Origin of the sequence: Aeromonas sp. ANP5 (genome assembly GCF_963870295.1) — a bacterium.
GTDB lineage: Bacteria > Pseudomonadota > Gammaproteobacteria > Enterobacterales > Aeromonadaceae > Aeromonas > Aeromonas veronii.
Map to the genome: position 1 here is coordinate 1 of NZ_CAWMRY010000027.1, position 57222 is coordinate 57222.

At 60.2% G+C, this 57222-nt stretch carries 52 protein-coding genes and 2 tRNA genes (1 of these 54 only partly in view); 23 read left to right on the plus strand and 31 right to left on the minus strand.

The window, feature by feature from the left end:
- Positions 1-16: 16 nt before the first annotated feature.
- Positions 17-517 carry an SRPBCC family protein gene (locus tag AACT07_RS15115; protein WP_005334766.1) on the minus strand — a complete coding sequence of 167 codons (501 nt, stop codon included), beginning with the start codon at positions 515-517 and terminating at the stop codon, positions 17-19.
- A 160-nt stretch (positions 518-677) separates the two neighbouring features.
- Here AACT07_RS15115 and AACT07_RS15120 point away from each other — a divergent pair, with 160 nt between their 5' ends.
- Positions 678-1097 (plus strand): GNAT family N-acetyltransferase, encoded by a 420-nt coding sequence (locus AACT07_RS15120; protein WP_069528692.1) that lies wholly within the window; start codon positions 678-680, stop codon positions 1095-1097.
- Here the strand turns inward: AACT07_RS15120 and AACT07_RS15125 are convergent.
- From AACT07_RS15125 to AACT07_RS15145, 5 genes are all read right to left on the minus strand, one after another.
- Positions 1087-1605, minus strand: a complete 519-nt coding sequence (locus tag AACT07_RS15125; protein WP_069528622.1) for a hypothetical protein — start codon at positions 1603-1605, stop codon at positions 1087-1089. The two genes, AACT07_RS15120 and AACT07_RS15125, sit on opposite strands and share 11 nt — an antisense overlap.
- 10 nt (positions 1606-1615) lie before the next feature.
- On the minus strand, positions 1616-2407 hold the full coding sequence (locus AACT07_RS15130; protein WP_069528624.1) for a winged helix-turn-helix domain-containing protein: 792 nt from the start codon (positions 2405-2407) through the stop codon (positions 1616-1618).
- 377 nt (positions 2408-2784) lie between these two features.
- Entirely contained in the window at positions 2785-4311 is a 1527-nt protein-coding gene (locus AACT07_RS15135; protein WP_069528626.1) for a methyl-accepting chemotaxis protein, read from the minus strand.
- A 64-nt stretch (positions 4312-4375) separates the two neighbouring features.
- On the minus strand, positions 4376-5107 hold the full coding sequence (locus AACT07_RS15140) for a substrate-binding periplasmic protein (RefSeq protein WP_005334783.1): 732 nt from the start codon (positions 5105-5107) through the stop codon (positions 4376-4378).
- A 551-nt stretch (positions 5108-5658) separates the two neighbouring features.
- A complete protein-coding gene (locus AACT07_RS15145) occupies positions 5659-6897 on the minus strand; it encodes a uracil-xanthine permease family protein (RefSeq protein WP_069528628.1) in 1239 nt (412 codons plus the stop codon).
- Between the two features lie 305 nt (positions 6898-7202).
- Between AACT07_RS15145 and AACT07_RS15150 the strand changes: the two genes are divergently transcribed.
- Together AACT07_RS15150 and AACT07_RS15155 are read left to right on the plus strand one after the other, a co-directional pair.
- A complete protein-coding gene (locus AACT07_RS15150) occupies positions 7203-8468 on the plus strand; it encodes a hypothetical protein (RefSeq protein WP_069528630.1) in 1266 nt (421 codons plus the stop codon).
- The gene (locus AACT07_RS15155; RefSeq protein WP_069528632.1) at positions 8465-8806 is read left to right on the plus strand and encodes an RT0821/Lpp0805 family surface protein; all 342 of its coding nucleotides are present in this window, start codon (positions 8465-8467) and stop codon (positions 8804-8806) included. Before AACT07_RS15150 ends, AACT07_RS15155 begins: the two co-directional genes overlap by 4 nt.
- A gap of 89 nt (positions 8807-8895) precedes the next feature.
- On the opposite strand, the gene AACT07_RS15160 is transcribed toward AACT07_RS15155, so the two are convergent.
- Positions 8896-10611: an NAD-dependent malic enzyme gene (locus tag AACT07_RS15160; RefSeq protein ID WP_069528634.1), complete on the minus strand. Its 1716-nt coding sequence runs from the start codon at positions 10609-10611 to the stop codon at positions 8896-8898.
- A 274-nt stretch (positions 10612-10885) separates the two neighbouring features.
- On the opposite strand from AACT07_RS15160, the gene AACT07_RS15165 reads away from it, so the two are divergent.
- Positions 10886-11650, plus strand: coding sequence for a substrate-binding periplasmic protein (locus AACT07_RS15165; protein ID WP_069528636.1), 765 nt, complete (start codon positions 10886-10888; stop codon positions 11648-11650).
- Positions 11651-11737: 87 nt separating this feature from the next.
- Here AACT07_RS15165 and AACT07_RS15170 read toward each other — a convergent pair whose 3' ends face one another.
- From AACT07_RS15170 to AACT07_RS15220, 11 genes are all read right to left on the minus strand, one after another.
- A complete protein-coding gene (locus tag AACT07_RS15170) occupies positions 11738-12148 on the minus strand; it encodes a DNA breaking-rejoining protein (RefSeq protein ID WP_236353922.1) in 411 nt (136 codons plus the stop codon).
- 159 nt (positions 12149-12307) lie between these two features.
- On the minus strand, positions 12308-13279 hold the full coding sequence (locus AACT07_RS15175; RefSeq protein WP_069528638.1) for a formate dehydrogenase subunit gamma: 972 nt from the start codon (positions 13277-13279) through the stop codon (positions 12308-12310).
- The gene (gene fdh3B, locus AACT07_RS15180) at positions 13276-13902 is read right to left on the minus strand and encodes a formate dehydrogenase FDH3 subunit beta (RefSeq protein ID WP_005334799.1); all 627 of its coding nucleotides are present in this window, start codon (positions 13900-13902) and stop codon (positions 13276-13278) included. Before fdh3B ends, AACT07_RS15175 begins: the two co-directional genes overlap by 4 nt.
- 4 nt (positions 13903-13906) lie before the next feature.
- Positions 13907-16783, minus strand: coding sequence for a formate dehydrogenase subunit alpha (locus tag AACT07_RS15185; RefSeq protein ID WP_069528640.1), 2877 nt, complete (start codon positions 16781-16783; stop codon positions 13907-13909).
- A 23-nt stretch (positions 16784-16806) separates the two neighbouring features.
- Positions 16807-17010: a transcriptional initiation protein Tat gene (locus AACT07_RS15190; protein WP_005303194.1), complete on the minus strand. Its 204-nt coding sequence runs from the start codon at positions 17008-17010 to the stop codon at positions 16807-16809.
- 131 nt (positions 17011-17141) lie between these two features.
- Positions 17142-17759 carry a TorD/DmsD family molecular chaperone gene (locus AACT07_RS15195; RefSeq protein ID WP_058058400.1) on the minus strand — a complete coding sequence of 206 codons (618 nt, stop codon included), beginning with the start codon at positions 17757-17759 and terminating at the stop codon, positions 17142-17144.
- A gap of 10 nt (positions 17760-17769) precedes the next feature.
- A complete protein-coding gene (locus AACT07_RS15200; protein WP_069528642.1) occupies positions 17770-19515 on the minus strand; it encodes a 4Fe-4S binding protein in 1746 nt (581 codons plus the stop codon).
- Positions 19516-19618: 103 nt separating this feature from the next.
- Positions 19619-20212, minus strand: coding sequence for a DUF3306 domain-containing protein (locus AACT07_RS15205; RefSeq protein WP_069528645.1), 594 nt, complete (start codon positions 20210-20212; stop codon positions 19619-19621).
- On the minus strand, positions 20205-20759 hold the full coding sequence (locus AACT07_RS15210; RefSeq protein WP_069528646.1) for a DUF3305 domain-containing protein: 555 nt from the start codon (positions 20757-20759) through the stop codon (positions 20205-20207). The genes AACT07_RS15205 and AACT07_RS15210 overlap by 8 nt, the downstream gene beginning before the upstream one ends.
- 419 nt (positions 20760-21178) lie before the next feature.
- A complete protein-coding gene (locus tag AACT07_RS15215; protein WP_139123848.1) occupies positions 21179-21772 on the minus strand; it encodes a hypothetical protein in 594 nt (197 codons plus the stop codon).
- A gap of 62 nt (positions 21773-21834) precedes the next feature.
- A complete protein-coding gene (locus AACT07_RS15220; protein WP_069528648.1) occupies positions 21835-22197 on the minus strand; it encodes a hypothetical protein in 363 nt (120 codons plus the stop codon).
- Between the two features lie 249 nt (positions 22198-22446).
- On the opposite strand from AACT07_RS15220, the gene AACT07_RS15225 reads away from it, so the two are divergent.
- A complete protein-coding gene (locus AACT07_RS15225; RefSeq protein ID WP_069528699.1) occupies positions 22447-23304 on the plus strand; it encodes a formate dehydrogenase accessory sulfurtransferase FdhD in 858 nt (285 codons plus the stop codon).
- Positions 23305-23319: 15 nt separating this feature from the next.
- Complete coding sequence (locus tag AACT07_RS15230) at positions 23320-24186, plus strand: helix-turn-helix transcriptional regulator (RefSeq protein ID WP_013723539.1); 867 nt, start codon at positions 23320-23322, stop codon at positions 24184-24186.
- A gap of 80 nt (positions 24187-24266) precedes the next feature.
- Here AACT07_RS15230 and AACT07_RS15235 read toward each other — a convergent pair whose 3' ends face one another.
- On the minus strand, positions 24267-26369 hold the full coding sequence (locus tag AACT07_RS15235) for a sensor histidine kinase (RefSeq protein ID WP_083249987.1): 2103 nt from the start codon (positions 26367-26369) through the stop codon (positions 24267-24269).
- 25 nt (positions 26370-26394) lie between these two features.
- Entirely contained in the window at positions 26395-27750 is a 1356-nt protein-coding gene (locus AACT07_RS15240; RefSeq protein WP_069528650.1) for a sigma-54-dependent transcriptional regulator, read from the minus strand.
- Positions 27751-28005: 255 nt separating this feature from the next.
- Between AACT07_RS15240 and AACT07_RS15245 the strand changes: the two genes are divergently transcribed.
- From AACT07_RS15245 to AACT07_RS15270, 6 genes are all read left to right on the plus strand, one after another.
- Positions 28006-28848 (plus strand): substrate-binding domain-containing protein, encoded by an 843-nt coding sequence (locus AACT07_RS15245; protein WP_069528652.1) that lies wholly within the window; start codon positions 28006-28008, stop codon positions 28846-28848.
- Between the two features lie 64 nt (positions 28849-28912).
- Positions 28913-29614 carry an ABC transporter permease gene (locus AACT07_RS15250; protein WP_069528653.1) on the plus strand — a complete coding sequence of 234 codons (702 nt, stop codon included), beginning with the start codon at positions 28913-28915 and terminating at the stop codon, positions 29612-29614.
- Between the two features lie 35 nt (positions 29615-29649).
- Positions 29650-30345 carry an energy-coupling factor ABC transporter ATP-binding protein gene (locus AACT07_RS15255; RefSeq protein WP_005362120.1) on the plus strand — a complete coding sequence of 232 codons (696 nt, stop codon included), beginning with the start codon at positions 29650-29652 and terminating at the stop codon, positions 30343-30345.
- Positions 30317-30961 (plus strand): molybdenum cofactor guanylyltransferase MobA, encoded by a 645-nt coding sequence (mobA, locus tag AACT07_RS15260; protein WP_069528654.1) that lies wholly within the window; start codon positions 30317-30319, stop codon positions 30959-30961. The genes AACT07_RS15255 and mobA overlap by 29 nt, the downstream gene beginning before the upstream one ends.
- Complete coding sequence (locus tag AACT07_RS15265) at positions 30958-32721, plus strand: bifunctional molybdopterin-guanine dinucleotide biosynthesis adaptor protein MobB/molybdopterin molybdotransferase MoeA (RefSeq protein ID WP_069528655.1); 1764 nt, start codon at positions 30958-30960, stop codon at positions 32719-32721. The genes mobA and AACT07_RS15265 overlap by 4 nt, the downstream gene beginning before the upstream one ends.
- 62 nt (positions 32722-32783) lie before the next feature.
- Positions 32784-33842, plus strand: coding sequence for an FUSC family protein (locus AACT07_RS15270; RefSeq protein WP_069528656.1), 1059 nt, complete (start codon positions 32784-32786; stop codon positions 33840-33842).
- A gap of 76 nt (positions 33843-33918) precedes the next feature.
- On the opposite strand, the gene AACT07_RS15275 is transcribed toward AACT07_RS15270, so the two are convergent.
- The 9 genes from AACT07_RS15275 to AACT07_RS15315 form a co-directional block, all read right to left on the minus strand.
- On the minus strand, positions 33919-35292 hold the full coding sequence (locus tag AACT07_RS15275; protein WP_069528657.1) for an HD-GYP domain-containing protein: 1374 nt from the start codon (positions 35290-35292) through the stop codon (positions 33919-33921).
- 87 nt (positions 35293-35379) lie between these two features.
- Entirely contained in the window at positions 35380-35934 is a 555-nt protein-coding gene (locus tag AACT07_RS15280; protein WP_005334841.1) for a DUF3332 domain-containing protein, read from the minus strand.
- Positions 35935-36095: 161 nt separating this feature from the next.
- Positions 36096-37391 (minus strand): methyl-accepting chemotaxis protein, encoded by a 1296-nt coding sequence (locus AACT07_RS15285; RefSeq protein WP_069528661.1) that lies wholly within the window; start codon positions 37389-37391, stop codon positions 36096-36098.
- A 179-nt stretch (positions 37392-37570) separates the two neighbouring features.
- Complete coding sequence (locus AACT07_RS15290) at positions 37571-38053, minus strand: GNAT family N-acetyltransferase (protein WP_069528665.1); 483 nt, start codon at positions 38051-38053, stop codon at positions 37571-37573.
- Between the two features lie 97 nt (positions 38054-38150).
- Positions 38151-38594, minus strand: a complete 444-nt coding sequence (locus tag AACT07_RS15295; RefSeq protein WP_069528668.1) for a DoxX family protein — start codon at positions 38592-38594, stop codon at positions 38151-38153.
- Positions 38591-39343 carry an HvfC/BufC N-terminal domain-containing protein gene (locus tag AACT07_RS15300; RefSeq protein WP_069528669.1) on the minus strand — a complete coding sequence of 251 codons (753 nt, stop codon included), beginning with the start codon at positions 39341-39343 and terminating at the stop codon, positions 38591-38593. The genes AACT07_RS15295 and AACT07_RS15300 overlap by 4 nt, the downstream gene beginning before the upstream one ends.
- Positions 39336-40181, minus strand: coding sequence for an MNIO family bufferin maturase (gene bufB / locus AACT07_RS15305; protein ID WP_069528702.1), 846 nt, complete (start codon positions 40179-40181; stop codon positions 39336-39338). Before bufB ends, AACT07_RS15300 begins: the two co-directional genes overlap by 8 nt.
- Positions 40182-40253: 72 nt before the next feature.
- Positions 40254-40517, minus strand: a complete 264-nt coding sequence (locus AACT07_RS15310) for a BufA1 family periplasmic bufferin-type metallophore (RefSeq protein WP_005334862.1) — start codon at positions 40515-40517, stop codon at positions 40254-40256.
- A 435-nt stretch (positions 40518-40952) separates the two neighbouring features.
- A complete protein-coding gene (locus AACT07_RS15315; RefSeq protein ID WP_005334863.1) occupies positions 40953-41153 on the minus strand; it encodes a YbfA family protein in 201 nt (66 codons plus the stop codon).
- A 212-nt stretch (positions 41154-41365) separates the two neighbouring features.
- Here AACT07_RS15315 and AACT07_RS15320 point away from each other — a divergent pair, with 212 nt between their 5' ends.
- Positions 41366-41659 (plus strand): hypothetical protein, encoded by a 294-nt coding sequence (locus AACT07_RS15320; RefSeq protein WP_005347702.1) that lies wholly within the window; start codon positions 41366-41368, stop codon positions 41657-41659.
- A gap of 48 nt (positions 41660-41707) precedes the next feature.
- On the opposite strand, the gene AACT07_RS15325 is transcribed toward AACT07_RS15320, so the two are convergent.
- Both AACT07_RS15325 and AACT07_RS15330 read right to left on the minus strand, forming a co-directional pair.
- A tRNA-Cys gene (locus AACT07_RS15325) sits at positions 41708-41781 on the minus strand.
- 57 nt (positions 41782-41838) lie between these two features.
- Positions 41839-41914, minus strand: a tRNA-Gly gene (locus AACT07_RS15330).
- Positions 41915-42163: 249 nt separating this feature from the next.
- On the opposite strand from AACT07_RS15330, the gene AACT07_RS15335 reads away from it, so the two are divergent.
- The 10 genes from AACT07_RS15335 to AACT07_RS15380 all read left to right on the plus strand — a co-directional run.
- On the plus strand, positions 42164-45601 hold the full coding sequence (locus AACT07_RS15335) for an ATP-binding protein (RefSeq protein WP_069528671.1): 3438 nt from the start codon (positions 42164-42166) through the stop codon (positions 45599-45601).
- A gap of 415 nt (positions 45602-46016) precedes the next feature.
- Complete coding sequence (locus AACT07_RS15340) at positions 46017-47702, plus strand: ABC transporter substrate-binding protein (protein ID WP_069528672.1); 1686 nt, start codon at positions 46017-46019, stop codon at positions 47700-47702.
- A gap of 118 nt (positions 47703-47820) precedes the next feature.
- On the plus strand, positions 47821-48804 hold the full coding sequence (locus AACT07_RS15345) for an ABC transporter permease (RefSeq protein ID WP_069528675.1): 984 nt from the start codon (positions 47821-47823) through the stop codon (positions 48802-48804).
- Position 48805: 1 nt separating this feature from the next.
- Positions 48806-49726, plus strand: a complete 921-nt coding sequence (locus tag AACT07_RS15350; protein ID WP_005353820.1) for an ABC transporter permease — start codon at positions 48806-48808, stop codon at positions 49724-49726.
- Positions 49723-50742, plus strand: a complete 1020-nt coding sequence (locus AACT07_RS15355) for an ABC transporter ATP-binding protein (protein ID WP_005334876.1) — start codon at positions 49723-49725, stop codon at positions 50740-50742. Before AACT07_RS15350 ends, AACT07_RS15355 begins: the two co-directional genes overlap by 4 nt.
- Before the next feature lie 11 nt (positions 50743-50753).
- Positions 50754-51746 carry an ABC transporter ATP-binding protein gene (locus AACT07_RS15360; RefSeq protein ID WP_005362145.1) on the plus strand — a complete coding sequence of 331 codons (993 nt, stop codon included), beginning with the start codon at positions 50754-50756 and terminating at the stop codon, positions 51744-51746.
- Positions 51747-51860: 114 nt separating this feature from the next.
- On the plus strand, positions 51861-53582 hold the full coding sequence (locus AACT07_RS15365) for a glycoside hydrolase family 9 protein (protein WP_069528677.1): 1722 nt from the start codon (positions 51861-51863) through the stop codon (positions 53580-53582).
- Positions 53575-54447 carry a BadF/BadG/BcrA/BcrD ATPase family protein gene (locus AACT07_RS15370; RefSeq protein WP_005347722.1) on the plus strand — a complete coding sequence of 291 codons (873 nt, stop codon included), beginning with the start codon at positions 53575-53577 and terminating at the stop codon, positions 54445-54447. Before AACT07_RS15365 ends, AACT07_RS15370 begins: the two co-directional genes overlap by 8 nt.
- The gene (locus tag AACT07_RS15375; RefSeq protein ID WP_069528679.1) at positions 54432-56297 is read left to right on the plus strand and encodes a beta-N-acetylhexosaminidase; all 1866 of its coding nucleotides are present in this window, start codon (positions 54432-54434) and stop codon (positions 56295-56297) included. The genes AACT07_RS15370 and AACT07_RS15375 overlap by 16 nt, the downstream gene beginning before the upstream one ends.
- Positions 56298-56509: 212 nt before the next feature.
- On the plus strand, positions 56510-57222 hold the 5' portion of the coding sequence (locus tag AACT07_RS15380) for a methyl-accepting chemotaxis protein (RefSeq protein WP_069528680.1). Its footprint extends 841 nt past the window's final position; 713 of the gene's 1554 nt are visible here — the first part of the coding sequence; the start codon lies at positions 56510-56512; its stop codon lies beyond the right edge, outside the window.

Genomic DNA, 57222 nt, shown 5'->3' on the forward strand with positions numbered 1-57222 from the left:
ACACTGATATCCGGAATTACTGGGCCAGCGCCTTCAGCTGTGCCTTGTCGGGAGGATTGTTCCAGTCGATGGGACCGTGGGTAAAACGGTACTGCAACCGTGGCAGGCTGGTCTCCAGCCACTCTTCCCGAAAATAGGCATAACCCTGATCCCAATCCGGATCATTGGCCCAACCGCTCTGCAGGAAGTAGAGGCGAGTCCCCTGCCCTTCCGGCACAAAGCGCAGGCAAACCTGGGTCTTTTGCTGGCGGATATGGGGTAGGCTGGGCGGGAAATTCCAGCTGAAACTGAGCAAGTCATAGGGCATGACGGCCATGACCCGGCACCCTTCACTGCCACGTTCACCCAGCGGGGCATCAGGCCTGAAGTAGATCTCGAAAGGACCATTCGGTTCGGCCACCATCAAACATTCGGGAGCCAGAAAACTGCGCAGACCGCTTTCGGTAGTCCAGGCGTGCCAGACATCGTCTATATGCGCCGGAACAAAAATGTTGCCTTCAATCAGTTTATTGTCCATAAATCAGCGATCCTCAAGCCATCCATACAAGGGACTCCGGCAGTATAGCCCCATGGCAAATACAATGGACAGTGCTTAATCACACCCTTGTCATTTGCATCGATTAACCTGCCGCTGTGCAGCTGCCTCAATGAACATTGGCTTGATCCGGGAGGGCATCATGATCCGGCTCATGGAAGAACACGACATTCCCCAACTGGCCCGGCTGTTTTTAAAGAGCCGCCGCCACACCTTTCACTGGGTCGATCCCGTCCGTTTCCAACTCGAGGATTTCGAGGAACAGACCAAAGGTGAACAGGTGTGGGTAGCCGAACAGGGGGGCAATATCTGCGGCTTTATCGCCATCTGGCAGCCCGATCACTTCGTCCATCACCTCTATGTGTCAAGCGACTGGCACGGTCAGGGGATAGGACGCGCCCTGCTGGAGCGGGGCCTCGCTGATTCGCCGCACGGCTCGCTCAAGGTTGCGACCCGCAACACGGCGGCAGTAGCCTTCTACCATCGGCTGGGCTGGCAAAACAGTGATGAGACAGGCCACTGCGAGGTCACCGGCCCCTGGTGCAAGTTGCTTAGAAGCTAGCGGGACGCCCGGCAACTACGCTTTGTGGTTGAACAGGCACCAGCGGTGCCGGGGGGAAGAACCAGCGGTAGAGATCGAACCAGCCATCTCGCTGGGCAATCACAACCTCATGCACCGGATCGCGCTGGAAGATCGCCACCTTGTTTTCGGTCAGCGGCACCCAGGCATAGTTGACCAGCGCATATTGCGACTGGATCAGGTTGTACTCATTGAGATAGGAGTCATCGTTACCCGATTCGTGCAGTTGGGTACGACTGTCGATGAGGTAAACAAGCTGGTTGAAGAAGGTAAGTTGAAAACCGGTCACTCGCCACTTCTCTCTGGTCGCCTCCTCCTCTTCGATCACGGTGATTTTGCCCCAGCGGCACACCCCGTGATAGTTAACTCCATTGGCTGACATTTTCAGGTCGTAATGGCAGCCCAGACTGTTGATCAACATCCCGACCACAAACAGCAGCACGACAAGCAGTGGCAACAGCAGCAAGGTATTTTTCAGCGTTCGTTTCATCAGAGATCCCTTACAGCGTTTTTTCGAGCTCTTTATAGGAGAGCACGCGAACCTGGTGGCCGGAGACCAGCACCAGCGATGCCGGTTTGACTGGTGGCACATCGCTCCGTGCCTCCATCTGGCAAACAACGCCGGTCGGCGAGTCGGTGCAGTGCACATGGAGCCACTCGAAATGGAGATAGCTGGCGACAAACACCACCAGCACAACCAGTAGCAGATTAACGTATATCAGGCCCCTTGCCAGCATTGGCCGCCCGATACCGCTGAGAAAGGCAAGTTTGGCGCGCTCACCAAAAGAACGGGGAGCAGCAGGCTCTTTGATGACCTCGTGGTCGGAGCTTGGTGATGTCGACGGTGGCTGCGCAGCCGCTGCAGGCGTGGGCTCGCTCATCGGCTCGGGCAAGGGCTCACTCTCTGTTGGCAGTGCCTTGCCGTAATAGCTCTTCATCTTGCAGTTCAGATGCAGGGAGTACCCTTTTTTCGGGGTACTTCTGATATCCAGCGTCTGGGGGGATGAGGTGAAGTGGCGACGAATATTGGCGATGGCCACGTTCAGGGAGTTGGGGCTGATGGGGCGACCCAACCAGCCGATTTCGAGCAACAGATCCTTGTCGCACACCTCGTCATGGTGATCGAGCAGATAGCTGAAAATGAGGCTCTCTGCCGATGACAAGCGCACCACCCGGGCGCTTTGCAAGTTGTCCTTGTCGGCACAGAAGATCAGCTCTCGCCTTTTGACATCAAAGACATAATCACCGAAGTGATAGGCTGATATGTTATTGCCTGGCGCAACCCCCGTCATACCAACCACCTGTTATTTGCATTCATCATGAAGAAGATGGGATTCCACACCTGATAAAGCCAGATGGCGGCTCAGGACTCGCTGTAATTAAACGAAATTCTAAAGGGTCGGGATCAGCGGCACAATAGATGCAGGCAGGCATGAGCGGGGAAAATGAAAATATGCGTCCAGCGCTGTCGGACAGCATATCGGGCAGAGCATGATGCGGCGAGTTTCGCCTATCGCGGCCACGCCAATCTCAGCTGAACAGTGACATGGGCATGACGAAAAGCGCTGCTGGACAAGGCCCCTTGCCCCTCACAACATCTCGCCGCACTTCACAATAAAGGGAACCTTGCATGCCCCGCAGGATGATCCAACGGGGCGAAGTGAACTGACTAGACCCGAAACTGCTTGAGCAGGGTGTCGAGCTGGGCCGACAGCTGCCGCAGATCACTGCTGGCTTCGGCAACCTGTGCCACTCTGGCCGCACTCTCGCTGTTGAGCGTCGCAATCCGGTTGACACTGTGGCTGACCGCTTCCGCCACCGAGTGCTGTTCTTCCGATGCCTGGGCGATATACATGTTCATCTCGCGGATCAGGCTGACCTGATTTTTAATTTTCTCCACCGATATCTGCACATCTGCCGCCTCGATGCCAGCGCGGGATGCCTTCTCCTGACTCTGTTGCATGCCGGCACCGACATTCTGGGTCGCTTGCTGCAACCGCTTGATACTGGCGCTGATCTCCTCCGTCGACTGGCGAGTACGGCCCGACAAGGTGCGTACCTCATCCGCCACCACCGCAAAACCGCGCCCCTGATCACCCGCCCGCGCCGCCTCGATGGCCGCATTGAGGGCAAGCAAATTGGTCTGCTCGGCAATGCCGTTGATCACCTCGATGATGGTGCCAATGCTGCTGCTCTCGGTCGAAAGGGTGCGCATCAGGGTGGCGACCCGCTCCACCTCCCCCACCAGTTGATGGATGGCCTCATTGGCATGGCCCGCCAGATTGTAACCCTGCTCCACATAGAGGTTGGCCTCATCGGTAGCGCCAGAGGTTTTCACCGCATTGCCAGCCACTTCCTGCACAGCCTGACTCATCTCGGTGATGGCGGTAGCGACCTGATCCAGCTCGGATTGCTGGGCGTCACTGCCTACCCGGGTATCTGCCGAGAGGGAGTCGCAGAGTTCGGCGGTTTGCAACACACCGGCAGAGAGCTCGTTGATCTCCGCCACCATCTCCTGCAACTTGGCAATAAAGTGATTGATGTTGGTGGCCAGCGCGCCCATCTCATCCTGGCGGCTGATCTTCAGACGCCGGGTCAGATCCCCCTCTCCTTTGGCCAGATCAAACACCGCCTGATTCATCTGATGGAGCGGCCTGAGCACATTGCGATGAATCAACACCATCAGCAACGCGATGATGCAGAGATCGAGCACCAGGATCTGCCAGACGGTGGTGATCAACTGCTGGCGCAGTTGGGCCTGAATGGCAGCATCACTGGTTTGCACCAGCAATCGGGCCACTGTGTTTTTCTGGCCGCTGTCGTCATAGACCAGATCATACCCCCCGTAGGCAGACACATCGGCAGGCATGGCTGTCACGGGGGCAATGTCCCCCGCCGAATCACGGGCAAACCCGGCCACCAGCTTGTCCTTGTTGACCACCAGCAAAGCACTCAGGATATCGGCCGCCAGCTCGGACTTGAGCGATGCCTCGATGAAAGCCGATTCATAATTCCACAGCGGGCCGGGCAGGGAGAGCTGCAGCCGGCCGATGGCCTGTTCGACCAGCGCACTCTGTTTACTGTAGCTCTCCGCCCTGACCGCGTTGTAGTTGTAAGCGCCAAACAACACCAGTAGCAGACTCACCGACAGGGAGGTCAACACGGCAATCCTGAACGTCAGACTTTTCCAATCCATGGTTTCCTCCCGGTTTTACGGCAGCCGGCGCAGTGCCATTGAGCGGCACTTGCTATTGGTACTGTTACTGGTACTTGGCATTGATCTTGTCGATGGTGCCATCCGCCTTCATGGCTGCGAGGATCTCGTTGAGCTTGGTGATGAGCTCATCGGGCGTATCCTTGTTAAACGCCAAGCTCATCTGGGTTTCCTTGAACACGAAGACCGGCTTGGGTGAGGCCACCTTCTCCTTGCTGGCCAGATAGGGGGCCAGATACTGGCCGGTAGCCCAGAGATCGATGCGACCTGCCTCCAGTTTTTTCACGTTGGCGGTATCGTTGGCCGCCAGCTGCAACTTGGCAAATCCCTGGGCCTTGAGATATTCGGCGGCCGCATCACCGTTATAGCCACCCACCGAATACTGCTTGGCATCTTCCAGCGACTTGACCGTGATATTGGCGGTCGAACTGGAGAAAAATACCCAGTTGTTATTGACCAGCGGCCCTACCCACTTGAACAGTGCTTCCCGCTCCGGAGTGCGGGTCGTGGAGTAGAGGGCGGTATTAGGAGTACCGAGGGTATCTTCGTACGCCCGTTTCCAGGGCATCAGGGTCAGCTTGTATTCGACTCCAGCACGCTTGAACAGCTCTTCGACCACCTCGGTCGACAGCCCGACAATCTTGCCCCCCTCCCCCTGCATGTTGAATGGCGGGTAATCCTCGGTCATCACGTTCAGTGGCGCAGCCTGAACAGCGCTTATCGCCATCATGGAAGAGACTGAAAAAATTGCACTTTTCCACAGCAGTTGATAGTTCATTGCAACCTCGCTTTGCTTGCCATTCATCCCTGAACATCCGCCGTTACCGATGGCGGTGCACGTCTGACCCGCTGGGGTCATGCCGGCTTTCACGGCTCGCCGCCCACCCATGTGCAGCAGCAAACAGATCCGGATTTTGCCTGTGCGCAACGAAACGCAACCGGCGAGGGAGGCTCACAACAAATCGAGGAAGAAACATGCCAGGGCAGCATAAGGGGAGTGCGGAGTGGGGCGGATAAGCCTCTGCCATACAACAGCGCCGTGGCAAAGAAAAAGCGCATCGTTTTATGACAGGGGTCTGGGAGAGAAATGATAGAAAACGCCAACATCCATTTTCCCATACTGCTCGAGGAGACCTCAGAGCCAAACCTGTCCTTTAGCTAAGGTCACGAAAAGAGATACGTCAAATGAGAATGCTAACCCCCTCATCTGCTTCCAAATTAGATTCCAGATGAGCTCCGTCGAGCCACAAAGTGGCGCTAGATACCCGAAAAACAGAAGGCCACCGCGAGGTGGCCTTCTCCAAATCAACGATAAACGTCTGGTGGAACTCAGTCCTTGGCCGCGTCCATCACACCTTCTTCGGAGTGCGCAGGCAGGATCAGGTTGAGCAGGATGGCGGCAACAGAGGCCAGGCCAACGCCGGCCAGCGCGAAGTCGCCAATCTTCATCTCCAGCGCACCGACACCGACGGTCAGAGTCACGGCGACGATGGCGATATTGCGTGACAGTCCCAGATCCACCTTGGATTCCACCAGCGTCTTGAGACCGATGGCAGCGATGGATCCGAACAGCAGCAGCATGATACCGCCCATCACCGGCATCGGGATGGAGGTAAGCAGCGCATTGAACTTGCCAAAGAAGGCCAGAATGATGGCAAACACCGCAGCCCAGGTCATGGTGACCGGATTGAAGTTGCGAGTGATCATCACGGCACCGGTCACTTCGGCGTAGGTGGTCACGGGCGGGCCACCGATGAAACCGGCGAAGCAGACGCCGATGCCGTCACCGGCCAGCGTACGGTGCAAACCCGGATCCTTGGTGTAATCCTTGCCAGTCACGCCACCAATCGCCAACACGCCACCGATATGCTCGATACAGGGGGCGATGGCTACCGGCAACATGAACAACGCAGCAGCCCAGTTGATCTCCGGGGTTTCGAAGTGGGGCAGCGCCAGCCAGGGGGCGTTCACCATGCCATCGAAACTCACCTGGCCCATGAACACCGCCGAGACATAACCGGCAATCACGCCGCACAGGATGGGGATCAGCTTGATCCACCCCTTGCAGAACACAGCTGCAATCAGGGTGACCGCCAGCGAGATACCGGCCAGCGTCAGCGCAATCCCCGCAGGTACTACCTGCTCACTACCGGCACGGCCCATCGCCATGTTGCAGGCAACCTGCGCCACAGAAAGACCGATCACCATGATCACCGGGCCAATCACCACGGGCGGCAGCAATTTGTGCACAAAGCCCATCCCTTTTGCCCGGATCAACGCAGCCAGAATGAAATACATGAAACCGGCTGCAAACAGGCCAAACATGGTGGATGGCAATCCCCAGGTCTGGGTGGCGTAGATGATGGGGGCGATGAAGGCAAAGCTGGAACCGAGGAAAATCGGGACCTGGCGGCGGGTGCAGAGCTGGAACAACAGGGTGCCCACACCGGCGCCAAGCAGGGCCATGGAGGGGTTCAGTCCGGTGAGCAGAGGCACCAGAACCATGGCACCGAAGGCGACAAACAGGATTTGCAGCCCGGCGACACTTTGCTTGACTAAGGAAAACATGGATGTCCTTAATTTTTTGATAACTGATGGGGATATTTATCACTTTTCAGTTATCACAAGACTTTTTCAAGGCACAAAATGAACACAAATGCATCACTTTTTACCTTTTACTGCTTGGGAAGGGCATGAAACTGGCTTTTTAGGCGGGATTCGTTGCTACAAGCATCGAGTATGCGATTTTACGCATTATTGTGACGAACGCCAATCGTTTTTCCATCATGTTTATTGTGTTCATGGTCAAAAATGCCACCGCCAAGGGGCGCTCTATAATGGATCCTGTGAATCAAGATGGACAAGGAGTCCCCATGTCACAGCCCCCATTCAAGGCCAGCCAGCGCAGATTGCTGATCGGCTCGGCCATCGCACTCGCCCTGTTTGCAAACCCGTTCAGTTATGATTTCGCCCACAATGAGTGGCAAATGAATCAGGCCTATGCCAAGTCCTGCTTTATCGCCGGCACTCGCATCACGATGGCCGATGGCTCCACCCGCCCTATAGAGACGCTGCGGGTCGGTGAACGGGTGCTGGATCAGCACGGCGGCAGTAACCGGATCCTGGCGATCGAACGGGTCATACTAGGCAAGCGCAGACTCTACGGGATCAATGATCTGCCCCCGTTCTTTACCGCAGAGCACCCTCTGCTGACCACTCGGGGCTGGGCAGCCATCTCACCGGCCATGACACGAACCGAAAACCCGCAACTGGCGGTGCTGCCGCTATTTACCGGCATGCAGATAATGTGTCGCCCCGCACCTGTTATGGTGACGGGCAATCTGGCCCTGCAACCCCAGCCGGAATTACTGCTGGTTGAGTCACTCTGCTGGATCGAGGCATCTCCCACTACCGCACTCTTCAATCTGCTGCTCGATGGCAGCCACAGCTACATCGCCAATGAGCTGATCGTTCACAACAAAGATGGCGATGGTGGCAGTGGGGGCAGCAGTGGTGGAGGCAGCAACAGCGGCGGAGGCAGCAACAGCGGCGGAGGCAGCAACAGCGGCGGAGGCAGCAACAGCGGCGGTGGCAGCGACAGCGATGGGGGCAGCGATGACAGTGGCGGCCAAGGCGAGCATGCCGGCGGAGAGCAGCATGGTGGAGGTGAACGGCATGCTGGTGGAGAAAAACATGCAGGGGGAGAACGCCATGGGGGTGGCCGCGGGTTTGGCAATGGCGTTGATGACAACGGCGTGGATGCGGTCGATGCCAACGGCAACAAGCTCAGAGGCGATGGCACCATCGATGACAACGGCGTGGATGCCATCGATGCCAACGGCAACAAGCTCAGAGGTGATGGCACCATCGATGACAACGGCGTGGATGCCATCGATGCCAACGGCAACAAGCTCAGAGGTGATGGAACCATCGATGACAACGGCGTGGATGCCGTCGATGCCAATGGCAACAAACTCAGGGGCGATGGCACGGTCGATGACAACGGTGTCGATGCCGTCGATGCCAACGGCAACAAACTAAGAGGTGACGGCACGGTCGACGATCGTCAGCAAGTGCTTACCGATGAGCAGGAGCGGGCGCTGCTCAACAACGGTTTTCGCCAACAAGGGCAACCATGATGCGTTATCTGCTACCACTCCTCCTGCTCGGCCTCGCTGGCTGCGCCACGATCGACACCCCGCCGCTTTACCATCAGATGGATAAGGCAGATGTTCAACTGGCCAATCAGGCCCTTGCCAAGGCGCTGGAAACCCGCACCAAAGGGCAGAGCCTCACCTGGTTCAATCCGGCTAACCGTCACTCGGGTAGCGTCACCCCGCTACGCACCTTCCGCCATACCGGCGGGGAGTGGTGTCGCGACTATCGCGAGCAACTCTATATCGGCAAGGCGAGCCAGCAGTGGCAGGATACCGCCTGTCGCAATCAACAAGGGCGCTGGCGGCCATTGCGAACTTAGTGAATGCCACGGGGGATAAACGAAAGGGGGTAGCAGCGCTACCCCCTTGTCATCTTTACCGACCCGTTATCTCGGCGGTGAATATGCGGTTATACCCGACGATAGGGCAGGTAAACCGGCTCCCACATGTGGTTGAGGATATGCTGCTGTAGATCCTGACCGATCAGCGGGTGGGAGGGATCCCGACGCACGATATCCTTGAGCACAGCAGTCGCCACATGCACCGAGATGCTGCGCAGCTCGCGAATGCGGGGATACACGGCTCCTTTCGCCAGGTCCACCTCACTCACGCACTCGGCCAGCGCAAAGGCGGCTGTAGTGAAGACATCGGGTGTGATCTCGCGGAGCTGGCTGACGATGGCCGCCAGACCTACACCGGGGAAGATAAAGACGTTATTGCCCTGCCCGACTCGGAACTCCTGCCCCTCGTAGCTCACATCCTTGAACGGACTACCAGTCGCGACAATGGCTTTGCCCTTGCTCCAGCGGTAGATATCTTCCGGCAGCGCTTCACAGTTGGCGGTCGGGTTGGAGAGCGGGAACACCATGGGGCGCTCGCAATGCTGCAGCATCAGCTGGATGTGTTCTTCCTGGAAGGCACCGCCCGAGCCACTGGTACCCAGCAACACGGTAATGGGCACATGACGCAGCACATCGGCCAGATTGGCCATGCCGGGCACCTCGGTATCCCAGCCCGCCAGCAGCAGCCCCGGCTTGGCGTAACGTCGCTTGTACTCGTCGAGCCCGTCCCGGTTGTCGCACACCAGCCCCTGGGTATCCAGAATGTAGATGCGATCGCGGGCCGCCTGCGGATCCATCCCCTCGCGGATCATCCCCGCGCAGATCTGATCCGCGACACCAACCCCGCCGGCGCCAGCGCCGTAGACCAGATAGTTCTGCTGGCCCAGGGTCTCCCCCTTGACCTTGACCGCGCCTATGATACCGGCCAGCACCACGGCACCGGTGCCCTGAATATCATCGTTGAATGACGGCAGTGACTGCTGGTAGCGGGCCAGATTGTTGAAGGCATTGGATTTGCTGAAGTCTTCCCACTGCAGCACGGCGTTGGGGAAGTGGCGCTTGACCCCCTGCACGAACTTGTCGATGAACTCTTCGTACTCCTTGCCGCGAATACGCTTGTGGGGGCGGCCCAGATACATGGGGTCATCGAGCAGTTTCTGATTGTCGGTGCCCACATCCAGCGCGATGGGCATGCAGCAGGCGGGGTGAATACCGGCCCCCAGGGTATAGAGCGCCAGCTTGCCGATGGGGATGCCCATGCCGCCAACACCCTGGTCGCCGATCCCCAGAATGCCCTGGCTGTCGGTGACGACTATGATGCGGATCGATTTGGCATCGAAGTGACGGGCCTGACTGCCCATGTCATCCACGTTGTCCGGGGTGATGTAGAGGCCGCGCGGCTTCTGGAAGCGGTGGCTGAACTCCTGACACGCCTTGCCCACGGTCGGGGTATAGATGTAGGGAGTCATCTCCTCCACATGGCGTGACAACAGGGCATAAAACAGGGTTTCGTTGCGATCCTGCAGGGCACGCAGGTTCTGGTACTTCTCGATATCGCTGCAAGCGCTCTTGAACCCCTCATACACTCGCTCGAGCTGGGCTTCAAAAGTTTGCACCTGAGGCGGCAGCAAACCATCGAGATCAAAATCGGCCCGCTCCTGTTCGGTGAAGGCCGTGCCCTTGTTGAGGTATCGATTGTTAAGCAGATCAGTGCCAGTCAGTGCAACGGGGCGAAAATCCTGTCCCTGTGCATCTTTCCACAGCAGATATTGTCCGGTAGCCATAGTCATTCTCTTTGATTTACGTGAAATTGCCGTTCGGCAGGAGAGCAAGACTCATAATGAAATCAATCATATGACGTTTACTCGATCGGTTTTGTGAGCTTGGGCATACCCTGCGGCCAAAATAGGCGCCCGGCGGCCCCGACGAGACAAATATCCACGGCAAGGAATGAGACTCATGTTAGCATTGCGGGCAACCCAGCCCCTTTCACCGCATCACAGCCGGGAGTGACCTGATGCCCTCGCCTCTGCCAGCCTGCGTCCCCTTCTTTCTGCCATGCGTCTGATCCCGCTGCTTGCTCTGTGGTTGTTTCTGACCAGCCAGTCGGCTCTCGCCGCTCCGGGCCGGGTGCTCAACATCATCGTGGGTGAATGGCCCCCTTTCGTCTCCGAGCAATCAAAACAGCACGGTCCAGTGGCCCACCTCATCAGCGATCTGTTCAAGGAGGCGGGCTATGAGGTGAAGTTCCACTTCGCTCCCTGGGGCCGGGTCTATTCGCTGGCGGCCAACAGCCAGCTCTACGACGCCACCGCCGTCTGGATGCACAAAACGGAGCGGGAGCAGGATTTTCTGTTCAGCGAAGCGGTGCTGCAGGAGCAGTTTGTCTTCTTCTCCCTCAAATCACGGCAGCTGCAAGCCGAGCACCTTGAGCAGATCATCGGCATGCGGTTGGGGGGCGATATCGCCTACAGCTACGGGCCCGAGCTGGACAAGATGGTGGCCGATGGCAGGGTAACCCAACAGAAAGTCACCGACGTGAAACAGAATTTCGGCAAGCTGCTGCGCGGACGGATCGACCTCTATCCACAAGAGCTGCGAGTCGGTCTGGCCGAGTTGCAGAGCCAGCTCGACCCCGCCAGCGCGGCACTCATCACCCACAGTCAGACCCCTTTTCTGCGCAACGACAGCTTCGTGATGTTCCCGCGCAAGATGCCGGATTCAGCCAAACTGCGGGATCAGTTCAATCAGCAGTTGCAGCAGGCCATCGCCAGCGGACGTTATCAGCGCTACTTCGAACGGCTTTCCCGGGGGGGCTATTAACCTTGGCGAGGCAAAAACAGAGGGGATAAAACAACGGTGGCGGCCCTTTGTGGCCGCCACCTCTGTGATGCTTGTCAGCTGCTGGCTTTAGCCGCTGATGCCCACCTCCAGCTTGAACGGCGTCTTGGCCTTGCTGCTCTCGGCCGCCCCCATCTGGTAGACCCGAATGGTATAAGTGCCCTTGGCGGGCAGGGTTGCCTCAAAGTTGTTCCCTTCCGTAGAGCCGATAAACATCGCCTCCCCCTTGCTGCCCGGCGGCAGAATATTGAAGTAGGGCTTGCCGGTCAGGGTCACCACCATGCTCTGGCCCTTGTTGGCCGTCAGCTTGTAATCGAGGGTCTGGCTACCCTGAATGGTGCCGTTGATAGTCGCCCCTGATTCCCCCTTCTTAAACTGCACCTGCTGGGTCTTGATCCCGTCAGCCGCCTGCGCCACGCCCGCAATACCACCGAAGAGCGCAGATGCACATACCGCTGCCAGCCATGCTTTTCTCATCATTTGTCATCCCTTGTATGAATGGAACCCCTGTTACTGTTGCTCAAGGTGGCCCAAAAAACCATCGCCGTTTGCGGCATCGCTCAATCAATTTGCCATCACGATCGACCCGCCATCAAAAGGGGCGCCGCAGCGCCCCTTCTCTTTACTCTTTGTCGACCATCAGCTTGATTTGCCCGCCTTGGGCTCATCGAGGGTGTGCTTCACCTCTTCATACCAGAGGTCGTGGTGCTCCTTGGCCCAGGTCTCGTCCACCTCGCCGGTCACCATCCCCTCCAGCGCCCCTTCCAGCTGGAACAGACCCATGTAGATATGGAAGATAAAGCCGCAGATAAGGATCAAGGCGCCTACGATATGGATGAAGCTGGCCCACTCCATCTGACGGCGCAGCTGGCCGAAGATGGGGAAGTCGAGGAACAGCCCGGTCGCCACCACAATGCCGCCAAACCAGATGAGCAGCCAGAAGATCGCCTTCTCGCCGCCGTTGGAAAAGCCAGCCGAGGGGTGACTTCCCTTGTGCTTGCCGAGCATGCCACCAAACTTCATGAACCACTGCACATCCACCATGTTGACAATGTTGTGGCGGAACCACTTGATGAGCACCCCCATCAGGCAGAGGAAGAAGAGCGGCCCCACATAGTTGTGGAACACCTTGGCAAACCAGATCCAGTTCTCCCAGACCCCAAGGCTCACCACCGGCTTGATGAAGTACTTGCCATAGATGATGGCCAGCCCCGACCCCGACAGGGTCAGGAACATGGCTGCCGTGGTCCAGTGCAGCGCCCGATCCAGCCTGCTCCAGCGCTTGAGCTTGCGCCCGGTGCGCGGTTTGGAGAGCTTGGTCTGCCCCACCACCAGATACATCAGGCCACACATGGCGAGCGACCCGAAAATGGCGATGGCGCCGAGCGGCGACACCCACTTGGTCTTCACCTCGAACCAGAGCTGGCCCGGCACCGAGATAAGCACTCCGTGCTCCGGCGAGCGGGAGGTGGTCACCCCCTCCTGCCCATCCTTCACCGCCCGCCAGTAATCGGCGCCGGCAAAGCCGACCGCCTCTTTCTCGGCATCGGCGAAACTCGCGGTACTCACCATCAGCAGGGCAGCAAACAGGGCCATTAGCCAGGTTTTCATGCCGCCCCTCCCTGCTTGTTCAGCTTGCTGGCGTCGTGGAACAGCTCATCGCCATTACCCCAGGCCGCATCCTTAGCACCGCGATAGGCAACCCGCTCGCGGAAGATATCGGAGATGACCTGCGCATCCCCTGCCAGCAGCGCCTTGGTGGAGCAGAGCTCGGCACACATGGGCAGCTTGCCCTCGGCGATGCGGTTGGCACCGTACTTCTGGCGCTCCGCCTCACTGTGATCCTCTTCGGGGCCACCGGCGCAGAAGGTGCACTTGTCCATCTTGCCCCGATCGCCAAAGGCGGCGGTCTTCGGGAACTGGGGGGCCCCGAACGGGCAGGCAAACAGGCAGTAGCCACAACCGATGCAGAGATCCTTGTTGTGCAGCACGATGCCGTCGTCTGTGTGATAGAAGCAGTCGGCCGGGCAGACCGCCATGCAGGGGGCGTCGGTGCAGTGCATGCAGGCGACCGAGATGGAGGTCTCCCCCGGCAGGCCGTCGTTGAGGGTCACCACCCGGCGGCGCTGGATGCCCCACTCGAGGGCATCGTCGTTCTCGTTCTTGCACGCCGTCACACAGCCGTTGCACTCGATGCAGCGCTTGGTGTCACACATGAATTTCATTCTGGCCATGGGATCAGGCTCCTACTTTGCGAAAACGGCACAGGGTGACCTTGGTCTCCTGCATCTGGGTGACCGGGTCATAACCATAGGTGGTGACTATGTTGACCGACTCCCCCAGCACATAGGGGTCAGACCCTTCCGGATATTTGGATCGCAGATCCTTGCCCTCGAAGTGGCCGCCGAAGTGGAACGGCATAAAGGCGAGCCCCAGTTTGACCCGCGGGGTCACCAGTGCCTTCACCTTGACCCGGCCCCCTTCCGGCCCCTCGACCCACACATCCTGACCGTCGCGCACCCCGACGTCGTTGGCATCTGCCGGGTTCATCTCGACGAACATCTCCTGCTGCAACTCGGCCAGCCAGGGGTTGGAGCGGGTCTCGTCGCCGCCCCCCTCGTACTCCACCAGACGGCCGGAGGTGAGGATGATCGGGAACTCCTTGCTGACATCCTTCTCCTGCACCGAGGCGTACTGGGTCGGCAGGCGCCACAGGCTCTTCGAATCAGGCCAGGTAGCGTAGTCGGCCAGCAGATCCCGGCGCGGGGTGTAGAGCGGCTCGCGGTGCTTGGGCACCTGATCCGGGAAGGTCCACACCACGCAGCGCGCCTTGGCGTTGCCGTAGGGGACGAAGCCGTGCTTGATGGCGACCCGCTGGATACCGCCGGAGAGATCGGTCTTCCAGTTCTTGCCCTCGGCCTCTTTCTTCTCGGCCTCGGTCAGCTCATCCCACCAGCCGAGCTGCTTCATCAGGTCGGCAGTGATCTCGGGATAGCCGTCTTCCACCTCGCTCCCCTTCGGCCAGGAGTCTTCGGCGAGCAGCGAGACGCCCTGATACTCGATACCGAAACGGGCGCGGAAACCGCCCCCCCCTTGCGAGACCGGAATGCTGGTGTCGTAGAGGATGTGGCTGCCTGGGTGTTTCATCTCCGGGGTGCCCCAGCAGGGCCAGGGCAGACCGTACACTTCGCCACTGACCGGGCCGCCCTCGGCCTTGAGGTTGGTTTTGTGGAAGGTGTGCCAGTTCTGCTGGTGCGCCTTGAGTCGCTCCGGGCTCTGGCCGGTGTAGCCCACACTCCACATGCCGCGGTTGTATTCGCGGGTGATGTCTTCCAGCAGTGGCTGGTTGTTCTCGACCTTGATGTGCTTGAACAACTGGTCGGCAAAGCCGAGCTTCTTGCTCAGCAGATACATGATCTCGTGGTCGACCTTGGATTCGAACAGGGGTTCTATCACCTTGTCACGCCACTGCATGGAGCGGTTGGTGGCGGTGACGGAACCATAGGTTTCGAACTGGGTGGTGGCCGGCAGCAGGTAGACGCCGTCGGTGCGATCGTTCATCACCGAGGCGACTGTGGGATACGGGTCGACAATCACCATCATGTCGAGCTTTTGCATCGCCTTCTTCATCTCAGGGCCGCGGGTCTGGGAGTTGACCGCATGGCCCCAGTAGAACATGGCGCGGATGTTGGAGCCCTGCTCGATCAGATCGGCGTTCTCCAGCACCCCGTCCACCCAGCGGGAGACCGGAATGCCGTTATTGTTCATCGGCAACTTGCCGTTGTAGGCCTTGTTGTCGAAGCGGGCCTTGATCCACTCGTAATCGACATCCCACACCCGGGCCCAGTGCTTCCAGGAGCCCTCTTCCAGCCCGTAGTAGCCGGGCAGGGAGTCGGAGGTGACGCCAAAGTCGGTGGCGCCCTGCACGTTGTCGTGACCGCGGAAGATGTTGGTGCCCGCCCCGCTCTTGCCCACGTTGCCGAGGGCCAGTTCGAGGATGCAGTATGCGCGGGTATTGTTGTTGCCGGTGGTGTGCTGGGTGCCGCCCATGCACCAGACCACGCAGCCGGGGCGGTTGTCGGCCAGCAGTTTGGCGGCGCCATGAACCTGCTGTTCGTTGAGGCCGGTTACCCGCTCCACTTCCGCCGGAGTCCAGCGCGCCACCTCTTTTTGCACCTCATCCATGCCGTAGACACGGGTGCGGATGAACTCTTTATCTTCCCAGCCGTTCTTGAAGATGTGCCAGAGCATGCCCCAGATAAAGGCGACGTCGGTGCCCGGACGCAGGGAGAGGTACATGTCCGCCTTGGCGGCGGTGCGGGTGCGACGCGGGTCGACCACCAAAATCTTGCAGCCGTTACGCTCTTTCGCCAGCAGGATGTGCTGCATGGCGACCGGGTGGGCCTCCGCCGGGTTGGAGCCGATAAACATGATCGACTTGCTGTTGTGCATGTCGTTCAGACTGTTGGTCATGGCGCCGTAGCCCCAGGTGTTGGCGACCCCGGCCACCGTGGTGGAGTGGCAGATCCGCGCCTGGTGATCCACGTTGTTGGTGCCCCACAGGGAGGCCATCTTGCGAAACAGGTAGGCCTGCTCGTTGGAGTGCTTGGCAGAGCCGAGCCAGTAGACGCTGTCGGGGCCGGACTCCTTGCGAAGGCGCAGCACTTCGTTGCCCACCTCTTCGATGGCCTGATCCCAGCTCAGGCGCTGCCACTTGCCGCCCACCAGCTTCATCGGGTACTTGAGGCGACGCTCGCCGTGGCCGTGCTCGCGCAGGGCCGCCCCCTTGGCGCAGTGGCCGCCAAGGTTGAAGGGGTGATCAAAGGCCGGTTCCTGACCGGTCCAGACGCCATTCTGCACCTCGGCATAAACGCCGCAGCCCACCGAGCAGTGGGAACAGATGGTGCGCTTCACCTCGACCGGCACCCCGGCCGCCACGGTTTTGGCCTCGGCCCGCTGCATCATGGCAGGGGCCAGCCAACCGGCGGCCACGGCGCCACCGGCTACCAGACCCGAGTTGACCATAAAGGCGCGGCGGGTCAGCCCCTGACCGCGAATGGCCTCATTGCCCTGCTCGCCCGCCTGGGGCTGCTCGGCACGTTTTGTCAGTTTCATGAATTCTCCTTCACTGATCCGGCTCAGTCAGTGCCGCGCAGGGTGCGATAAAAGTCGTGAACATGGGGGGTCTCCCGATAGCCCTTGTCAGGCTCGGTGTCGTGGGTCAGCACCTCTTTGCCCACCACCCGACCGGTGGCACCGGCCAGTACGCCTATGGTGGCGACCACGCCAACTCCCTTGATCAGATTGCGGCGGGACGGGTCTTTCAGCTGTTCATCGCTCATTCTTGTGACCTCTGTTGTTGTTCTTGCCGGCGCCTGCGCGCCAGCTTCGCGTCCAATGGGATATCTCGTCTGCTCGTTTTGTTATGCGCAGCTCTTGTTATGCGCAGCGTGTTATGCACAGATAGGGGCGTTCAGCCCGGCACCACGCAGGCGCCAAACGGCAGGCGCAATTCGTTTTCCAGCTTGAAGAAATCTTCGGCAAGGGCGCCGACTGCCCGGTAGAAGCTGCCCCCTTTCGCCTGCTGCTGATCGCGGCAACAGGCGAGTACCCAGGGGGCAAGGTGGCGCTCATAGAAGCGGTTGCGCTCCGGGTGCTGCTCGCCAATCAGTACCGCCATCACCTCACAGAGGGCGGCGAGATGATCTTCCGGCTCGCACACTCCGCTCTGGCGCTCGAAACCGAGCGACTGCAGATCTGCGCGCAGCACCGCCAGCGGCAGCTCCATCAGGGAGCCAGTGAGATACCAGGAGGCAAACGGCACGATCTCCCCGCGCCCCAGCCCGATAAAGAGATCCTGATACTCCTCGGCAAGCTCGTTTTCGTGGTGGCTACTGGCCGCCAGCTGCACCAGCCCGAGCCCTCTGGCAAAGGGGCCAGGCATCGGCTGCAACCCTTGCAGCCAGGCGAGCTGTTCGCCACGGGGGGCGGCGCGCCAGAGGCTTGCCAGCAGGGCGTAGAGATCGGCGCTGCTCTGTTCCAGTTCGGTCATGGTCAGTTCGCCAGCCTTTTCGTTATGTTGTTCACTCATCACTGGCCCCTCATACCTTGAGCTGGGAGACGGGATCCGCCGCCAGCGCTGCAAACACATCCTTGACCCGACAGTCCTCGCACATCAGCAGCCGCTGGGCGGCCTCGTTCTGGAAGTGGGAGTGACCGGCCAGTTTTTGCTGGATGCGGCGGATCATCGAGGCGGGCGCGAACGGTTTGGAGCAGCGAATGCAGCAGGCCGCCTCTTCGGCTTTGAGGCTCTGCACGGCGCGGCGCGCCTCGGGCACGGGTTGCAGGCGGGGCATCAGTACGATGGCCTGCTCGGGGCACGCCTTTTCGCACATGCCGCACTGGATGCAGTCCTGCTCGATAAAGTTGAGACCCGGCGTGTGCCCCACCGCATGCAGGGCACGGCTCGGGCAAACCGCCACGCAGCCCATGCAGAGGGTGCAGTCAGCTTCTTTGAGCTCCACGCTGCCGTAAGGAGCGCCGTGGGGCACCGCCAGCGGCTCGCGGCCCCCTTCGTTGGCCTGCCAGAGGGCATCGAAGGCGGCAAACAGGTTCTCCCGTTTATCCCCTTTCAGCGGCTTCTCCAGCAGGGCAACGGCTGACTGCGCGTAAAGAGACTCATCCATTTCGGCATCGCCGTTAAACAGGGCAATACGATTGGCAGCAAGACCGGCGCCCGCCAACAGCACGGCGGCGCTCGCCAGCTCCCGCTCAACCAATGCCCGGACGCTGGCGGGGGCATCGTTGCCCAGCGCGATGCGCACCGCGCTGGCGCCATAGGCGAGGGCGGCGAACCAGCTCTCGATGCCTAAACTCGCGCTCTCCTCCACCCAGACTGGCAGCCAGTTGGCGGGCAGTCGTATGAGTTCCGTTTCCACCCATTCACGCTCGTTTTCACCAGCGATGAGCAGCTGCGGCGCGTCGCCCCCCGCCTCCCGATAATGCTTGAGCAATCGGAACAGGTAGTCACCGCTGGTGTTGGCGTCGGGCTGGTGATAGGCAATCGCCCCGGTCGGACAGGCTGAGGCGCAGCTGCCAAAGCCCTGACAGAGATGGGGATCGATCTGGATGCGACCATTGATGGGCTTGAGCGCATCGGTCGGGCAGACATCGAGGCAGCGGCTGCAACCGGGCACGCCGCGGGCGGTAAAGGCGCAGGCCTCAGGGTCGAGGCGAAAATAGCGCGGCTTGTCGAAGATACCGGTCAGCGCACAGAGCTCGGCGAGCCGTTCGGCCAGCCCTTGATCATCGGCCAGATGCAGATAACCGACCGGCGGGCGCTCCAGCGCAAAGAGCGGGGCGCGGCCCAGATCGGCCACCAGATCAAAGCGCGGTTCGTTCCCCACCGTCGCTTGTTGTGGAAAACAGAGCGCCGCCAGATTAACCCGCTCACCCTGACCATTGATGCCAATGAGCTTGAACTGCCCCAGATACCCTGTCAGGCTCGGCTCGCGCAGGGTCAGGGCCGCGAGGGATGCGGTGGCATCGAAAATGGTTTCGAGATCGGCCGCCTCGGCGTCATGCACCGATTCGGTCACCAGCAGAGTGGGCTTCACCCCGGCGGGCAGCAGACTGGCGGCGCGGCGAATGCGATCTTCCGGGCCGACCAGCAGCAGGCGCCCCTGACTCTGGTAAGAGACAGTGGCCGGGATCAGGTTATCGGTCTTGACCGTATGCTGCAGGGCATAGGCGCGCGCGCGCGCGTTATGCTCGGCCGCCCCCGCCCCATGGGCAAGATTGGAGGTTAGATTTGGGGTCAGATTTGGCAATGTTTGTTCAGTGCTCACATACGCTCCTGTGCGCGCCACCTCATGGGATGGGCGCTTGTTGGTAAGCCGAGAGAGCAAGAGGCGAGCCAACTCCCCCGGAAAAAAAGTGACTGACAGGGAGTCAGGATCCTGAGGGTTCCATTCCCCCACCTTTGGTTGGGACATTTTGTCCACCAGAGGAAACCAAAATGTCCCGATCGTCGGTGTGGGTTTGAGAATGGTTATCAGCCAGCTCGTCGGCGGCAGGCTCGCTGGCAAGCGCCACCGGTTCAGCGGATCCGCTGGCCGGATTGGCCGATTCGCTCTCCGGGGCGATCACCTGATCCACCAGCCAGTTGCGCAGCCCGGCGGTCAGGGCCGCAGGCAGCAATTCGGGCTGGCTGAAATCCTGGGTGTAGTCGTCGAGCCCATCCGGTTTATGGCTGCGAAACATGGCCCGCAGCGCCTCCTTGTCGGGGAGTTTGGCCTTGCGCTGCGGGGCTGTTGTTAGCGGCGGTTCACCACTCTCGGCCCCTTCAAAGGCAAGGGGGTCACAGCTCCCCTTGTCAGTGCTGACTACAGGGCTATCCAGCGCGACATCTGGAGTTTCAGTCTCGTCACTGCCTTCGATGGGGGCGGAAACCGCCTCGGGGATAACCTCTTCCCTTGGCTGCAATGCCTGATGCTTGCGCGCCTCACTCTTGCGAGATGACCAGCGTTTGAGGAACTCACTCATGGGCGCGATTTCCACTGTCACAACCACGCTCGCGGCCATCGGGGCCGGTGGCTTTAACGGCGCCACAGCTGGCTTGATCCTGGCTATCGACACCCAGCTGATCCTGCGCCCGCCCCTTGCCCTTTTTGCCCTTGCGACGGGCCTCCAGCAGCTCGCCGTGGCGGCCGATAAAGGCCTCCACCCAGGCCTGCAGAGCCTCGGGCAACGGGCAGGAGAGCACCTGCCGCTCGCCATCCATATAGGCGGCGGCCACGGTCTGGCTCAGGGTCAGACCATCAGCTACAAAGCCACTGTCCACGCGGCTTCCGGTCACAAACAGGCGGGGCGAGCCGGAGCTCAGGTTGAAGCGATAATCCCCCCGCTCATCGCGAAACAGAGTAAGAGGCAGCGCACCAGCGGCCTCGGGCTCGGCGGGATGAAGCGCCGCAATCTCGAAACGGCGGCTCTGCCAGCGGCCAACCTGGCTGTCGATGGCCTTTAACTCCAGTTGCAACCAGCGCTGCGGGGAGAGGGGTTTGGTTGTCTCTTGCACTGTCACGGCTCCCATCAGAAGGTCTCTGCCGAGCCGCCCTCCCCCGTGATCCACCCTGTTCGGGGCGGTTCACAGCAGGGCATTCAGGGCGGCCACGGCCATCAATGGGATAAGACATAGCAAGAGTGGGGCCAAGGCCGGTTTGGTGGTTGATGGGGGCTTTGCTTCCGGTTAGGCATCATGCGGGAGGTAGATTGGCGTTAGCGTAGGTTGGTGCAGAGCGCAGCGAAGCCCAACATGCGGAGTAAACCAATAAGCCAGAACCTAATCGACAGGGATAGCAATAATCAAATAACACCGGATTATCCGATTATTGCTTTTGAAATAATCCACGGTAAACGTTGGGCTTCACTTCGTTCAGTACCAACCTACGATTTAGCCCAACATACGAGATTTATTAATCAACAATTTAAAAGCCATCATTATTCATGACATTACTGACGTATATATTTATGCCAACACTGACGATTAACATAGACAAGTTTTTCATCAAAACTTTTATCTCTTGGCAAAGATTTTTCATCAAAAAATTCAACCCAATAGTTTACAGTTGACAAAACATATGAATCTAATTTAATTTCTTTACCATCCTCAAACCTAATAACGTAACTAGGACGCTCCTTGCTTCTTTCTTCTCTAAAATTTTTATCTGACATTGAAAGAATTAATTTCTCAGGTACGTTCTCGTTTGTATAAATAGAAATTGATTTAGCGCTATCTCGCTCTGAATTACTAACTTTTGGAGTATATCGGTCAACACCAAAATGCTTTACGGAATTTGCAATATCCTTAGCGACAATTAGAAAATCTTTACTTCCCCACTCCTTATTTAATTGAGTACTATCTTTCATGCCGTGAAGTGTAAGATATTTAATGCACCAATCTCGCAAAGAGTGAGCTGTTACGGAGAAGTTGAAAAAATGATCGGACAGATTAATGATATCGTCTTCAAAGTTGATCCTATTACCTTCTCTTATCAATTTCATAAGCATATCTTTAGGTTCTAAAAAATCACAAATAAAAGACATGGTTAACTCCAAAAAATGAATAATCACAAAACCCCAAAATGAGCCATTTACAACTATTGGACTTAGTCTTTTTTCCTCCAAATATACTTTGCATCCGATAACTCTCCATTCGTATCACCTAGATAAACTGTATATCCTTTAAGATAACTACCATTATCCTCCAATCTAAGTGTGAATGTCCCCCTATCTGTCGAGAAATGGCTAGTTGATTCGTATGTTGCCGTTAATATCAAATCCTTAAATACTCCACTAAACACATAGGAGCTACCTTGGTCTTGCCCCTCAATACGGACTCCTCTATATAATATATCCTCTACGATAGGGCTTAATATGTTTAGCCATATACTTCTAAAAACCCATATTAATATCCCCGTAACCAGACCTGCAATTACCCCCTGAGTGAGATTGTTAAGAAGAGACATCATTATAATTTCCTTAATACATTCCTTGAGTTAAGTTCTAAACATATAACCATTTAAAGTCTAATCGTCCAATTTTATAAAGGAAAGCTTAACGACCAACTTATTTATTACAATGAGAACTCACACACTTTCTAACCATTTCGCATAATGAAACTTACCCATGATTCTAGTGTCGCTTTGCCTCACATCAATCTGGAACAAAACTTGCTGTGCCCCTCGACTCAGATCCCGGCAACCGGTCGCGAGGGGCCCATGACACCGACCTTTATCAAAAGCAATGCTGCCGCCCAGCTCACCATGACCGTCGAGGTGATGGATGAACAGGGCACAATGAACACCCGCCAAATCGCCTGTGAGCGGCCACTGACGGTCTACCTCAACTGGAAGGAGATAGTAACCCTGATGACGCTGGGGGCCCGCCCCGAGGCGCTGGTGCTGGGTTATCTGAAAAATCAGGGCTTTATCGAGGATATTTCGGCCATCGAGTCGGTGATCGTCGACTGGGAGAGCGAGGCTGCCGCCGTGGTGAGCAGCCAGCAGGCCGACGATCTCGACAAATCGCTGGAGAAGAAGACGGTCACCTCCGGCTGTGGTCAGGGCACCATGTATGGCAGCGTGATGAAGAAGCTCGAAGGGGTGGTTTTGGCGGCGCCTGAGCTTAAACAGAGCACCCTCTACGCCCTGCTCAAGGCGCTGTCGGCCCATAACGAAACCTACAAGATGGCCGGTGCCGTCCATGGTTGCGCCATCTGTCGCGGCAGCGAAATCCTCTCCTTTGTCGAGGATGTGGGGCGCCACAATGCGGTGGATACCCTGGCGGGTGAGCTCTGGATGCGCGGCGAGGCTGGCCACGACAAGATCTTCTACACCACAGGGCGGCTCACCTCGGAGATGGTGATCAAGGTGGCGCAGATGGGCATTCCGGTGCTGCTGTCGCGCTCCGGTGTCACCCAGATGGGGCTGGATCTCGCCCGCCAGCTCGGCATCACCATGATTGCCCGCGCCAAGGGGCGCCATTTCGAGGTATTCAGCGGCCACGACCATATGGTGCTGGACGAGAAGCCGCCGGTGCTGGCGCCCAGTCCGGCCGGTCGCGGGATGCGGGACTAAGCCATGAATGAGTTTATGAACGTGAAGCAGGTGGCGGAATACCTCGATCTCAACGAGAAGAAGGTCTACCAGCTCGCCAACGAGGCGCGCATCCCCGCCACCAAGGCGACCGGCAAGTGGCTGTTTCCCCGCTCCCTGCTCGACCGCTGGCTGCTCGGCAGCTGCCACGAGGGGGTGATGAACGACCGGCTGCTGCTGGCGGGCTCGGACGATGTGCTGCTGCACTACGCCAGCAGCCGCTTGGCACAGCAGCTCGGCACCCAGGCACTGGTGGGCTACACCCCGTGCGGCACCCGACAGGGGCTGGCGATGCTGGCGCGCGGCCATGTGGATCTCTGCGCCATCCACTGGGGGCAGGCCGAGGAGGCGCACCTGCGCCACCCGGCGCTGGTGCAGCAGTATCAGGGCCACCGGCAATGGGTGATCGTTCATGGATTCAGGCGGGTGCAGGGGCTGGTGCTGCGGCAAGGGCTGCAACCCAAGGAGGCGAAAGAGGCGCTCGACTGGCGCTGGGCCATGCGTCAGGAGGGGGCTGGCAGCCAGCGCGCCCTGCAGGAGTGGCTGCAAACCCAGGGGGAGTCGCTGACCCGGCTGGAGCGCACCCTAGAGGTCAACAGCGAGCGGGAGCTGGCCGCCGCCATCAGCCGTGGCGATGCCGATGTGGGGCCCGGTGCCCAGAGCACCGCCACCGAGTTTGGCCTCGGCTTTATGCCCTTGTCGCAGGAGTGCTTCGATCTGGTGATGCCGCAGGGGGTCTTCTTTCGCACCCTGCTGCAGCAGCTGATCGGCTGGCTGCAATCCCCCGAGGGGCGCGAGCTGGCGGCCCGCCTCGGCGGCTATGACCTGACCCAGAGCGGCAAGCTGGTGTGGAGCCCGCAGTAAAGAACCACTCACCCACAGACAAAACAGCCCGCCAACCATGTTGACGGGCTGTTTTTATAACGGGCCTTTTTATAACAGCATCAATCGCTTGTCTCACGCCCCTCGGCATTGAGCGCAATGCGCCACCCTTCCAGTTTCGCGGGCTCGCTGCCGCTGGGCAGCAAGGCGTGGCTGCGCAACCGCACGGTAAAGCAGCTCCCCTGCCCCGGGGTGGAGTCCACCAACAGCTCCCCACCCCAGCGGCTGATGATGCGGTGGCTCAGGGCCAGCCCCAGACCGGTGCCGGTGGCGCGGGTGGTGAAGAAGGGGTCGAAGATCTTGTCGATAATGGCCGCCTCGATGCCGCTGCCGTTATCGATCACCCGCACCTCGGCCCCGCGCAACTGACCCAGTTCATCGACCCAGTCGCGGCTCTCGACCCGGATCTCCCCCTGCTCTCCCAGCGCGTGGCTGGCGTTGACCAGGAGGTTTATCAGCACCTGTAGCAGCTGCTGACGATCCGCCTCGATGGGCTGCTGGGCCCTGAGATCGGCCACCAGCTCCACCTGCTGCTGGCGCAGGGCGGAGCGCACCAGGGTCAGGCTCTCCTCGATGATGGGGTTGAGGTGCTGCCACACAGGCGCCGTCTCGTAATCGCCAGGGCGGGAATATTGCAGCAGGCTGCGGGTGATGGCACGAATGCGCTCGATCTGGGCCAGCACCAGCGCCAGCTCCTCACTCACCGGCTCGGCCGCCTCCCCCAGCTCCAGCTTCATCAGCTCCACATTGCCGAGGATCACCGCTAGCGGGTTGTTGATCTCGTGGGCCACACCGGCCGAGAGCTCGCCAAGGGCCGCCAGCTTCTCGCTGATGAGCAACTGCTGGCGCGCCTCGGTCAGCATATGGATATGATCTTCCAGCTCCGCAGTCTTGAGCTCGAGACTTTGGGTGCGCTCGGCCACCTTCTGCTCCAGCTCATCGGCGCTGCGGGCCATCTGCTGCTGATGCGCTTCTTGCCTGTCCAGCATGGCGTCAAACTGGCGACCGAGCTGGGCCAGCTCGTGGTCGGGATCGAGCGCCAGCGGGCCGATGCGAGCCGACTCCCCGGCCTGCACCTGCCGCACCACCTTGTGCATCCGCTCGATGGGGGAGAAGAGATCCCGCGCGCCGCGATAGACCAGCAGGCCGGAGAGCAGCAACAGCAGCACCACGCCCGAGCCCAGCTCCACCAGATTGGTGAGGTAGGTGCGGATAATGGGCCACTCGAGAAAGCCCACATAGAGCATGCCGATCCGCTCGCCCCTGGCGCCCAAAAGCGGCTCGTAGCCCGAGACATACCAGGCGTCGTGGACGAAGGCGCGGTCAACCCACATCTCCCCTCGCCCCAGTACTTGCTCGCGCACCGGCGGCGAGACCCGGGTGCCCACCGCCCGACCCACCTGACGGCTGCTGCTGACCGGCACGTTGGTGCTCACCCGCAGATCGTCGAGAAACAGGGTAACGGTGCCGACGCTGCCATCCGGCAGGGTGTTTTTGGCAAACACCTGCCCCTTGAGCTCATCCACCAGCCGGGTGCTGCCGTTGACAAGCTCGCCCCCCTCCAGCACGGCCCAAAGGGAGCCGTCGCGGCCCATCACAGGGGTCAGTGACAGACTGATCAGCCCCCTGTCCTCCACCACCCTGGTGCCATCCCGCTGCCACAGCACGGCCCGCTTGGCCAGTTGCGGGGAGAGAGCGAGCATCTCCTGCTGCGACCAGACCACGAAGTGACTGACGCTGCGCCCGGCCGTGAGGGCGGCGCGCTCCTGCGCCGTCAGCTGATCCAGCTCGGGGCCACGGCGCAAGCGCAGAAAATCGAGACCATAGTTGGCCGCCAGCGGCATCACCCAGTCATGCAGCTGATCCGGCGATTCCCGCAGCCGAAGCTGAAAAGCCCAGGCATCGCGCAGATGCTCCAGATGCTCGGTCTGGCGCTGCTGCTGCACCGTGATGGCGTGGTGGGCCACCCCGAGATCGCTGCGCACCGTGGTGAGCAGGTTCTGCCAGCTGTAGGTGAGGGTCCAGTAGAGGGTGAGCGCAATCATGCCCACCAGGGTGAGCATGATGGGTACCGAGGTAAGCAGCAGCAGGCGCCAGCGCACTTTGGTGCGCACGCAACGGGGCAACAGGGCGCGCATGCAGCGGGAGAGCAGGGTCAGTTTCATCGCCACCCCATCCAGTCAGCCTTCCTCATTCGATGGCCCACTCCTTGAATTTGCGATCCAGCGTCTTGCGGGCCACCCCGAGCACCCGGGAGGCGGCCGACTTGTTGCCATCATGGCTGGCCACCACTTGCAGGATGTGAGCTTTTTCCACCTCCGCCAGCGGCCACACCAGCGGATAACCCTCCTCGCTCGCCCCCGGTTCGGCGGGCTTGCTGCTCTGCCAGTAATCCGCCGGGGGCTTGCCCAGCAGCAGGCAGCGCTCGATGAGGTTGCGCAGCTCCCGCACGTTGCCGGGCCAGGGATAGGCCTGCATCGCCACCACATCCTCGTGGGTCCAGCTCAAGGAGCCCATACCCATCTCGGCGGTGAGCTGGCGGGTAAAGTGGTGTACCAGCGCGGGGATATCGTCGATCCGCTCCCGCAAGGGGGCAACCGGCAGCGCCACCACGTTGAGGCGATAGAAGAGATCTTCGCGAAAACGGCCCGCCTCCACCTCGACCTTGAGGTTGCGGTTGGTGGCGGCGACGATGCGCACATCCACCGCCAATTCGCGCTCGGCACCCACCGGGCGGATGGCCTTCTGCTCCAGCGCGCGCAGCAGGGAGGCCTGCATGGCGAGCGGCATCTCGCCGATCTCGTCCAAAAAGAGCGTGCCCTGATGGGCGACCCGGAACAGGCCGTCGCGCCCCTTGCGGGCGCCGGTAAAGGCCCCCTGCACATGGCCGAACAGCTCGCTTTCCAAAAGCTCCGGCGCGATGGAGGCGCAGTTGAGGGGCACAAAGGCCCCCATCCGGCCAGAGAGTTGATGCAGGGCGCGGGCCACCAGCTCCTTGCCGGTGCCGGACTCCCCCTCCACCAGCACGGCGGCGTTGGAGGGGGCCACTCTGGCGATGAGCGTCTTGAGCTCGCGGGTCTTGGCACTGTCGCCAATCAGGGTGGGCGGGAACAGCTTGCTCACCTCCCGGCGCAGCAGCAGGTTCTCCCGCTCCATCTGGCGGCGCTCGATGACTCTGTCCACCGCCTGCACCATCTGATCGAGGTTGAAGGGCTTGAGGATAAAGTCGCTGGCGCCGAGGCGCAGCGCCTTGAGGGCGGTCTCCATATCGCCAAAACCGGTCATGAAGATGATGTCGCTGCGGCGGGTGGCCGGGTCGATGGCTTCGTGCCACTCGATGCCGGAGCGCCCCGGCAGCCGGATGTCGGCGATGATAAGGTCGAAATGAAGGCGGCAGCGCAGGGCTTCCGCCTCCTCCACGCTGGCGGCAGTCTCAATCTGGGCAAAACGCTTGGCCAGCGCCTTGGCCAGAAAGCTGCGCATGCCGGGCTCATCGTCAACGATAAGCAGGGAGAGGGCAGACCAGCGGCTGGGAGGGAGTGTCATGGAAAAAAGTACCTCGGATGCACGTACGGTCGGTGAATGTCCCGATAACCGGAACCTTAGTGGGACATTTTGTCCTTACCGTATCAAAAGCACCAACACCAATTATTAAAAGCGATAACAAGCTCACCTAATTGATTCTAATAAGCTTATGTTTTTAAACGGCAAACCGTGAATGCAGAGGCAAAGGAACAGTTTGGCACCCTGTTTGCTTACTCTTGCCCTCTCCTCATCCACCCTGAAAAAAGTTGCATCACGATGACGATAAAAACCAACCTCAAACGTTTTGCCCTCTCCCTCGCCGCCAGCCTGCTGATCGCCGGTGCTGCCCACGCCGAAGCGGATACTAATGCCACAAAAGCGCCGATCCGCCTCGCCACCACCACCAGCACCGAACAGTCCGGTCTGCTGGGCTGGCTGCTGCCCCAGTTCACCAAGGAGACCGGTTATCCGGTGCAGGTGATGGCGGCCGGTACAGGCCAGAGCCTGAAGATGGGCGAAAACGGCGACGCGGATCTGGTGATGACCCACGCCCCCTCTGCCGAGAAGAAGTTCGTCGACGCGGGCTTTGGCATCGAGCCGGTGCACCTGATGTACAACGACTTCGTCATCGTCGGCCCGGCGAAAGACCCGGCGGGTCTGGCTAAATTGCACGACGCGGCCAAGGGGCTGCAAGCCATCAAGGAGCAGGGCCAGACCTTTATCTCCCGCGGTGACGAGTCCGGTACCCACATCAAGGAGAAGACCCTGTGGCAGGCGGCTGACGTCAAACCCGAGTTTGCCGGTTACAAGTCCATCGGCCAGGGGATGGGCCCGACCCTGACCATGGCCTCAGAGCTCGGTGCCTACACCCTGACGGACCGCGGCACCTGGCTCGCCTACCAGAGCAAGCTGGATCTCGCCGTACTGCTGGAGGGTGACAAGCGCCTGTTCAACCCCTATCAGGTGATCCTGGTCAACCCCAAGCGCTACCCGGATCTCAACACCGAAGGGGCACGCACCCTGAAGAACTGGCTGATCTCCGAGCATGGCCAGAAGCTGATTGGCGACTTCAAGGTGGCCGGTCAGGCGCTGTTTGTAGCGGATGCCAACGGGAAATAATGGCAACCCTGACCCCTGCGATGACCTTGATGGCCCTCCCCCGGTTCGCTGAGGGAGGCGCCTGATGCCAACGCTGCTCGACACGACATTAGCAGCCCTCGCCCTGCTGTTCAGTGGTGACACCGAACTGTGGCAGGTGGTGGGGGTCTCCTTCTCCGTCTCCTGCATCGCCCTGCTGTTGGTGCTGCTGCCCGCCTTGCTGCTGGGCTTTGCCCTGGCCTATCTGCCGCTGCCCGGCCGCTGGCTCTGGCTCTCCTGCATCAACACCCTGCAATCGGTGCCGACCGTGGTGATTGGCCTCTTGCTCTATATGCTGCTGTCGCGGACCGGCCCTTTTGGCGACTGGAAGCTGCTCTTTACCCAGCAGGCGATGGTGGTGGGGCAGATGCTGATCGCCTTCCCGGTGATCGCCACCATGGGTCACGCGGCGTTTGTCCAGAGCGACCGGCGTGCCTGGGAGACCGCCCTGACCCTGGGGGTCTCCTGGCCCAAGGCGCTGATCGGCCTGATGCACGAGTGCCGCTTTGGCCTGCTGGCCGCCATCATCGGCGCCTTCAGCCGTATCGTCACCGAGGTGGGCTGCTCCATGATGGTGGGGGGCAATATCCTGCACTTCACCCGCAATATCCCCACCGCCATCGCGCTGGAGACCCAGAAAGGGGCCTTCACCCAGGGGGTGGCACTCGGCATAGTGCTGCTCACCCTCGCCCTCTTGCTCAACCTGCTGCTGACGGCCTGTCGCGGCCACAGCTATCTGAAGAACTGACCATGCCCCCCACTGTGTACCAACAGGAGTAACCCATGGCCCTGACCGCCCACCAGCTGACGATGCGCTTTGGCGAGCGTCAGCTGTTCGAGATTGACCGGCTCGCCATCGCACCGGGGGATGCCATCTGGCTGCATGGAGCCAACGGGGTGGGCAAGACCACTCTGCTCAAAATTCTGGCGGGGCTGCTGGCACCCACCCGCGGCCACACCAATCTGCCGGGGCGCTGGCAGCAGCGGCTAAACCGGCTGCTCAAACGGGATCTGGGGCCGGGTAGGGTTACCTATCTGCACCAGACCCCCTATCTGTTCGATCGCACGGTGCACGACAACGTGGCCTGGGCGCTCGATAAACAACTCGGCAGCGAGATCCGGGTATTCGAGGCGCTGCGCCGGGTCGAGCTGGAGGGGCTGGCGCGAGAGCACATCAGCATTTTGTCCGGTGGCGAACGGCAACGGCTGGCAATGGCCCGCGCCTGGGCGCTGCAACCGGCCTTTCTGCTGATGGATGAGCCCACCGCCAATCTCGACACACATTCGGTTGCCCTGATGGCCGCATTGGCGCAAGATCTGCGGGAACATGGCAGCGGCCTGGTCGTCATCAGCCACCAGAGCAACGCCCTGACCGACCTGTGCGAGCGGCAATGGACCCTCGCCCGTGGCCAGCTGCAAGAGACGACCCCTTTAAAAATCATCGAGCGACATGACTTCAAAAAGCGACAGCCACTCTGATCCCGTTGCCGTATCAGCAGTGATCCTGGCAGGAGGCCGCGCCACCCGGATGGGGGGCGAAGACAAGGGATGGGTAGCACTGGCGGGACGCCCTCTTATCGACCATGTTTTGGCGCGCCTGCGCCCCCAGGTGGATGAAGTGCTGATCAACGCCAACCGCAGTCAGCCCCGCTATCAGGCGCTGGCCCCGGTCATCAGCGATGACAACAACGACTATCTCGGTCCGCTGGCGGGCATGCAGGCAGGTCTTGCCGCCGCCCGTCACGACTGGGTGCTGTTCGTTCCCTGCGATGGCCCCGCCCTGCCGCTGGATCTGATGAGCCGCTTTCGCGCCGCCCTGACCCCGGATACCGAGCTGGTAGTGGCCCACGACGGCGACTGGCTGCAACCCGTGGTCGCCCTGCTGCACAAATCCCTGCTCCCCTCCCTCACCGCTGCGCTGGCAGAGGGAGAGCGCAAAATCGATATCTGGTTTGCCCGCCACCATATGGCGGTGGTGAGCTTTGCCGATCAGCCGGATGCCTTTATCAATCTCAACAGCCCTGCCGAGCTGGCCGCCTACGAGGCCCGTCTGCTCGCCACGACTATCGACCCCCAACAAGGAGTCACCTCATGACCCCGGCCCCCACTCTTCCCCTGCTCGGCTTCGCCGCCTGGAGCGGCACCGGCAAGACCACCTTGCTGGAGCAGTTGATCCCCCTGCTGGTGGATCGCGGCCTGCGCATCGGGGTGCTCAAGCACGCCCACCACGACTTTGATATCGACCAGCCGGGCAAGGACAGCTACCGCCTGCGCAAGGCGGGTGCCCAGCAGATGATGGTTGCCTCCCGCCGTCGTCATGCCCGTATCATTGAAACGGAACTGGCCGAAGCCGATTTTCGCCAGCTGCTGGCCAGCTTCGATCAGACAGAGCTCGATCTGCTCTTGGTCGAGGGGTTCAAGCACGAACACTTCCCGAAAATCGAGCTGCACCGCGCCGAGATTGGCAAGCCGCTGCTCTTCCCCGAAGACAGCGACATCATCGCGCTGGCCAGCGATCAGCCCCAACAGAGTGGCGAACAACAGCAGACAAGCCTGCCCCGCCTCGATATTAACGATCTGGCGGCCATTGCCGACTTCGTCTGCCGCTGGCTTGACGGCTGCCAGTGCAAGGAGCCGGAGGCGGGCAAGGGCTTTCTCTCGGTAGAGGCGGCCCGCAACGCCATTCTGGCGGCCCTCACCCCGAGCACGGCCTGCAGCGACAAACCGCTGGCCCAGTGCCACGGCGCCGTGCTGGCCGCCGATCTGATAAGCCCCATCAATGTGCCCCCCCACGCCAACTCGGCGATGGATGGTATTGGCCTTCGCAGCGACGATCTCGCCACCGGTCGCTGGCAGCTGGTGGGGGAAGTGCTGGCGGGCCAGCAGCGCCACGAGCCTGTGCTGGCCGGTCAGGCGGTGCAGATCATGACCGGCGCCCCGCTGCCCCCCGGTGTCGATACCGTGGTGATGCGGGAAGAGACGCTGATTGAAGGTGAGTGGGCCACGGTCACCGCCCCAATCCGGGCAGGGCAGAATGTGCGCCTCGCCGGGGAAGATCTCGCCAAAGGTGCGGTCGCCATCCCGGCCGGTACCTGGCTTGGCGCCCCCCAGCTGGGGCTGGCGGCATCACTCGGTCAGGCCTGTCTCACGGTGCGCACCCCGCTGAAAGTGGCGCTGTTCAGTACCGGCGACGAGGTGCAGGCACCGGGTGAGCAGCTCGCCCCCGGCCATATCTTCGACAGCAACCGCTTCACCCTGATGGCCCTTATCCGCGCCGCCGGTTGCGAGGTGATGGACCTTGGCATCATTCCCGATGACAAAACCATTCTGCGCCAGCAGCTGGAGCAGGCCGCCGCCAGCGCCGATCTGGTGCTGAGCTCCGGCGGGGTCTCGGTAGGCAACGCCGACTTTATCAAGCTGGTGCTGGCGGAGCTCGGCCAGATCGATTTCTGGCGCATCCAGATGCGGCCGGGCCGCCCGCTCGCCTTTGGCAAGCTGGGGCAGACCCCCTTCTTCGGCCTGCCGGGTAATCCGGTCGCGGCGATGATCTGCGTGCTGCAGTTTGTCGAGCCTGCCATCGCCCGCTTGCAAGGCAAGCGGTGGCAGCCGCTGCGTCTGTCGGCACTGGCGGACGAGAAGATGAAGAGCCGCCCGGGGCGCACCGAGTTTCTGCGCGGCATCTTTCATCAGGACCGTAACGGCCAGCTGCGGGTGCGTACCACAGGGCCACAGGGCTCGGGCATTCTCAGCTCCATGGCCGAGGCCAACTGCCTGATCGAAATCGTACCGGATCAACCCGGGATCGCCGTTGGCGAGCGGGTCTGGATCCACCCCCTGCAGGGACGACTGGCCTAAATCCCGACGGGGCGTCGGCCGGATGCACGGCGCCCCGTCACCCACCAGACAGGAGGCAGACCGTGCGTCTTGATGCCCCCCTCTCCCGACTCGATCTGCTGGTCTATGGCCGCTACCGGATCGTCCATGGCCTGCGCATTGCGCTCGCCTTTATGCTCACCTTTCTGCTGACCCGCGAGCTGAAACTGCCGGAGAGCACCTGGCCGCTGATAACCTTGGTGGTGGTGATGGGCCCCATCTCGTTTTGGGGCAATGTGCTCTCCCGCGCCCTGCAGCGGGTGGTGGGCACCATCTTCGGCGCCAGTTGCGGGGTAGTGGCGCTCTATCTCGAGATCTACTCCCTGCCACTTACCCTGATCTGGTGCGGGTGCATCATGTTCCTATGCGGCTATCTGGCCCTCGGCAAGCGCCCCTATGTGGGGCTGCTGATCGGCATCACCCTGGGAGTCACCATGGGGGCCATGCCGGGGGATATAGAGACGGCACTGTGGCGCAGTGCCGACGTGATACTGGGCTCCCTGCTGGCGCTGCTCTTTTGCAGCATCTATCCCCAGCGGGCCTACAGCCACTGGCGCCTGCAGTTGCACCAGATCTTGCAGCAGTCGGGGCGGCTCTATCACACCCACCTCTCCCCCAATGTGCTGGAGCGCCCGCGCCTCAAGCACAATCTCTCCCAACTGTTGGCACAGACCGGCAAACTGCGGGCCCTGCTGGCCCCTGCGGCCAAGGAGACGCGCCACAGCGTCGCCCTGTTTGATGCGGTGCAGGTCACCATGCGCAACACCCTCTGCACTCTGGAGATGCTGGCCAACACCTACTGGAACGATCGGGAGAGCCACTTTCTGATGCAGAGTACCCGCGAACTGCACGCCTGCCATCTGGCCACCGAAGAGGCGATCAACCAGCTTGCCCTGATGATGCAAACCGGTGACGGGCGTGGCGCGGATGCCGCCATCGCCCGCCTGCACGAGGTGGCGACCCAGGTATCGCTCCCCCCCAATACCGAGGCGGCCATCAATGGCTACCTCTGGCTCAACGTCCAGCTGACCGAACAGCTCACCCACCTGCGCCGCCTGCTGGGGCTGATCCTCACCCCGCCCCATCGCAAGCTGCCCGACTAGGCCCAATGCAAAACGCCCCGCAGTGGCGGGGCGTTTGCTATCTGACTGGCCGCTTGGGCCATGAAGGCTGCAAATATTAACTGGCATTGGCCAGCGGCTGCTCGATGGTGAGGTAGAGGGAGAAATCCTGAATACCCGCCTGCAGGGCGGCAAAACAGTCAGGGTCTATTGCGGTGCCCAGATTCTCCGCCATCATCTCCAGCGCCTGCGGCACAGGGATGGCGCCGCGATAGGGGCGCTTGGCGGTGATGGCATCGAAGATGTCGGCTGTGGTGATGATGCGCGTCTCAAGGGTAATCTCGTCCCCTTTCAGCCCCTTGGGGTAGCCCTTGCCATCGAGCCGCTCATGGTGGGCGCCCGCCACTTGTGCCAGCTCCTCGAAGGCGCCGATACGGCTCAGGATCTCCTCGGTATAGGCGGCATGCATCTGCACAGCCGCCCACTCCTGCGCATCGAGTTTGCCCGGCTTGTCGAGAATGGCGTTGCTCACCCCGAGCTTGCCCACATCATGGAGCAAGGCGCCCCGCTTGAGCCAGCGTCGACGCGACTCGGACAACCCCATCTGGGTGGCAAGAATGTCGGTATAGAGCGCAACCCTGCCGCTGTGACCAGCGGTGTAGGGACTTTTGGAATCCACCACCTGCCCGAAGGCCGCCGCGATTTCGTCCAGATAATCTTCATCCAGCGCTACCTCCCCTTGCCCGGCCGGGTGGACCAGCACCCACTCGGTCAGTCGGGGATCGGCCAGTCCTTGCCAGAACTCTTCGTCGGCCAGCGCTTCAAATTCCCGAACCAGCGCCGGATCAAACCAGCTGCCGCTGCGCTCGCGCAACTCCTTGAGCGCCGCATCCGGACCTGCGGCCGCGTGAAACACATCCACTACCTGACAGAGCAGGGCAATGCGCGAGAAGAGCGGGATCGCCTCGCCAGCCAGTTGCAGGGGCCGACCTTTGCCATTCCAGTGTTCATCAAGGGAGAGAATGCCATCAGCCACCTCGTCACTGAAACGGAGCTGGCGAGCAATATCCGCCCCCCGATGACAACGGGTCTGGATCAGTTCGTTGGCAATCTGGTCGCCGTTGCGAAAGATATGAAACAGGCTGCGAAAACGTCCCAGCAGATCCGCCTGCAAGCCGGTGTGGCCCAGCACAAAGTTGACTATCTCGGAGAGGGAGCCATCCACCAGTTTGAAATCGCGTTTGAAGTGAAGATCGTCGGTGAGATAGAGCTCGCAGATGCGGGCCGCATTGCTGCTGCACCCAAGATCCTTAAGCAGGAGCGTGTAGTAGAGATCATGGCGCAGCCGGGCGTCCAGTCCCAGCCGCTCCCCCAGACGGGAACCTATCCAGCAGCAGCGAATGCAGTGTCCTCTTGGTTGCCCCTCGGTCATATCGAGCGCATGACTGAGGGAACCAATCAACTCCGCCAATCGCAATCCATTCACCGTCATAGTCTACTCCCTTAGACATCATGGCGATTTTGCCAGCAGATTAGGTATACCCCATCTGAAGCTGGATCGATCTGGATTCAGTTGAATTTAGGCAGCAGCCTTGCCCTGATTAGCCCGCTCTTCCAGCTCCGCACGGCTCAGGGTAGAGACAAAGCGGCCATCGAAGTAGATATCCATCAACTCGCCACGCTTCTCGCCACGCATCATGCTGCGGCGACCATCCAGATAGTGCACCTCCATCTGGGCGGTATGCTCGTCCGGGTAGCTGATCTCCACCTCGCGCACCCCTTGTGGCAGCATGGCCAGCGGCACCTTCTTGAGGGCCGGATCCAGATGCTGGTTCACCTTGATCACCGGATTGGCTTTCATGTCCACCACAGCCGGAGATTTGCCGGTGATGGGGTTCTTGCCAGACCAGAACTCGATGGTATTGAACACAAACAGGTCAGCGGTCGCGGCCAGACCGTAGACAGGGGAGAGCAGCATAAAGACCCCGGCACGAGCGTAGCGGTTATCCACCACGCTCAGGTTGCCCTTGGTGACCATGCCGGAAAGCCCCATCTGCCCCATACAGCCGCCCAGACCCATGCTCGCGACCATAACCAGCAGGGCCATTGCCCGCCCCTTCTGTTGTAATGCCATCGTGTTCTGTTCCTGCTCTGAAATAAATGAGGCGGCAAGCCTAATCAAGGGGCCAGAAGAGGACAATTCACAATGGCGGGACGATACAGGAGGGGTTCAGATTGGGGCACTGACTGCTCAAATATGAGTCAATGCCCCGGCATGACAGGAAGTCAGGGGGTTCAGATGGCCAGATCAGAGACGGTGCTGGAGACGTTGTTAGCCTCCCGGCGGATGTCGCTCATCACCTCATTCACCTCGCCCACCTGCTGCTTGCCCAGCTCGGCGCTGCTGGCGACGTCAGACATCTCGGAGGTGACCTTGGCGGTCAGCTCCCGGTTGTTCTGTACCACCTTGGCGATCTCGTCGGTAGAGAGGGAAGTACGGGCCGCCAGCTGGCGAACCTCGTCGGCCACCACCGCAAACCCACGACCCTGATCCCCGGCCCGGGCTGCTTCGATGGCCGCGTTGAGGGCCAGCAGATTGGTCTGGTCGGCGATGCTGCTGATGGTGGAGACGATCGCCTCGATACTGCGCGACTGCTCGTTGAGCTGATTGATAAGGCCGATGCTGTGAGTCAACTGGCTGGCAATCAGGCTGGAGGTATCGACCACCGAGGAGAGCAGACCCGCGCCACGCTCGGCGCAGTTCAGGGTCTCCCGGGCCGCATCGTGGGCCAACATGGCCGCTTCCCGCACCGCATCGCTCTTGTTGATCCGCTCGGTGATGTCGCTAGCGAACTTGATCACCTTCACCACCTTGCGATGCTCATCAAGGATCGGGTTGTAGGTCGCCTCCAGCCACACCTTGCTACCGTGACTGTTCTGACGACAGAAGAGACCGGACTTGAACTGACCACGGCCCAGCTCATCCCAGAAGTGGGGCTGGTCTCGATAGAACTGATCGTCGCAGAAGATGCGGTGATGCTTGCCCTGCACCTGAGCCAGGGTATAGCCCATGGTATGGAGGAAATTGCCGTTGGCAGCAATCACCTCCCCACCGGGGGTGAACTCGATGACCGCCAGCGACCGATCCAGCGCCGTCACCACCGCCTGCTGGCTGAGCAGTTGCAGGTGGTGCTCGGTAATATCGGCCGCAATCTTGATCACCTTGGTCACCACGCCCCGCAACTTGACCGGAAAATAGGTTGCTTCCAGCCAGATCACCTCGCCCCGTTTGTTGAAGCGCTGGAACACCCCGGTGCGGGAACGCCCCTGCTTCAGGTCCGCCCAAAACTGCTGATAGTCGCTGCTCTGGGCATAGAGCTTGTCGCAAAAGATACGGTGATGCTGGCCGATAACCTCGGGCGCACTGAAGCCCACCACGTTGAGAAAGAGATCATTGGCGGCCAGCACAGTGCCATCCGGCGTAAAGGTGATGGTCGCCACGCTGCCGTGCACTGCGTCAAAAAATCCCTGCTGTTCCAGAAGTTGATCCTGGCACTGCTGCAACTCGGCTTTCAGTTTGCTATTGAACATCGAAACGTATCCTCCAGACTGGCACCCACCATGGCCAAACCACGCAGTGGATCAATAAGATAATGGTGGCGTGCTCCATCAGCATAGTTGGCGGCTTTGCCGCGATCCCATCTGACGCCATATTTATTGCTGTAAATCAAATTCACCGACCAAACGCCACTCATGCAGAGCTGCAACCCTTATTCCACCGCCGGTTGCCACTCCAGATAGGCCGGATTGGCGACAAAGCCGATCCGCTCATAGAGAGGGCGCCCCTGCTCGCTGGCATGGAGCCACACCTTTCCCAGCTGACGCGATCTGGCGAAGGCAGTAATGGCATCGAGCAGCGCCGTGGCGATCCCCTGCTGGCGCCATTGTGGCCGCGTATACATGTTGAGCAGATACCCCTCCATCCCCGCCAGATTGCCGGGATAGGGTGGCCGTTCAAACAATGCCAGCGTCCCTGCCGCCACGATCTGTTTGCCGCCCTCCTGCGTATCGGCCTCAGCCAGCCATGATAAAGCGCTCTCTTCACTCATCGCCCGGGTAAAGTAGTCAAAGGTAGCCTGCCACAAGGCCGGGTCTGCCTGCGGCGTCACCAGCTCACCGACCTCACAAAACAGCTCCATGCGCAGCGCCACCAGTGCGGGTATATCTGCGGCCCTTGCCTGACGAATGATCATTGGCTGCTCCTTTTCTCTCATGGGAAATTTCACCGGCCGTCATTATGACAAAGAGCGCCTTGTGGCGCTCTTTGTCATTGGGGAAATCACTGATAAATCAATGGTTGCGACGTGTCAGCCAGTGATCCAGACTCAGCACACCGCCGCCCCAGATGGTCAGGGTCAGCAGCATCCAGCCCCACAACTGGTGATCGTAAAAGCCGCCCGCCCAGAGGGTCGGATAGGAGATCACCGCCATGATATTGAAGCCAAACAGCAGCAAGGCGGCCGGGCGGGTAAAAAGCCCCATCAGCAGGAAAAGCGGCAGCAACAACTCGGTCGCCGTACCCAGATAAGCAGCCCACAACCAGGGCAGCAGGGGCACCTGATACTCGGATTCAAACAGATAGAGGGTGGAATCCCACGCCGTCAGCTTGAGCCAGCCTGAAGTGATAAAAACCGAGGCGACCCACAGCCGCGCCAGCAACAGCACACCAGCGCGGCTCCAGCGCGGCAAATCACCACTCGAGCTGGCCAGCGCCAGCCATTTGTTTGCCATCATGGCATCACCTCCATATCCACCAGCAGACCAAGGGTTATCAGGCGAGTGAGATGTTCACTGGCCGCAGGGTCGGCCGCCAGCAGATCGACCAGCGCCGTACCAGCGAGACAACCCTGTAGCAGCGCCCACTCACCCACCGTCAGGGGCAAGGGTGCAACCCGGCAATCCGGCTGTTTCTTCAATGCCAACCAGACGGGGGCATCAAGCACCTCCACCGCTTCACCACCGTGCAGCGCCATCTGCCACAGGGCCAGCACCGGATAATCGCTGGCAACCAGCAGCAGATCCGTGGCTGGCAAGAGTCGCAGCAGCTCCCATTGTTGCGGCGATAATGCGGCCAGACGCTCGGCTGGCCAGCAGCGGGATTCCAGCGGCAGCAGACTGGCACGCTCAAGCTGCCATTCGAACTGAGCCAGCTCCTCCAGCCAGGGCAGTCCGGTTGTAGTCGGCAAGCGGGCCAACCATTGGCCAAATCCAGCGCCATAGTGCATGACGCTCCCTTCCCTGAGCGGCTCGGCCAATACGAAGCCACGGGCCGCCGCTGCAAAAAAGTCATCCCCGACCATAGCCTTGACGGCGGGATAACTGCTCGCCAGCACCTCGCCAAGGCTCAGGATGAAGTGGTTGCGATAGACCTGCAGCACAGACTCGGCAGAAAAGAGCCGGGAGCTGATGTGAGGGGCAATGGCGTCAGGCGCCCCCAGCAGACCGTCAGCAAAGTGCTGTTGCAGTTGTGCCAGTTCAGCCATGGGCTACCTCCCGTGGCGCACTCATGCACGCCTCATCCAGAATGGCGCCTGCCTGCGCCGCCTCTGCCAGCAAGACCGGCAGCGGCGGGATCTCGAGGTCCCACTCAATCAGGGTGGGAATGGCCTGCTTGCGGCAGATCTGGCGATAGAGTTCCCAAACCGGCGCCACCACAGGGGCGCTGTGGGTATCGATATAGAGGGAGCCTTCCGGCAGCTGCTTCTCGGTATAACCGGCCAGATGGATCTCCCCGACGGTGGCGAAATCGATCGCCGCCAGATACTCATCGCAAGAGAAACCGTGATTGAAGGCACTGACATAGAGATTGTTGAGGTCGAGCAGGATGCCGCACTCGCTGCGCTGCTGCAGCTCGGCCAGAAATTCCCACTCGCTCATCTCCCCGGACAGTTGCAGATAGGAGGAGGGATTTTCAATCAACATGCGGCAACCCAGGGTCTGTTGTACCTGCTGGATCTTGTCGCTCATGTTGCGCAGGGAGGCTCGGGTATAGGGCACCGGCAGCAGATCGTTGAAGTAACGCCCACCAATGCTGCCCCAGCTGAGATGTTCGGAGATCCGTACCGGTTTGATCGCCGCGGCCAGTGTCGACAACTGCTGCAGATGGTGCGGATCGAGCGGGTCGGCAGAACCGAGGGACATGCCAACGCCGTGAAGACTGACGGGGTAGTGCTGCGCCAGTTCGGCGAGCACCTGAAAACCGTGACTGTGCCGTTCGAAGTAATTTTCACTATGCACCTCCAGCCAACCGACTGCCGGCAGGGTTTGCCGGATCTCGTCGTAATGGGGAGTGCGTAATCCGATACCAATCAAAGGGTTCATCGCAAGACTCGCTTTCGCCAACCAGAGAAGATGCAGGGGGCGACCCATTGGCCATCCCCTGCCCGATGTCTCTTACTTGGGTTGCAGCGAACCGCCGACCAGCTTCTCGCACAGCCCTTTGGGCATCACCACAAAGGCATCACCCTGAGCATCTTCCTTGGCAGTACCGGCGCAGGAGCTGCTCTTGGTCGCACAGTCATTCTTGCTGGCCTTGACCACGCCGTAGCACTTCTCCTTTTCATCGGCAGCCATGGCTGGCGCCGCAATAAATTGGGCGCCCAGCGCCAGCAGACCGGTCATGGCGGAGGCGATAGCAGTGCTTTTTTTAACATTCATGTTCATGTTCCTTTTGATGTCGTTGGATGTTGCTGATATCCCCGATTTGTCGCAACCGGGTACCTGCAATAGAACCGGCAAACGGGATATTCCCTTTCAAAAAAAACCAAAAAAGAGTTAAAAAACCCAAAGACAGACAATCAATTAATTGATTTTAAACAGCTATTTCATCATTGAAAATTTCTCGACGACCACCCATTAATGAACGAGAAAAGTGCCATATGGTGCTTTCATCCCGTTAATCTTCTTCACTGCGTCCATCAAAAGAGATGCGTCAGACATAAAAAAGCCCCGCCAACAGGCAGGGCTGGATGCAACTTTAAAGAAACAATAAATAAACAAGCGGAGTGGTGTTGGGAGCCAGGAGTTGCGGCAAGCAGATAAAAAAAAGAGACAGCTTTGGCTGTCTCTTTTTGCACATGGTGCGAATGGGGTTTAGTAGAAGATCCGCTCGCCACGCTCGCTCATTTTGAGCCAAACCGGTTTGGTGCTGGTTTTATTCCAGATCCGGTGCAGATAACTGTAGAAGCGGGCACGATCGCTGCGAAACAGCATCACGGGGAAAGCCAGAATGCCCACCAGCAATACATAAATGCGACGAAGAATAATCTGAGTCAGGGAAAAGGGATGAAACATGATGTAACTCCTTACTGGTAAGACCACTGAGCAAAGATTACCCCACTCCATGTAGGATTACTACATCACCAACGTATTTTTTTATAAAAAAATGGTGAAAAACGGGAAATACTGAAAACGGGTTACGTCATTAACTAACAGTTAACAAACTTGCGAAAATCGTGCGCTTTGCCACAGTTATCAGGGGAAAAACATGCAGTAGGGAGACACGCATGAAACTGCCGGAAGTGGCACTGCTGGTGCTGATGGTTGCCCTGACACGGGCACAACTGGAGGAGTGGCAACTGAATCGGGAAGATGCCATCGTGCTGGCCGAACGGGGCGTGCCCACCGTCAGCCTGTGGCAATGCGGCACACTGAAGCAACGGATTGCGGATCTCAACCAGCACAGTGCCGAGGTGCAGTTTCAATATCGGGGGCAAAACATGGCGGATGTGAGCCACTATCTCGAGCGCGAGTGGAAACAGGCTGGCTGCGAACAGTTACTGGTACAGCAAGGATACTGACCAAGGCTCAGACTCGAAGAGTGATGATTGAGATAAACAGAGGAAAGATGGAGGCACGTTCCGGAGTCGAACCGGACTAAACGGATTTGCAATCCGCTGCATAACCGCTTTGCTAACGCGCCATGCTGACAAGACTGATTGTCTTGAAAGTGAATTCCATCGTTGGTGCGATGGAAAATTGGAGCGGGAAACGAGACTCGAACTCGCGACCCCGACCTTGGCAAGGTCGTGCTCTACCAACTGAGCTATTCCCGCGTTACTGCTTTAGTGCCAGTTGCCTGACAACGAGGCGCATTATACGTACCACGAGCGCCAGCACAACCCCTTTTTCGCAATTTAAGCCCTGATGCAGACTGTTTGCTCAGGGTTTAAACGCCTTGCTGCATTTTTCTCCAGCCAGCTGTGACCCACCAAGCGAATTTGGGATAAAGTCGTTGAAATGATTACGCTTTCGTTCGAGACTTGAGCGGCTTAATAACCGGATTCTCAATTGAAAATCACAAGATGAAATGGATCTTCACGCTTCGTGGGCTCAGGCCGCAGTTAATGCTGGCTTTTTTCATGTTGGGCATGGTGCCCTTTTTGGTCATCACCCTCTTCTTCCTATACAGCCACGGCAAGGATCTCACCACCCAGACCTCCAACCATCTGGTCTCCGTCCGTAATATCAAGAAGAGTCAGCTCGAGGATTACTTCAACAACCTCAAAGAGCAGATCATCAACTTCTCCCAGCAGGATTTCGCCGGCAACAGTATCGGCCGTTTCTATGGCTTTACCGGCGCCTTCGAGAAGCTGGGCACCACACCGCAGGAGGCCCGCAGCCGTGCTCAGGCCCGCTATCTGCCCGGCTCCTGGGATCAACTGCGCAAACCAGACAGTCAGGTGGAGATCGAACCCTCCATCACGGCACTTATCCTCGCCGACGAGATGTATGGCCGGGTGCACCAACGCTTTCATCGCGGCTATGCCGACATGGTGCGCAAGTCCAACTACAGCGACATCTTTCTGGTGGACCTCAACGGTGATGTGGTCTATTCGGTCACCAAGCACCCTAACTTTGCCACCAATCTGCTCTCCGGACCTTATCAGGGCAGTGGCTTGGGCCAGACCTTTGCCAAGATCAAACGCCGCCTTGATGGCGGCCAGAAGCCGCAGCAGATCTTCGAATTCACCGATTTTGGCCGCAACGAGCTGACCGGGCAGGTGGTCGCCTACATGGCAGCCCCCGTGATGCAGTACGACTATGTGCGCGGGGTGGTGATTTTCGAGCTGCTGCCGGACAAGCTCAACCAGATCATGGCGGAGCGGGAGGGGCTGGGCGAGACCGGCGAGACCATCCTCATCGGCCCCGACAAGCGGATGCGCGCCGATGCCTGGCTGGCACCGGAGTTTAGCGTCGAGAACAGCTTCAGCCCCAACTTCCGGCCGCTGCAAACGCCCCTCATCACCAAGACTCTCTCCGGCGAGCAGGGGGTAGGGCTGTTCCACTCCTATCAGGATGACGAGGTGCTGGCCGCCTACACCCAAGTGAAGGTGTTCGATACCGAGTGGGCCTTTATCGCCGAGATCTCCACCCGGGAAGCCTATGCCCCGATCCGCCAGCTGGAAACTCTGGTGATTGTGCTGGGTGCCGGCTCGGTGCTGCTGCTGATCCTCTTCTCCCGCTGGCTATCCCACTCCATCACGGCGCCGCTGCGCTCTCTCACCGAAGCAGCCGAGCAGGTGGCCGACGGTGCGCTGGATCACCCCATCGCCATCGAGCGCACCGGCGATGATATCGACCGGCTGGCCGAGGCGTTTCGCCATATGCAGCGCTCGGTGAAGGACAAGATCGAACTCATCGAACAGCAGACCCAGGAGCTGCAACAGCAGGTCAAGCTGACCCACAAGCAGAACCTTAGCCTGCAGCAAGCGGACAAACTCAAGGATGAACTGCTGGCCAACACCTCCCACGAGCTGCGCACCCCCATTCACGGTATCAAGGGGATGGCCGAGTCGATGCTCGCCAGCCAGCAGGATTTGACCGAAGGGCAGCAAAAGCAGCTCGGGCTCATCATCAAGAGCGCCGACGGTCTGGCCCGTCTGGTGGACGATCTGCTGGACTACCACCAGATGCGCTACGGCCAGCTGGAGATCCACTCCCAGCCCGTCTCATCCAAGGGGGTTATCCGGCTGGTGCTGGATCTCTGCCAGCATCTGGTGCAGGCCAAACCCCTCACCCTGGTGGATATCAGCCCGGCCGAACTGCCGCCGGTGCTGGCCGACGAGCAGCGGCTCGAACAGGTGCTCTACAACCTGGTGGGTAACGCCATCAAGTACACGCCGCAGGGCAAGGTGGTGCTCAGTGCCATCGTCGAGAACAACTTCCTGCGCATCAAGGTCACGGATACTGGCATCGGCATCGGCCCCGACCATCTGGAACATATCTTCGAGCCGCTGGTGCAGATGAGCCCGGAGGTAAGCAAACAGGGGGCCGGCCTTGGCCTCTCCATCACCCGCCAGCTGGTGCACCTGATGGGGGGCGAGCTGTTTGTCGAGAGCGAGCCGAGCGTTGGCTCTACCTTCGCCTTTACCCTGCCCCTTGCCACCGGCAAAGCGGCCAATCTGACCCTCGACAGCCGCCAGATCGAGCATCAGCTGGTGCGCCAGCAACCGCTGATCCTGCCGGACTGGGAGAGCGACGATCTGCCCCCTCCCCCCGAGGATGCGCCGCTCATTCTGGTGGTGGATGACGAGCCCATCAACCTGCACATCCTGCGCCATCTGCTGCAGCCCTGCGGCTACCGCATCCTGCCCAGCAGTGACGGCCACGATGCGCTGGCCAAGCTGGCCGAGGAGCCGGTGGACCTCATCCTGCTCGATGTGATGATGCCGACCCTTTCAGGTTTTGACGTCTGCCGTCGCCTGCGCCAGCAGCACCCGAAAGATATGCTGCCGGTGCTGCTGCTCACCGCCCTCAACCAGCCCAAGGATATCGAGGAGGGCTTCGGGGCCGGTGCCAACGACTATCTGGTCAAACCCTTCTGCAAAGAAGAGCTGTTTGCCCGGGTCAAGGCACTGCTGGAGGCCAAGGCCGGACGCGCCTCGCTGGTAGAGAACCGGCTATTGAAGCAGGAGATCGAACATCGCCTCACCCTGCAGGAGCGACTGCATCAGGATCAGCAGCGGCTGCTGGCCCTGCTCGGCGAAGGGGCCGACCCCATGATCTTTATCGACGAGCAGGGCACAGTGCTGTTTGCCTCCCGGGTGCTGGCGCGCCTGCTGGGGCAGGAGCCGGAAGCCATGGAGGGGCAACCCCTCAATGAGTGGCTCGCCACCCCGCTGCAACAGCAGTGGCCCGACCTTGCCAGCGAGCGGGAACACAATCTGGAGTTTCTGGTGGCCGGACAAAAAGATGTGCTCAACGCCCGTGCCCTGCCCATCGCGCTCGGAGGACAGGCCGCTTTCGCCCTCACTCTGAGTACCGAGCTGCGTCAGGATGAGAACCGGGTAATGGCGCTGGAGAACGCCCTCAAGAACCTCTCGCGGCAAGCCATCATCGAAGATGAACAGCTGCTGGGCGAGCTGAGCCGCCTGGGTGGCGAGTTCCGTTCGCTGGCCGACGACCTCATTCGCCAGCAGGATGACGAGCCGCTGCGCCGTGCGCTGGTAGAGACCATGCAGCTCACCCTGGATGCCTGGCAGCAGGGGACCGGCAAGGGCAAAATCGTGCTGGCAGAGAAGAGCAAGCTGTGGCGGGTCTATATGGACAGATCCAGCCCGCAGACCCGCACCCTCGACAAATACCTGAGTCTGGACACCCTGCCCAAGTCGCCACGCTGGAAGACGGTCGTGGCCACCACCGAGTATGTGCTGGGCCACTGCCCGCTCAATGACCACCAGCGCCAGCAGTTGCAGCACAGCGCCCAGACCCTGCGTCAGCTCGCCAACCGCAAGCCATGACACGGCGCCCTAAACGGGCGCCGGATCACAATTGGCAATCTGGTTTCTTTTTATGCAAAACAAAGCCCCGCCCGACCCCGAAACCGAGAGCAGATCCAATTCACAAATTTGTCATATACGCCATTTACACAGCCACTTTTTACGCGAAAACAAATAACGCAAGGTTATGATTTTAAAAAGATAAAAATCGATTTTGACGAGATTGACGTAACACCGTCAATTTTTACGAAAACAACGAAATCAATAGTTGTTGTTTTCCTGTTAATTCTGGTTTGCTTAGGGCGTTGGAAAACAGAACGACAAAGGTTAGACACCTGACCAACACAGAGGGCCGATTTCATCAGCATGCGAAACCGGTGCTCACACAAAACAAGGCGAACCCTCGGGAATGCCAAAAAATAAGAAAGGAAAACATATGCTTGCCAAAGTATCCAAAATCTCTACCGCTGTAATGCTGGGAACCATGATGCTTGCCGGTGCCGCCGGTAACGCCATGGCCGCAGACAATAAAACCGTGCTGACCATGGTCGCACAGCAGGAAACCGCTTGGGTCAAGAACTTCAACCCCTTCCTGCAAGCGGGCTTGCTGCACACCACCCGTCACTTCATCTATGAACCGCTGGTGATCTTCAACGATATGCAAGGGGGCAAACCCGTCTATCGTCTGGCCACCAACTATGCGTTCAGCGATGACCTGAAATCCGTCACCTTCGATCTGCGTGACGGCGTGAAGTGGTCTGACGGCGAAGCCTTTGATGCCGATGACATCATCTTCTCCTTCAATCTGGTCAAGGCCAACAAGGCGCTGGATGAGCGCTCAATCTGGACCCAGATCAAGAGCGTCGAGAAGCTGGCCCCGAACAAGGTCAAATTTGACCTGACCGAGGTCAATACCAACGTGGTGAATGATCTGGTGCTGGTACCTATCGTGCCGGAGCATCAGTGGAAATCGGTGAAAGATCCGGTTGCCTTCACCAACGACAAGCCGGTTGGTACTGGCCCCTTCACCGAAGTGGACAACTTCTCCGCCCAGCTCTATACCCAGTGCCGCAACCCGCACTACTGGGATAACGCCAACCTCGCCATCGACTGTATCCGCATGCCGCAGATGGCCACCAACGATCAGGTGCTGGCTGCTGTCATGAAGGGTGACATCGACTGGTTCGGCTCCTTCGTGCCGGATATCGAGCGCCTCTACGTCGGCAACGATCCGAAGAACAACAAATACTGGTTCCCGGCCTCTGGTACCGTGGCGTTCAACGTCAACTTCCAGACCAAGAACCCGGGCAATAACGAAGCCTTCAACGACATCAACTTCCGCCGCGCCTTCTCCATGGCGATGGACCGCCAGTCCATGGTGGATATCGCAGGCTACGGCTACCCCACCGTCAACGAGTACCCGTCAGGTCTGGGCAAAGCCTTTGACTCCTGGAACAACCCGGAAGTGGACAAGAAGTACGGCAAGTACAACAAGTTCGATCTGGAAGGGGCCAAGGCCCTGCTGAAAGAGGCAGGCTACAAGGATTGTGACGGCGACAAGTTCCTCGACACCCCGAGCTGCAAAAAGATCGAGTTCAAGGTTCTGGTGCCGAACGGCTGGACCGACTGGGTCAACACAGTACAGATCGGTGTAGAAGGGCTGCAGGCATTGGGCCTGAACGCCAAGACCGCCACCCCGGAAGCGACCGTCTGGACCGAGAACCTGATCACTGGTGACTTCGACGTCGCCCTGCAGGGTTACTTTGCCGGTGCCAACCCGCACAAGTACTTCGAGACTGCGTTCCACTCCCGCAACATGGGTGACCGTGGCAACCGCTTCGCCGCGCCCCGTTACAAGGATCCCGAACTCGACAAGCTGATCGATGACTTCACCCAGACCGCCGATGCGGCCAAGCAGAAGGAGATCATGTTCGCTATCCAGGATCGTGTTGGTGCCAACCAGACCATCATTCCGGTCTTCAACAACCCGACCTGGTATGAGTACAGCACCAAGCGCTTCAACGGCTGGTTCAGTGCTGATAACCCGGTAGCCAAACCTCAGCTCCACCCGGACACCCCTGAGCGTCTGCTGCACGTGTTGTCCCTCAAGCCAAACAGCTAAACAATCCCGGCCCCCTGCGGGGGGCCATCTTCCCCGTTAATCCCCTTCTTGCCCGACTTTGCCGGGGTTGGGGTAGCTATACCCGACGCGGGGCAGACTTGCAGTAAAAGGTACTATCATGGGATTCATACTGAGACGCTTTTCCTTCTATCTGGTTGCCTTTCTGGTAGCCGCCACCATCAACTTCCTGTTACCCCGTGCCATGCCAGGGGATCCTGTCTCCGTGATGTTTGGCCGTGCTGGCGCCATGATGGAACCCGCCGCCCTGGAAGCCCTCAAAGCCACCTTCGGCTTCGTCGACGGCCCCATCGGCACCCAGTTTCTCACCTATGTGAAGAGTGTCTTCACCTGGGATCTCGGCACCTCGGTGCGCTTCTACCCGCAGCAGGTCTCTGACGTGCTGGGCCGTGCCATCGGCTGGACCCTGTTTCTGGTCGGCACCTCCACCATCCTGAGCTTCTCCATCGGTTCCATCGTCGGCATCTTCGCCGCCTGGTATCGCGGCGGCCGGATGGACAGCATTCTCTCCCCGCTCACCCTGGTGATGCAGGCCATTCCGCCGGTGGTGGTCTCCCTGCTCGCCCTGTTCCTGTTCGGGGTCAGCCTCGAATGGCTGCCCATCGGCTACGCCTACAGCCCGGAGATCAAGGCTGACTGGGGCTGGGAGCACATCAAGAGCATCATGACCCACGCCATCATGCCGGTGCTGACTCTGGCCGTGGTACAGGTGGGGGGCTTTCTTATCACCATGCGCAACAACATGATCAACCTGCTGGGCGAGGATTACATCACCATGGCCAAGGCCAAGGGGCTCTCCAGCAACCGGGTGATCTTCAACTACGGCGCCCGCAACGCCATTCTGCCCAGCGTCACCGCCCTCTCCATGGCGCTCGGCTTCGTCATCGGTGGCTCCCTCATCACCGAAGTGATCTTCAACTATCCCGGCCTGGGCCTGACCCTCTATCAGGGCATTCTGGCCCGCGACTACCCGCTCATTCAGGGGCAGCTGCTCATCATGACCATCACCATGCTCAGCTTCAACTTCCTGGCCGATGTGCTCTACGTCTTCCTGGATCCCCGTCTGCGTACAGGAGGCAAATAAGATGCGTATGCCCACAATCCTCAAAATCCTGCTGGGCAACAAGAAGGCTGCCTGTGGCCTCGCCATCGTGGTTGCCTTCGTACTGATGGCCCTCTTTGCCCCCATTCTGGCCAGCAACGAGCCGACCAAACGGGTGGCTCGCCCGCACCAGCCGCCCAGTGCCGAGTTCGTGATGGGTTCAACCCGCATGGGCCACGATATCTGGGCCCAGTTCACCAACGGTGCCCGTATCTCGCTGCTGGTGGGCTTCAGCGCAGGCCTGCTGGTCTGCACCCTGGCCGTCGCCATCGGCATCACCGCCGGTTACTTCGGCGGTCTGGTGGATGAGTGCCTCACCTTCCTGATGAACGTGGTGCTGGTGATCCCCAACCTCCCCTTGCTACTGGTGCTGGCGAGCTTTATCGGGGAGGCGTCACCGGCGGTGATTGCCGTGATAATAGGGTTGACCTCGTGGGCCTATGGCGCGCGGGTCATCCGTGCCCAGACCCTGGCCCTGCGCGAGAAAGAGTTCGTCATCGCCGCCGAAGTACTGGGCGAGCCGGCCTGGCGCATCATTCTGGTAGAGATCCTGCCCAACCTCATCTCCATCATCGGGGTGAGCTTCATCGGCTCCATCATCTACGCCATCGTCACCGAAGCGACCCTGGAGTTCCTGGGGCTTGGCGACCCGACCGTGGTGAGCTGGGGCATCATGCTCTACAACGCCCAGACCTCCAGTGCCATTCTGGTCGGCGCCTGGTGGGAGATCCTGGCCCCCTGCTTCGCCATCGCCACCCTGGGTGCCGGTCTGGCCCTGCTCAACTTCGCCATCGACGAGATTGCCAACCCGCAGTTGCGCTCCCACAAAGGGTTGAGCCGCTGGAAGAAACTTGCAACACCGGTCGCAACACCACTCTCTGCCGCACAGGAGAAGACAGCATGAACAAGCATCCCCTGCTGTCAGTACGCAATCTTTGCGTCGACTACATCACCGAAAATGGCGACGTGCGCGCCGTCAACTCGGTGAGCTTCGATATCAGACAAGGCGAGATCTTCGGTCTCGCCGGTGAGTCGGGCTGCGGCAAATCCACCGTCGCCTTCTCGGTGGCCCGGCTGCACAAGCCGCCCGCCTACATCAGCGGTGGCGAGATCCTGTTCAAGGGGGAGAACATCCTCCATTACAACGACGAGCGGCTGCGCTCCTATCGCTGGCAACAGGTGTCGGTGGTGTTCCAGTCCGCCATGAACGCCCTGAACCCTGTGCTGCGGATGGAGGAGCAGTTCTGCGACGTACTGCTGGCCCACAACCCCGGCATGACCCGTTACGAGGCGATCAAGCGCGCCCAGGAGCTGCTCACCATCGTCGATATCCACCCGAGCCGGCTCAAGGATTACCCGCACCAGTTTTCCGGCGGCATGCGCCAGCGGCTGGTGATCGCCATCGCCATGGCGCTCAACCCCGAGCTCCTGATCATGGATGAACCGACCACGGCACTCGATGTGGTGGTGCAGCGGGAGATCCTGCAGAAGGTCTATGCCCTGAAAGAGAAGTTCAACTTCTCCATTCTGTTCATCACCCACGACCTCTCCCTGATGGTGGAGTTCTGCGATCGCATCGGCATCATGTATGCCGGTGAACTGGTGGAGGTCGCTCCCTCCAAGGCGATCCTGACCGCGCCGCTGCACCCCTATACCAGAGGGCTGGGCAACTCCTTCCCGCCCCTACACGGGCCGAAGAAGGTACTGGAGGGGATCCCGGGCACCCCGCTCAACCTGCTGGAGGTGCCGGTCGGCTGCCGCTTTCAGGCCCGCTGCGGCAAGGTGCACGATCGCTGCCGTCAGGAGTACACCAGATTGGCCGAGATCCGCCCCGGGCAACAGACCGCCTGCCACCTCTATGAGGAGCAGGGACTGCAACAAGATTCCGTGATCTATCTGGACAAGGCCGCTGGCTGTTAAGGATGTCTGTCATGCAAATCGCCAAAACCGATGCACCCATCATCGAAGTCCAGCACCTCTACAAGGACTTCCCCATCAACTCCAATGCCATCAAGAGTGGCAAGATGCGGGCACTGTCCGACATCACCTTCAACCTGCACCGGGGCCGCGCCCTGGCGGTGGTCGGTGAGTCGGGCTCCGGCAAGAGCACCATCGCCAAGATCATCGCCAAGATGTACAAGCTCAGTGCCGGGCGCATTCTCTATCGCGGCCACGATCTGGAGGAGTTCAACAAGGGCACCGCCCTGCTGGACTATCGCCAGAGCGTGCAGATGGTGTGGCAAGATCCGTTCGGTTCATTGAACCCGACCCACACCATCTATCACCACATCGCCCGCCCCCTGCTGCTGCACAGCAAGGTGATCGACAAGAAAGATCTGCCCGACATGGTCTACGCCCTGCTGGAGAAGGTGGGGCTCACCCCCGCCAAAGCGACGGCGGCCAAGTATCCGCACCAGCTCTCCGGCGGCCAGCGCCAGCGGGTCAACATCGCCCGCAATCTGGCGGTGGAGGCGGAAGTGGTGCTGGCGGACGAACCCACCTCCATGCTCGACGTCTCCATTCGCATCGGCATCCTCAACCTGATGGAGCAGATGAAGAATGAGCTCGGCGTCTCCATGCTCTACATCACCCACGACATCGCCACCGCCCGCTATGTGGCGGAAGATCTGGCGGTGATGTATGTGGGGCACATGGTGGAGTGGGGCGAGGTGGATGAGATCCTGCACCACCCGCAGCACCCCTACACCCAGCTGCTCATCTCGGCGGTGCCCGACCCCGAGAAGAGTATCCACGCCGAGTTGGAAGGGGGCCGCAAGGGGGAGATCCCGCTCTGGACGCCGGAGTCCTGCGGTTGCCCCTTTGCCGGACGCTGCAATCAAGCGATGCCCCGCTGCAAGGAGGCGCTGCCACCCATCACCAAGCTTGCCGACAACCACTTCGTGCGTTGCTACCTCTACGAGTGAAGGTGAGCCTTAGACCGGCCGGACAACCCTGTCCGGCCATGCCTCGATACGGGGCGGCCACAGCCCCGTGATGTGCCTCACCGCCCGGCGGTGAACCACAGGAGTAATACCTTGATGGAACTCTTGATCAATCAGGTGGGCTACGAGTGCGACGGACATAAGGTCGCCCTGTTGCAAACCTCCCCCGCCCCTGATCTCGGCGGCTATGTCAGGCTGCAACGCCTCGATGATGGCCAGATCCTGTTTGAAACCCCGCTGCAACCGGCCGGCAGCGTTCCCGGCTGGCAGGGCCGCGCTTACTGGCGTGCCGACTTCTCCGCCTTCAAGGAGCCCGGCCACTATCGGCTGGAGGCGATCACTGCCCAAGGCATAGTCCGCTCGACCCGCTTTGCCATCGGCCAGGATCTGCTGGCCAGCCACTGCCTCTCCGATGTCATTCACTACTTCAAGGGCCAGCGCGCCAGCGGCACCTTCGATCGGGCCGACCGCAGCGCCCGCCTGTTTGGCACCGACCAGCACAAAGATGTGCACGGCGGCTGGTTCGATGCCAGCGGCGACATGAGCAAGTACCTGAGCCACCTCTCCTACGCCAACTACCTCAACCCCCAGCAGACCCCCATGGTGGTGTGGGCTCTGCTCAAGTGCCGGGAACTGCTGGCCCCGCGCCGCGATATCGACGGGGTGAACCTCTGCAAGCGGCTCAATGACGAGGCGCTGCACGGCGCCGATTTCCTCTGCCGGATGCAGGATGAGTCGGGCTTCTTCTACATGACCCTGTTCGATAAGTGGAGCAAGGATCCCGCCCAGCGCGAGCTGTGCGCCTATGCCACCCAGCAGGGGCTCAAGTCTGCCAACTGGCAGGCGGGGTTCCGCCAAGGGGGCGGCATGGCCATCGCCGCGCTGGCCCGCGCCGCCCGCGAGAGCGTTAGCGGCGACTTCGATGCCAGCCGCTACGCCGAGGCAGCCAAACGCGGCTACCTGCATCTGCGTGAACACAACCTCTCCTATCTGGATGACGGGATCGAGAACATCATCGACGACTACTGCGCCCTGCTAGCAGCGGTGGAGCTGACCCGCACCTTCGGCAACGAGTGGCTGAATGAAGCGAGAGTCCGTGCCAGCAAGCTCTGTGCCCGCCAGCGCCCTCATCCTGAGCTGGGTCACTACTGGTCGGCTAACGAGGATGGCTCGCGCCCCTACTATCACGCCGCCGAGGCGGGCCTGCCGGTGCTGGCACTGCTGGAATATCTGGGCGTAGAGCCGGATCAGGATTACAAGGCCAGGGTACAAACCGTGGTGGAGCAGGCGCTGGCCGCCGAGCTGGCGCTCTGTGCCCGCGCGGGCAACCCCTTCTCCCTCGCCCGCCAATATGTGAAAGGGGTGGATGAAGCGCCGCGCGTCAGCTTCTTTATGCCCCATCACAACGAGTCCGGTTACTGGTGGCAGGGGGAGAATGCCCGCCTCGCCTCGCTGGCGACCATGGCCTTTGCTGGCGCCCGCCACTTCCCCCACCAGAGCCAGCCGCTCATCACTTACGGTCAGCGCCAACTCGACTGGATCCTCGGGCAAAACCCCTTCAACGCCTGCATGCTGGCGGGCCACGGCATCAACAACCCCGCCTATACTGCCGGTTATCCCAATGCGCAGGGGGGTATCTGCAACGGCATCACCTCAGGGTTTGATGACGAAAATGAGGTGGCCTTTATTCCGGAGGAGTACAAGGATCGGCTGGATCAGAACTGGCGCTGGGGCGAGCAGTGGATCCCCCACGCAGCCTGGTTTGCCCTTGCAATCACCTGGCTGAATGCGCAGGGAAATGGAGGTCACCATGATTGAGTTCTGGGTCGGTGTCGATGGCGGGGGCACCCACACCCGCGCCCGCATTCGGGATCGGGCGGGCAAGCTGCTCGGCGAGGGGCGCGCGGCCGGCTCCAATCTGGAGCTGGGCATCCCCCATGCCCACGCCAATGTGCTGGCCGCCATCGCCAGCGCCCGCCTTGCCGCCGGGATCGCTATAGAGAGTGAACAGCAGATGGGGGTCGGACTGGCGCTCGCCTCCGCCGAGCTGGCCGACTGCTATCACGCCCTGCTCGAGATGCCCTTCCCCTTTGCCAGCGTCAGGCTCACCTCCGATGCCTTCGGTGCCTGCCTCGGCGCCTTTGGCGGCCGTGAGGGGGCCATTCTGATCGCCGGTACCGGCTCGGTGGGGCTGGTCTATCAGGAGGGGCAGATCCGCACCTGCTCCGGCCGCGGCTTCCCCATTTCAGACATAGGCAGCGGCGCCTGGCTGGGGCTGCGCGCCATCCAGCAATCCCTGCTCTGCCACGACGGCATTCTGCCCCCCAGCACCCTCGCCATCCGCTTGATGGATCGCTTCAAGCGGGATCAGGCCGAGGTGGTACGCTGGGCCGCCCGCGCCATTCCGGCGGACTATGGCCACTTTGCCCCCTGGGTATTCGATGCCGCCAGCGATGGCGACGAGCTCGCCAATCAGCTGCTGGACGAAACCTGCGAACAGCTGCGGATCCTGCTGGAGGGGATGACCCAGCTGGGTGCCAGACAAATCGCCCTGCTGGGGGGGATTGGCACCCGCCTCGCTCCCCGTCTCGGCCAGCTCAACCTGATCCCCCCCCAGGCAGATGCGCTCGATGGCGCCATCCTGTTTGCCCAATCAGAGGATTTTCCATGTTTACACCCCTGATCCACACCCAGGTCGCCCGACGTGACGGCGAGGATGTCTGGTTCACTTTCACCCTCTCCCGCATGCCGGATACCAAGTGGAAGCTGCACTTCTGTCTGGCTCGCCACATCGACCCCGACTCCTTGCAAGGGGGTGAGCTGGAGCGCCAGAGCGGCAGCTACAAGGTGATTGTCCCAAAAACAGGCAGCTGCGAGCTGCGCTTTTGCTGCCGCCAGACCCCCATCAAGAAGCTCTCCGACATGCCGCAGGGCTTTTTCCTCAGCTTGCCGGAGGCGACCACGGGTGCCCAGCTGCTGCCGGTGACGCTGGCAGCGCAGGATCTCGGACTGGATAACCCGCCGGTAGCCCGCCCCGACCTGCCGGATGTCGAGCCCCTGCCCGGTATAGTGCCGCAACCGGCCCATCTGGTACTGCTGGAGGGGAACTTCCGGCTGGCCGAGCGGGCTCATGTCAGCGCCCCCCGCGATGTGCCGAAATTGCTGGCTCACTTCAACGAACTCACATCGCTGGCGCTGGAGCAGGATCACGACGCAGAAATCCGGCTGACCGAGGCCAAACTGGCCCCCGAAGCCTACCAACTGACCATCACGCCGCAGGAGGTGGTAATTGCCGCCGCCGACGAAACGGGCTGGCGTCATGGGCTGGTGACGCTAGCCCAGTGGTATCTGCAACATGGGGAGAGCCTGCCCTGCATCACGCTGGAGGATGCCCCGCGCTTTGGCTTTCGCGGCATTTTTCTCGACTGCGCCCGCCACTTCCACACCCCGGCCACCATCAAGCGCCTGCTCAAGCTGATGAGCCTCTACAAGTTCAACCGCTTCCACTGGCACCTGACCGATGACGAGGGGTGGCGGCTCGAGATCAAGGCCTTCCCAGCATTGACCGACGTGGGTGCCTGGCGCGGCCACGATCTGGCGATCGCCCCCCAGCTCAGCGGCGGTGCCGAACCCTATGGCGGCTACTACACCCAGAGCGAGGTGAAGGAGCTGGTGAGCTATGCCAGTGAGCTCGGCATCACCGTCATTCCCGAGATCGACATTCCGGGCCACTGCCACGCCGCCATCAAGGCGCTGCCCGAGTTGCTGATCGAAACGGCGGATCACTCCCGCTACCGCTCGGTTCAGCATTTCGATGACAACGTGCTCAACCCCGCCCTGCCCGGCACCTACCGCTTTCTGGAGGCGGTGCTGGACGAGGTATGCGAGCTCTTTCCCGGCCCGCAGATCCACATGGGGGGTGACGAGGTGCCGACCGGGGTCTGGACCGACAGCCCCGCATGCCAACTGCTGATGACCGAGCAGGGCTACGCCGACTGCCGCGAGCTGCAGGGCCATCTGCTGCGCCACTGCCAGCGCTATCTGGCCGCCAGAGGCAAACAGATGATTGGCTGGGAGGAGATCCTGCATGGCGACAAGGTGAGCCGCAAAGCGGCCATCTGTGCCTGGACCAGCTTTCAGGCGGGGCTGGATGCTGCCGCGGCCGGTTATCCGGTGGTGATGGCACCCGCCCAGTTCCTCTATCTCGATCTCGCCTGGAGCGCCGATATTCATGAACCCGGCCTCTACTGGGCGGGTACCCTCAATCTGGAGCAGATCTACTCGTGTGACCCTGCCCCAGCCGATTTCCATGCCAACGATAACATCCTCGGGGTGCTGAGCCCCTTGTGGTCAGAATTGATCACCAGCCGTGATCGTCTCGACTACATGTTGTTCCCGCGTATGCTGGCCACGGCCGAGGTGGCCTGGAGCGATACCGCCCACAAGGGCTGGGAGCACTTCGCCGCCCGCCTGTCGGGTCAGCTGCAGATCCTCGATCAGTTGCAGGTGCGCTACCGGATGCCACAGAGGTAATGTTGTCTCTACTTTGGCGGCCAATCGGCCGCCTTTTTTACGATTAGCCAACAAAACATCAACTTCCCCCTACCATTCATCCGCCATTATTGGCAAAATCCAGCCCCCAATGAAGCTGGTCTGCCTCCTGCTGGCGCGAGCCTGCGGCCACCTCCAGATCTGCCACAATAACAACGACAACATTATCAACAAGAACATCGGAGCGTATTCCTATGGCCCGCAGAGATGTCCATACCCTGGATAGCGAAGTGGAGTTTCCTGCCGACGTACAACTGGTCTCCACCACTGACCTGCGTGGGGTGATCACTTATGCCAATCCGGCTTTTTGCACCATCGCCGGCTATAGCGCCGACGAGCTGGTCGGTCACAACCACAATCTGGTACGCCACCCCGACATGCCTAAGGCCGCCTTCGCCGATCTCTGGGCCCGCCTCAAGGAGGGCAAACCCTGGCGCGGCATCGTCAAAAATCGCTGCAAGGATGGTCGTTACTACTGGGTAGATGCCTACGTCACCCCCATCTACGAAGGCAACAGGATCAGCGGCTACCAGTCGGTACGCTGCAAGCCCGAGCCCCAATTCAAGCGCATCGCCGCTCAGACCTACCAAGCCCTGCTCAAGGCCGAGCGCGGCAACAGCAACAACCTTCCCTCTCTTGCCAGAGTGCGCACCCCGGCCATTACCCTGCTGCTGCTCGGCATGATGGGCTGGGCCTTCGCCAGCCAAGGGGCTGTGACCGTCCTGCTGATGCTGCTGCCCCTGTTGCTTCTTGGCGGAGCCTACTGGCGCGAGCTCTTTGCCCTGCCCCACTATCTGCAGCAACTGGGCCGTGAATATGACAGTCTGACCCGGCTGGTCTACTCCGGTGACAACCCCGGCGCCATTGCCGATTTTCATATCAAGATGCTTCAAGCCCGCATCCGAAC

Excerpts from the sequence above, each read along its gene's own strand:
- AACT07_RS15315 (WP_005334863.1), bottom strand. The coding sequence starts at position 41,153 with ATGTTTCATCCCTTTTCCCTGACTCAGATTATTCTTCGTCGCATTTAT.
- AACT07_RS15225 (WP_069528699.1), top strand. The coding sequence starts at position 22,447 with ATGACACCGACCTTTATCAAAAGCAATGCTGCCGCCCAGCTCACCATG.
- AACT07_RS15120 (WP_069528692.1), top strand. The coding sequence starts at position 678 with ATGATCCGGCTCATGGAAGAACACGACATTCCCCAACTGGCCCGGCTG.
- AACT07_RS15345 (WP_069528675.1), top strand. The coding sequence starts at position 47,821 with ATGGGATTCATACTGAGACGCTTTTCCTTCTATCTGGTTGCCTTTCTG.
- AACT07_RS15210 (WP_069528646.1), bottom strand. The coding sequence starts at position 20,759 with ATGGGAGCCGTGACAGTGCAAGAGACAACCAAACCCCTCTCCCCGCAG.
- AACT07_RS15240 (WP_069528650.1), bottom strand. The coding sequence starts at position 27,750 with ATGACACTCCCTCCCAGCCGCTGGTCTGCCCTCTCCCTGCTTATCGTT.
- AACT07_RS15275 (WP_069528657.1), bottom strand. The coding sequence starts at position 35,292 with ATGACGGTGAATGGATTGCGATTGGCGGAGTTGATTGGTTCCCTCAGT.
- AACT07_RS15280 (WP_005334841.1), bottom strand. The coding sequence starts at position 35,934 with ATGGCATTACAACAGAAGGGGCGGGCAATGGCCCTGCTGGTTATGGTC.
- AACT07_RS15310 (WP_005334862.1), bottom strand. The coding sequence starts at position 40,517 with ATGAATGTTAAAAAAAGCACTGCTATCGCCTCCGCCATGACCGGTCTG.
- AACT07_RS15220 (WP_069528648.1), bottom strand. The coding sequence starts at position 22,197 with ATGATGTCTCTTCTTAACAATCTCACTCAGGGGGTAATTGCAGGTCTG.
- AACT07_RS15255 (WP_005362120.1), top strand. The coding sequence starts at position 29,650 with ATGGCCCTGACCGCCCACCAGCTGACGATGCGCTTTGGCGAGCGTCAG.
- AACT07_RS15185 (WP_069528640.1), bottom strand. The coding sequence starts at position 16,783 with ATGAAACTGACAAAACGTGCCGAGCAGCCCCAGGCGGGCGAGCAGGGC.
- AACT07_RS15145 (WP_069528628.1), bottom strand. The coding sequence starts at position 6,897 with ATGTTTTCCTTAGTCAAGCAAAGTGTCGCCGGGCTGCAAATCCTGTTT.
- AACT07_RS15130 (WP_069528624.1), bottom strand. The coding sequence starts at position 2,407 with ATGACGGGGGTTGCGCCAGGCAATAACATATCAGCCTATCACTTCGGT.
- AACT07_RS15195 (WP_058058400.1), bottom strand. The coding sequence starts at position 17,759 with ATGAGTGAACAACATAACGAAAAGGCTGGCGAACTGACCATGACCGAA.
- mobA (WP_069528654.1), top strand. The coding sequence starts at position 30,317 with ATGACTTCAAAAAGCGACAGCCACTCTGATCCCGTTGCCGTATCAGCA.
- AACT07_RS15250 (WP_069528653.1), top strand. The coding sequence starts at position 28,913 with ATGCCAACGCTGCTCGACACGACATTAGCAGCCCTCGCCCTGCTGTTC.
- AACT07_RS15140 (WP_005334783.1), bottom strand. The coding sequence starts at position 5,107 with ATGAACTATCAACTGCTGTGGAAAAGTGCAATTTTTTCAGTCTCTTCC.
- AACT07_RS15235 (WP_083249987.1), bottom strand. The coding sequence starts at position 26,369 with ATGAAACTGACCCTGCTCTCCCGCTGCATGCGCGCCCTGTTGCCCCGT.
- AACT07_RS15155 (WP_069528632.1), top strand. The coding sequence starts at position 8,465 with ATGATGCGTTATCTGCTACCACTCCTCCTGCTCGGCCTCGCTGGCTGC.
- AACT07_RS15165 (WP_069528636.1), top strand. The coding sequence starts at position 10,886 with ATGCGTCTGATCCCGCTGCTTGCTCTGTGGTTGTTTCTGACCAGCCAG.
- AACT07_RS15125 (WP_069528622.1), bottom strand. The coding sequence starts at position 1,605 with ATGAAACGAACGCTGAAAAATACCTTGCTGCTGTTGCCACTGCTTGTC.
- AACT07_RS15370 (WP_005347722.1), top strand. The coding sequence starts at position 53,575 with ATGATTGAGTTCTGGGTCGGTGTCGATGGCGGGGGCACCCACACCCGC.
- AACT07_RS15335 (WP_069528671.1), top strand. The coding sequence starts at position 42,164 with ATGAAATGGATCTTCACGCTTCGTGGGCTCAGGCCGCAGTTAATGCTG.
- AACT07_RS15340 (WP_069528672.1), top strand. The coding sequence starts at position 46,017 with ATGCTTGCCAAAGTATCCAAAATCTCTACCGCTGTAATGCTGGGAACC.
- AACT07_RS15365 (WP_069528677.1), top strand. The coding sequence starts at position 51,861 with ATGGAACTCTTGATCAATCAGGTGGGCTACGAGTGCGACGGACATAAG.
- AACT07_RS15290 (WP_069528665.1), bottom strand. The coding sequence starts at position 38,053 with ATGATCATTCGTCAGGCAAGGGCCGCAGATATACCCGCACTGGTGGCG.
- AACT07_RS15205 (WP_069528645.1), bottom strand. The coding sequence starts at position 20,212 with ATGAGTGAGTTCCTCAAACGCTGGTCATCTCGCAAGAGTGAGGCGCGC.
- AACT07_RS15175 (WP_069528638.1), bottom strand. The coding sequence starts at position 13,279 with ATGAAAACCTGGCTAATGGCCCTGTTTGCTGCCCTGCTGATGGTGAGT.
- AACT07_RS15170 (WP_236353922.1), bottom strand. The coding sequence starts at position 12,148 with ATGATGAGAAAAGCATGGCTGGCAGCGGTATGTGCATCTGCGCTCTTC.
- AACT07_RS15215 (WP_139123848.1), bottom strand. The coding sequence starts at position 21,772 with ATGTCTTTTATTTGTGATTTTTTAGAACCTAAAGATATGCTTATGAAA.
- AACT07_RS15265 (WP_069528655.1), top strand. The coding sequence starts at position 30,958 with ATGACCCCGGCCCCCACTCTTCCCCTGCTCGGCTTCGCCGCCTGGAGC.
- AACT07_RS15285 (WP_069528661.1), bottom strand. The coding sequence starts at position 37,391 with ATGTTCAATAGCAAACTGAAAGCCGAGTTGCAGCAGTGCCAGGATCAA.
- fdh3B (WP_005334799.1), bottom strand. The coding sequence starts at position 13,902 with ATGGCCAGAATGAAATTCATGTGTGACACCAAGCGCTGCATCGAGTGC.
- AACT07_RS15320 (WP_005347702.1), top strand. The coding sequence starts at position 41,366 with ATGAAACTGCCGGAAGTGGCACTGCTGGTGCTGATGGTTGCCCTGACA.
- AACT07_RS15300 (WP_069528669.1), bottom strand. The coding sequence starts at position 39,343 with ATGGCTGAACTGGCACAACTGCAACAGCACTTTGCTGACGGTCTGCTG.
- bufB (WP_069528702.1), bottom strand. The coding sequence starts at position 40,181 with ATGAACCCTTTGATTGGTATCGGATTACGCACTCCCCATTACGACGAG.
- AACT07_RS15355 (WP_005334876.1), top strand. The coding sequence starts at position 49,723 with ATGAACAAGCATCCCCTGCTGTCAGTACGCAATCTTTGCGTCGACTAC.
- AACT07_RS15350 (WP_005353820.1), top strand. The coding sequence starts at position 48,806 with ATGCGTATGCCCACAATCCTCAAAATCCTGCTGGGCAACAAGAAGGCT.
- AACT07_RS15190 (WP_005303194.1), bottom strand. The coding sequence starts at position 17,010 with ATGAGCGATGAACAGCTGAAAGACCCGTCCCGCCGCAATCTGATCAAG.
- AACT07_RS15115 (WP_005334766.1), bottom strand. The coding sequence starts at position 517 with ATGGACAATAAACTGATTGAAGGCAACATTTTTGTTCCGGCGCATATA.
- AACT07_RS15160 (WP_069528634.1), bottom strand. The coding sequence starts at position 10,611 with ATGGCTACCGGACAATATCTGCTGTGGAAAGATGCACAGGGACAGGAT.
- AACT07_RS15360 (WP_005362145.1), top strand. The coding sequence starts at position 50,754 with ATGCAAATCGCCAAAACCGATGCACCCATCATCGAAGTCCAGCACCTC.
- AACT07_RS15150 (WP_069528630.1), top strand. The coding sequence starts at position 7,203 with ATGTCACAGCCCCCATTCAAGGCCAGCCAGCGCAGATTGCTGATCGGC.
- AACT07_RS15375 (WP_069528679.1), top strand. The coding sequence starts at position 54,432 with ATGTTTACACCCCTGATCCACACCCAGGTCGCCCGACGTGACGGCGAG.
- AACT07_RS15295 (WP_069528668.1), bottom strand. The coding sequence starts at position 38,594 with ATGATGGCAAACAAATGGCTGGCGCTGGCCAGCTCGAGTGGTGATTTG.
- AACT07_RS15245 (WP_069528652.1), top strand. The coding sequence starts at position 28,006 with ATGACGATAAAAACCAACCTCAAACGTTTTGCCCTCTCCCTCGCCGCC.
- AACT07_RS15135 (WP_069528626.1), bottom strand. The coding sequence starts at position 4,311 with ATGGATTGGAAAAGTCTGACGTTCAGGATTGCCGTGTTGACCTCCCTG.
- AACT07_RS15230 (WP_013723539.1), top strand. The coding sequence starts at position 23,320 with ATGAACGTGAAGCAGGTGGCGGAATACCTCGATCTCAACGAGAAGAAG.